This window comes from Ensifer sp. R1-3, from assembly GCF_056739175.1.
Window position 1 is genome coordinate 733,704 of the sequence record NZ_CP096515.1, and the last position, 54,648, is coordinate 788,351.

Annotated in this window: 58 protein-coding genes (2 of these 58 running past the window's edge); 29 read left to right on the top strand and 29 right to left on the bottom strand. The window is 62.6% G+C overall.

The genetic code is table 11. The features are described 5' to 3' along the window. The 4 genes from M1D43_RS03555 to M1D43_RS03570 all read right to left on the bottom strand — a co-directional run. A protein-coding gene (locus tag M1D43_RS03555; RefSeq protein ID WP_010969554.1) for a gamma carbonic anhydrase family protein crosses the window boundary here: on the bottom strand, nt 1-333 show its 5' portion. The gene continues 198 nt to the left of window position 1, outside the view; only the first 333 of its 531 coding nucleotides appear in the window; it begins with the start codon at nt 331-333; its stop codon lies beyond the left edge, outside the window. 50 nt (nt 334-383) lie between these two features. After that, a complete protein-coding gene (locus M1D43_RS03560; RefSeq protein ID WP_003536848.1) occupies nt 384-1,070 on the bottom strand; it encodes a fumarylacetoacetate hydrolase family protein in 687 nt (228 codons plus the stop codon). Nucleotides 1,071-1,256: 186 nt separating this feature from the next. After that, nucleotides 1,257-1,466, bottom strand: a complete 210-nt coding sequence (locus M1D43_RS03565) for a hypothetical protein (RefSeq protein WP_003536846.1) — start codon at nt 1,464-1,466, stop codon at nt 1,257-1,259. 444 nt (nt 1,467-1,910) lie between these two features. Then, a complete protein-coding gene (locus M1D43_RS03570; RefSeq protein WP_003536844.1) occupies nt 1,911-2,147 on the bottom strand; it encodes a DUF982 domain-containing protein in 237 nt (78 codons plus the stop codon). A gap of 434 nt (nt 2,148-2,581) precedes the next feature. On the opposite strand from M1D43_RS03570, the gene M1D43_RS03575 reads away from it, so the two are divergent. Further along, the gene (locus M1D43_RS03575; protein ID WP_003536840.1) at nt 2,582-2,830 is read left to right on the top strand and encodes a hypothetical protein; all 249 of its coding nucleotides are present in this window, start codon (nt 2,582-2,584) and stop codon (nt 2,828-2,830) included. A gap of 143 nt (nt 2,831-2,973) precedes the next feature. Here M1D43_RS03575 and M1D43_RS03580 read toward each other — a convergent pair whose 3' ends face one another. Beyond that, entirely contained in the window at nt 2,974-3,681 is a 708-nt protein-coding gene (locus M1D43_RS03580; RefSeq protein ID WP_153313351.1) for a hypothetical protein, read from the bottom strand. A 368-nt stretch (nt 3,682-4,049) separates the two neighbouring features. Here M1D43_RS03580 and dusA point away from each other — a divergent pair, with 368 nt between their 5' ends. Further along, on the top strand, nt 4,050-5,207 hold the full coding sequence (gene dusA, locus M1D43_RS03585; RefSeq protein WP_027989285.1) for a tRNA dihydrouridine(20/20a) synthase DusA: 1,158 nt from the start codon (nt 4,050-4,052) through the stop codon (nt 5,205-5,207). A 128-nt stretch (nt 5,208-5,335) separates the two neighbouring features. On the opposite strand, the gene M1D43_RS03590 is transcribed toward dusA, so the two are convergent. Then, complete coding sequence (locus tag M1D43_RS03590) at nt 5,336-5,548, bottom strand: cold-shock protein (RefSeq protein WP_003535347.1); 213 nt, start codon at nt 5,546-5,548, stop codon at nt 5,336-5,338. A gap of 831 nt (nt 5,549-6,379) precedes the next feature. Here M1D43_RS03590 and M1D43_RS03595 point away from each other — a divergent pair. Further along, on the top strand, nt 6,380-6,997 hold the full coding sequence (locus tag M1D43_RS03595; protein WP_003535345.1) for a J domain-containing protein: 618 nt from the start codon (nt 6,380-6,382) through the stop codon (nt 6,995-6,997). A gap of 277 nt (nt 6,998-7,274) precedes the next feature. On the opposite strand, the gene M1D43_RS03600 is transcribed toward M1D43_RS03595, so the two are convergent. Together M1D43_RS03600 and uvrB are read right to left on the bottom strand one after the other, a co-directional pair. Next, nucleotides 7,275-7,835: a hypothetical protein gene (locus M1D43_RS03600; RefSeq protein ID WP_498814098.1), complete on the bottom strand. Its 561-nt coding sequence runs from the start codon at nt 7,833-7,835 to the stop codon at nt 7,275-7,277. 298 nt (nt 7,836-8,133) lie between these two features. Next, a complete protein-coding gene (uvrB, locus tag M1D43_RS03605; RefSeq protein ID WP_153313349.1) occupies nt 8,134-11,091 on the bottom strand; it encodes an excinuclease ABC subunit UvrB in 2,958 nt (985 codons plus the stop codon). Nucleotides 11,092-11,305: 214 nt separating this feature from the next. Here uvrB and M1D43_RS03610 point away from each other — a divergent pair, with 214 nt between their 5' ends. Further along, nucleotides 11,306-11,659, top strand: coding sequence for a DMT family protein (locus tag M1D43_RS03610; RefSeq protein WP_003535339.1), 354 nt, complete (start codon nt 11,306-11,308; stop codon nt 11,657-11,659). A 29-nt stretch (nt 11,660-11,688) separates the two neighbouring features. Here the strand turns inward: M1D43_RS03610 and M1D43_RS03615 are convergent, their stop codons facing one another. Together M1D43_RS03615 and M1D43_RS03620 are read right to left on the bottom strand one after the other, a co-directional pair. Further along, a complete protein-coding gene (locus M1D43_RS03615) occupies nt 11,689-12,279 on the bottom strand; it encodes a hypothetical protein (protein WP_153313348.1) in 591 nt (196 codons plus the stop codon). Nucleotides 12,280-12,290: 11 nt separating this feature from the next. After that, entirely contained in the window at nt 12,291-12,680 is a 390-nt protein-coding gene (locus tag M1D43_RS03620; protein ID WP_003535335.1) for an acyl-CoA thioesterase, read from the bottom strand. 209 nt (nt 12,681-12,889) lie between these two features. Between M1D43_RS03620 and M1D43_RS03625 the strand changes: the two genes are divergently transcribed. The 8 genes from M1D43_RS03625 to M1D43_RS03660 all read left to right on the top strand — a co-directional run bounded on the left by M1D43_RS03625 (nt 12,890) and on the right by M1D43_RS03660 (nt 20,681). Then, a complete protein-coding gene (locus M1D43_RS03625) occupies nt 12,890-14,704 on the top strand; it encodes a methyl-accepting chemotaxis protein (protein ID WP_153313347.1) in 1,815 nt (604 codons plus the stop codon). A 233-nt stretch (nt 14,705-14,937) separates the two neighbouring features. Then, the gene (locus M1D43_RS03630; RefSeq protein ID WP_010969547.1) at nt 14,938-15,492 is read left to right on the top strand and encodes a Kazal-type serine protease inhibitor domain-containing protein; all 555 of its coding nucleotides are present in this window, start codon (nt 14,938-14,940) and stop codon (nt 15,490-15,492) included. A gap of 249 nt (nt 15,493-15,741) precedes the next feature. Further along, a complete protein-coding gene (locus M1D43_RS03635) occupies nt 15,742-16,938 on the top strand; it encodes an extensin-like domain-containing protein (RefSeq protein WP_153313346.1) in 1,197 nt (398 codons plus the stop codon). 607 nt (nt 16,939-17,545) lie between these two features. Then, entirely contained in the window at nt 17,546-17,836 is a 291-nt protein-coding gene (locus tag M1D43_RS03640) for a type II toxin -antitoxin system TacA 1-like antitoxin (RefSeq protein ID WP_010969543.1), read from the top strand. After that, entirely contained in the window at nt 17,829-18,353 is a 525-nt protein-coding gene (locus tag M1D43_RS03645; protein WP_318853606.1) for a GNAT family N-acetyltransferase, read from the top strand. The genes M1D43_RS03640 and M1D43_RS03645 overlap by 8 nt, the downstream gene beginning before the upstream one ends. A 205-nt stretch (nt 18,354-18,558) precedes the next feature. Then, nucleotides 18,559-18,876, top strand: coding sequence for an ArsR/SmtB family transcription factor (locus tag M1D43_RS03650; RefSeq protein ID WP_153313344.1), 318 nt, complete (start codon nt 18,559-18,561; stop codon nt 18,874-18,876). Between the two features lie 120 nt (nt 18,877-18,996). After that, nucleotides 18,997-19,923, top strand: a complete 927-nt coding sequence (locus M1D43_RS03655; protein ID WP_003535323.1) for an ABC transporter ATP-binding protein — start codon at nt 18,997-18,999, stop codon at nt 19,921-19,923. After that, a complete protein-coding gene (locus tag M1D43_RS03660) occupies nt 19,920-20,681 on the top strand; it encodes an ABC transporter permease (RefSeq protein WP_153313343.1) in 762 nt (253 codons plus the stop codon). The genes M1D43_RS03655 and M1D43_RS03660 overlap by 4 nt, the downstream gene beginning before the upstream one ends. A gap of 19 nt (nt 20,682-20,700) precedes the next feature. On the opposite strand, the gene M1D43_RS03665 is transcribed toward M1D43_RS03660, so the two are convergent. From M1D43_RS03665 to M1D43_RS03675, 3 genes are read right to left on the bottom strand one after another with little or no spacing between them, the layout of a single operon-like run. Next, on the bottom strand, nt 20,701-21,402 hold the full coding sequence (locus M1D43_RS03665; RefSeq protein ID WP_010969540.1) for a TIGR02281 family clan AA aspartic protease: 702 nt from the start codon (nt 21,400-21,402) through the stop codon (nt 20,701-20,703). Further along, on the bottom strand, nt 21,399-21,620 hold the full coding sequence (locus tag M1D43_RS03670) for a DUF1289 domain-containing protein (RefSeq protein ID WP_003535317.1): 222 nt from the start codon (nt 21,618-21,620) through the stop codon (nt 21,399-21,401). The genes M1D43_RS03665 and M1D43_RS03670 overlap by 4 nt, the downstream gene beginning before the upstream one ends. Nucleotides 21,621-21,666: 46 nt before the next feature. Continuing rightward, nucleotides 21,667-22,455, bottom strand: coding sequence for an adenosylcobinamide-GDP ribazoletransferase (locus M1D43_RS03675; protein WP_153313342.1), 789 nt, complete (start codon nt 22,453-22,455; stop codon nt 21,667-21,669). Nucleotides 22,456-22,594: 139 nt separating this feature from the next. Here M1D43_RS03675 and cobT point away from each other — a divergent pair, with 139 nt between their 5' ends. Both cobT and M1D43_RS03685 read left to right on the top strand, forming a co-directional pair. After that, nucleotides 22,595-23,611 carry a nicotinate-nucleotide--dimethylbenzimidazole phosphoribosyltransferase gene (gene cobT, locus M1D43_RS03680; RefSeq protein ID WP_498814100.1) on the top strand — a complete coding sequence of 339 codons (1,017 nt, stop codon included), beginning with the start codon at nt 22,595-22,597 and terminating at the stop codon, nt 23,609-23,611. Between the two features lie 204 nt (nt 23,612-23,815). Next, entirely contained in the window at nt 23,816-24,229 is a 414-nt protein-coding gene (locus M1D43_RS03685) for a diacylglycerol kinase (RefSeq protein WP_010969538.1), read from the top strand. A 28-nt stretch (nt 24,230-24,257) separates the two neighbouring features. Here M1D43_RS03685 and M1D43_RS03690 read toward each other — a convergent pair whose 3' ends face one another. Then, a complete protein-coding gene (locus M1D43_RS03690) occupies nt 24,258-25,793 on the bottom strand; it encodes a sensor histidine kinase (protein ID WP_127540129.1) in 1,536 nt (511 codons plus the stop codon). 149 nt (nt 25,794-25,942) lie between these two features. On the opposite strand from M1D43_RS03690, the gene M1D43_RS03695 reads away from it, so the two are divergent. The 3 genes from M1D43_RS03695 (at nt 25,943) to M1D43_RS03705 (ending at nt 27,837) form a co-directional block, all read left to right on the top strand. Next, entirely contained in the window at nt 25,943-26,662 is a 720-nt protein-coding gene (locus M1D43_RS03695) for a thermonuclease family protein (protein WP_498814194.1), read from the top strand. After that, nucleotides 26,655-27,284 carry a uracil-DNA glycosylase family protein gene (locus tag M1D43_RS03700; RefSeq protein WP_010969535.1) on the top strand — a complete coding sequence of 210 codons (630 nt, stop codon included), beginning with the start codon at nt 26,655-26,657 and terminating at the stop codon, nt 27,282-27,284. The genes M1D43_RS03695 and M1D43_RS03700 overlap by 8 nt, the downstream gene beginning before the upstream one ends. A gap of 64 nt (nt 27,285-27,348) precedes the next feature. Beyond that, a complete protein-coding gene (locus M1D43_RS03705; RefSeq protein WP_003535303.1) occupies nt 27,349-27,837 on the top strand; it encodes an Lrp/AsnC family transcriptional regulator in 489 nt (162 codons plus the stop codon). 44 nt (nt 27,838-27,881) lie between these two features. Here the strand turns inward: M1D43_RS03705 and M1D43_RS03710 are convergent, their stop codons facing one another. From M1D43_RS03710 to M1D43_RS03720, 3 genes are all read right to left on the bottom strand, one after another. Then, on the bottom strand, nt 27,882-28,580 hold the full coding sequence (locus M1D43_RS03710) for a DNA alkylation repair protein (protein WP_498814101.1): 699 nt from the start codon (nt 28,578-28,580) through the stop codon (nt 27,882-27,884). Further along, nucleotides 28,577-29,446, bottom strand: coding sequence for an NAD(P)-dependent oxidoreductase (locus M1D43_RS03715; protein WP_153313340.1), 870 nt, complete (start codon nt 29,444-29,446; stop codon nt 28,577-28,579). Before M1D43_RS03715 ends, M1D43_RS03710 begins: the two co-directional genes overlap by 4 nt. A gap of 67 nt (nt 29,447-29,513) precedes the next feature. Beyond that, nucleotides 29,514-30,341 (bottom strand): class I SAM-dependent DNA methyltransferase, encoded by an 828-nt coding sequence (locus M1D43_RS03720; protein ID WP_153313339.1) that lies wholly within the window; start codon nt 30,339-30,341, stop codon nt 29,514-29,516. A 244-nt stretch (nt 30,342-30,585) separates the two neighbouring features. Between M1D43_RS03720 and M1D43_RS03725 the strand changes: the two genes are divergently transcribed. Together M1D43_RS03725 and M1D43_RS03730 are read left to right on the top strand one after the other, a co-directional pair. After that, entirely contained in the window at nt 30,586-31,311 is a 726-nt protein-coding gene (locus tag M1D43_RS03725) for a DUF2270 domain-containing protein (RefSeq protein ID WP_003535111.1), read from the top strand. Between the two features lie 119 nt (nt 31,312-31,430). Then, a complete protein-coding gene (locus M1D43_RS03730) occupies nt 31,431-32,135 on the top strand; it encodes an SDR family oxidoreductase (protein ID WP_003535109.1) in 705 nt (234 codons plus the stop codon). Between the two features lie 140 nt (nt 32,136-32,275). On the opposite strand, the gene M1D43_RS03735 is transcribed toward M1D43_RS03730, so the two are convergent. From M1D43_RS03735 to M1D43_RS03750, 4 genes are all read right to left on the bottom strand, one after another. Next, on the bottom strand, nt 32,276-32,542 hold the full coding sequence (locus tag M1D43_RS03735) for an usg protein (protein ID WP_003535108.1): 267 nt from the start codon (nt 32,540-32,542) through the stop codon (nt 32,276-32,278). 171 nt (nt 32,543-32,713) lie between these two features. Next, nucleotides 32,714-33,544: an ABC transporter permease gene (locus M1D43_RS03740; RefSeq protein ID WP_153313338.1), complete on the bottom strand. Its 831-nt coding sequence runs from the start codon at nt 33,542-33,544 to the stop codon at nt 32,714-32,716. After that, on the bottom strand, nt 33,541-34,344 hold the full coding sequence (locus M1D43_RS03745) for an ABC transporter permease (RefSeq protein ID WP_003535103.1): 804 nt from the start codon (nt 34,342-34,344) through the stop codon (nt 33,541-33,543). The genes M1D43_RS03740 and M1D43_RS03745 overlap by 4 nt, the downstream gene beginning before the upstream one ends. Nucleotides 34,345-34,606: 262 nt before the next feature. Then, the gene (locus tag M1D43_RS03750) at nt 34,607-35,389 is read right to left on the bottom strand and encodes an ABC transporter substrate-binding protein (RefSeq protein ID WP_153313337.1); all 783 of its coding nucleotides are present in this window, start codon (nt 35,387-35,389) and stop codon (nt 34,607-34,609) included. 405 nt (nt 35,390-35,794) lie between these two features. Here M1D43_RS03750 and M1D43_RS03755 point away from each other — a divergent pair, with 405 nt between their 5' ends. Next, nucleotides 35,795-38,041, top strand: coding sequence for an OmpA family protein (locus M1D43_RS03755; RefSeq protein ID WP_028002988.1), 2,247 nt, complete (start codon nt 35,795-35,797; stop codon nt 38,039-38,041). Between the two features lie 114 nt (nt 38,042-38,155). Here the strand turns inward: M1D43_RS03755 and mobB are convergent, their stop codons facing one another. From mobB to moaA, 4 genes are all read right to left on the bottom strand, one after another. Next, entirely contained in the window at nt 38,156-38,680 is a 525-nt protein-coding gene (mobB, locus tag M1D43_RS03760; RefSeq protein ID WP_003535097.1) for a molybdopterin-guanine dinucleotide biosynthesis protein B, read from the bottom strand. After that, nucleotides 38,677-39,333, bottom strand: a complete 657-nt coding sequence (gene mobA, locus M1D43_RS03765; RefSeq protein ID WP_127516888.1) for a molybdenum cofactor guanylyltransferase MobA — start codon at nt 39,331-39,333, stop codon at nt 38,677-38,679. Before mobA ends, mobB begins: the two co-directional genes overlap by 4 nt. A gap of 15 nt (nt 39,334-39,348) precedes the next feature. Then, nucleotides 39,349-40,257 (bottom strand): DMT family transporter, encoded by a 909-nt coding sequence (locus M1D43_RS03770; RefSeq protein ID WP_027989271.1) that lies wholly within the window; start codon nt 40,255-40,257, stop codon nt 39,349-39,351. A 238-nt stretch (nt 40,258-40,495) separates the two neighbouring features. Then, the gene (moaA, locus tag M1D43_RS03775) at nt 40,496-41,545 is read right to left on the bottom strand and encodes a GTP 3',8-cyclase MoaA (protein ID WP_003535091.1); all 1,050 of its coding nucleotides are present in this window, start codon (nt 41,543-41,545) and stop codon (nt 40,496-40,498) included. Between the two features lie 159 nt (nt 41,546-41,704). On the opposite strand from moaA, the gene M1D43_RS03780 reads away from it, so the two are divergent. Next, complete coding sequence (locus M1D43_RS03780; RefSeq protein ID WP_013844515.1) at nt 41,705-42,079, top strand: gamma-butyrobetaine hydroxylase family protein; 375 nt, start codon at nt 41,705-41,707, stop codon at nt 42,077-42,079. A gap of 42 nt (nt 42,080-42,121) precedes the next feature. Here M1D43_RS03780 and M1D43_RS03785 read toward each other — a convergent pair whose 3' ends face one another. Beyond that, nucleotides 42,122-42,613 (bottom strand): MarR family winged helix-turn-helix transcriptional regulator, encoded by a 492-nt coding sequence (locus tag M1D43_RS03785; protein ID WP_027994208.1) that lies wholly within the window; start codon nt 42,611-42,613, stop codon nt 42,122-42,124. Nucleotides 42,614-42,657: 44 nt separating this feature from the next. On the opposite strand from M1D43_RS03785, the gene M1D43_RS03790 reads away from it, so the two are divergent. Continuing rightward, nucleotides 42,658-43,575 carry an alpha/beta fold hydrolase gene (locus tag M1D43_RS03790; RefSeq protein ID WP_153313518.1) on the top strand — a complete coding sequence of 306 codons (918 nt, stop codon included), beginning with the start codon at nt 42,658-42,660 and terminating at the stop codon, nt 43,573-43,575. 96 nt (nt 43,576-43,671) lie between these two features. Beyond that, nucleotides 43,672-44,280, top strand: coding sequence for a pyridoxamine 5'-phosphate oxidase family protein (locus M1D43_RS03795; protein WP_153313519.1), 609 nt, complete (start codon nt 43,672-43,674; stop codon nt 44,278-44,280). 49 nt (nt 44,281-44,329) lie between these two features. On the opposite strand, the gene fumC is transcribed toward M1D43_RS03795, so the two are convergent. After that, complete coding sequence (gene fumC / locus M1D43_RS03800) at nt 44,330-45,721, bottom strand: class II fumarate hydratase (protein ID WP_003535082.1); 1,392 nt, start codon at nt 45,719-45,721, stop codon at nt 44,330-44,332. 498 nt (nt 45,722-46,219) lie between these two features. On the opposite strand from fumC, the gene M1D43_RS03805 reads away from it, so the two are divergent. After that, complete coding sequence (locus tag M1D43_RS03805) at nt 46,220-48,115, top strand: L,D-transpeptidase family protein (protein ID WP_153313520.1); 1,896 nt, start codon at nt 46,220-46,222, stop codon at nt 48,113-48,115. A 32-nt stretch (nt 48,116-48,147) separates the two neighbouring features. Here M1D43_RS03805 and M1D43_RS03810 read toward each other — a convergent pair whose 3' ends face one another. Beyond that, nucleotides 48,148-48,831 (bottom strand): HAD family hydrolase, encoded by a 684-nt coding sequence (locus tag M1D43_RS03810; RefSeq protein WP_010969520.1) that lies wholly within the window; start codon nt 48,829-48,831, stop codon nt 48,148-48,150. A 219-nt stretch (nt 48,832-49,050) separates the two neighbouring features. Here M1D43_RS03810 and rpiA point away from each other — a divergent pair, with 219 nt between their 5' ends. From rpiA to M1D43_RS03835, 5 genes are all read left to right on the top strand, one after another. Then, nucleotides 49,051-49,746, top strand: coding sequence for a ribose-5-phosphate isomerase RpiA (gene rpiA / locus M1D43_RS03815; RefSeq protein WP_003535076.1), 696 nt, complete (start codon nt 49,051-49,053; stop codon nt 49,744-49,746). A 111-nt stretch (nt 49,747-49,857) separates the two neighbouring features. Further along, complete coding sequence (locus M1D43_RS03820) at nt 49,858-50,400, top strand: DUF2059 domain-containing protein (protein ID WP_153313521.1); 543 nt, start codon at nt 49,858-49,860, stop codon at nt 50,398-50,400. A gap of 204 nt (nt 50,401-50,604) precedes the next feature. Continuing rightward, nucleotides 50,605-51,996: a glutathione-disulfide reductase gene (gor, locus tag M1D43_RS03825; RefSeq protein WP_027989268.1), complete on the top strand. Its 1,392-nt coding sequence runs from the start codon at nt 50,605-50,607 to the stop codon at nt 51,994-51,996. Nucleotides 51,997-52,228: 232 nt separating this feature from the next. After that, complete coding sequence (locus M1D43_RS03830; protein ID WP_003535070.1) at nt 52,229-53,602, top strand: class II 3-deoxy-7-phosphoheptulonate synthase; 1,374 nt, start codon at nt 52,229-52,231, stop codon at nt 53,600-53,602. Nucleotides 53,603-53,736: 134 nt separating this feature from the next. Continuing rightward, complete coding sequence (locus tag M1D43_RS03835) at nt 53,737-54,132, top strand: GFA family protein (RefSeq protein ID WP_153313522.1); 396 nt, start codon at nt 53,737-53,739, stop codon at nt 54,130-54,132. Between the two features lie 21 nt (nt 54,133-54,153). Here M1D43_RS03835 and M1D43_RS03840 read toward each other — a convergent pair whose 3' ends face one another. Beyond that, nucleotides 54,154-54,648: the 3' portion of a hypothetical protein gene (locus tag M1D43_RS03840; protein WP_318853612.1), read on the bottom strand. The gene runs 444 nt beyond the window's last position; only the last 495 of its 939 coding nucleotides appear in the window; its start codon lies beyond the right edge, outside the window; it ends in the stop codon at nt 54,154-54,156.

Genomic DNA, 54,648 nt, shown 5'->3' on the forward strand with positions numbered 1-54,648 from the left:
GATCTTCGCGCCATTCAATATCGTCGCTCCCATGCCGATCAGCGAATTGTCGCCGATGGTGCAGCCGTGAACGATCGCCCGGTGACCGATGGTGCAGCCTTCGCCTATAGAAACCGGGTGACCGGGATCGACATGGATGATGACGGCCTCCTGGATGTTCGTGCGCGCGCCGATGCGGATCGGCTCGTTGTCGCCGCGCAGCGTCGCGCCGAACCAGATGCCGACGTCCTCGCCGAGCTCAACCTGCCCGATGATATTGGCGTCCGGCGCCACCCAATAGCTGCCTTCGGTCGGCGTCTGCGGTCTGAGCGGTCCTAGAGCGTAAAGCGGCATGGCGGCTGCGTCCTTTAATCGAAGGCGGTGACTTTCGCTCTTCCTGTTTCTCAAACGATATTGACGGAGATCGCGCCGATCCCGTCGATGCCGCAGGCGACGACATCGCCTTGCGTGACGGGACCCACACCTGATGGCGTCCCGGTCATGATGATATCGCCCGGTGCGAGAGTGAAGAGGCGGGACAGTTCGGCGATGATTTCGGGCACCTTCCAGATCATTTGGTCGAGATCGCCCTGCTGGCGCAGTTCGCCATTGACCTTGAGCCATATGTTGCCGCTTGCGGGATGACCGATCGCGGTGACGGGGACGATCGCGGAGACCGGAGCGGAATGCTCGAACGCCTTGGCGGCCGTCCACGGCTTGCCGGCCTTCTTCGCTTCCGCCTGCAGGTCCCGGCGGGTGAAGTCGATGCCGACGCCATAACCGAAGATGTGATCTGCCGCTTCCGAGACGGGAATGTCCGCTCCGCCGGTGCGCATCGCGACGACCAGTTCAACCTCGTGGTGAACGTCGGAAGAGCGCGTCGGATAGGGGAAATTCTCGCCCGGCGGCAGAAGATTGTCGGCGTTCTTCTGAAAGAAGAAGGGTGCCTCACGGTCCGGGTCGTGACCCATCTCGCGGGCGTGGGCCGCATAGTTGCGGCCGACACAATAGACCCGGCGCACCGGAAACCCGACGGAACTGCCGGAGATCGGCAGCAGGATGAGCGGCGGGGGTGTCAGGGCTGTCTGCATGATCGTCCGGCTCCATCATTCGGTCTCGGTCTGGCCCGAGCGGTTCGTTCGCAGAATCGACGCACCGGCACCGCCCGGTAAGTCAGGGCGACGCCGAAGCGAATCTGGAGAGAAGGACGTTAGCAGCCGGACGGGCTGCTGCAATAGGCAGAGCATGAGGATGATGCCGGAGCCGCGCTCTCGGGCTCAGGCGCAGCGTGCATAGGCCTCGAGTTGGTCACGCGTGAGGAAGCGCCCGTCGGACCGCGAGTTTAGCTCCGGATGGCTGTATTCGAGGCTCGGTACCTGGGGAAGCTCAAGGGCCTGGCGTACGGTCATGATGCCGATTTCCTTCCGGCCGCTTTCGCGCTTCATGCTGACTTCGACGATACGATAGAGATTACGCTCTCTCATCATAGCTCTCCCGTATTATTTTCTTATGTCCCTCTTTTGATGGGACCTTAAACATTCGATATTGGTTTTTGTGAGACGGACTAAAATATAACCCCGCAAGATGAAGCCTTCACGACAGAAATCGGGCGGTTTGGCGAAGATTTCCGACTTATTTCGAGGCTGGACCGCGCGATTGCGAAGGTCGCATTCCCATATTCGCGGATTAAATCTCGGGATCGGTTATATTAGGGGTTTCTTTGTTTTTCAAGCGGTCCGACTGGGTGCAGGCGAATATTGCGCCGCACAAGAATTGTATTACGAATACATAGGCCCCGACTGGGAGGCGCCGAGCAATGATCCGCGCAGGAGGCGGAGGATCACGCCATTCGCCATTCGCCATCGTCACCGGCAGCCGCAAACGCAAAGGATCGATCACGTGTCGCGGTCGGTTGCTCGGGCTATCGTGAGCTAGTGCGCTTTAAGGCGCGCCTCCTCAGCGGCGGAAAGAAAGAGTCTGCGTGCTTCCTCGCAGGTACGGCGCCCGTCGATCGCGGCGCGGCACGCGCTGCGCGCGGCGACATAATAGGGGCCGCGATAAGGCCAATGGTCCGCGAGGCACCGGAGCGCATCGGACGGTCCCTTGACCATGCGCACGTCACCCCCGGTCATTCCAAGCTCGATGGGATTGCTCCACAAGACCTGCATGCTTCTCCTCCTGGATCGCAGCGACGCGGCAATCGTGCCCCGCGTCGTGGGTATGTTCGGTTCCTATCGGGCGACAAGCGACGGACACCGGCTTCGACTGCCGCTTTCCCGCTCCCGGGATCATGTACAAGAACGCTGCCGGGTCAGCCCCGGTTCCCTGCCGCGAAAGGCCGGAGACCGAGCCAAGCGCTTCAATGTAGCTCAGGGATTCCGGTTTGTCCGCAATTTTGCTGAAACACAATTTTGCTTCTATCCGCCGCCGCCGCGGCCGACCGGATATCTTCGCCGGAAGGGGCGCTAGCTCATCGCCGAACGAGCCCTTATCTGGAGTTGTTCTTTCCTTCGCCACCCGTATTGCGCTGCATCCCCTTAAATGGCGGGGTTTCAAGCACTTGGCCCCCATTCTATACCTTTTCTGCTGTTGGAGGGCTGGAATGGTGACGGTTGCAGAAATCCGTTTGACTTGGTTGCCGCTGCAGAATGGGACTTTCTGCGCGATGCTTGGCATACATGAAGTCGCCTTTGTCATGAAACGGCAGGCCATGAGCGATTGGGCCTGGCGTATCTCCCATTGCAACGGTACCGGTGAAACAGGCTTCCGCTACGCGCCGACGCTCGAGGGCGCCAAGGCGGAGGTCCTTGCCGGCATTCAGGAGTGGTTCCGTCAGGCGGGGTTTCAATGAGCTTCAACCGCCTCTGCCTGTGGCAGTAGAGCGGGATGAGGAGAAAAGTGTGCTGTTTTCCGCCCGCATCCCGCCCTAACGTTCATGATGTCAGGTCAACCCGACCTGAGATCATCGTGATTCAGCGACTATTGGTGCTGGTGTCAGTCGCTCGAAGTGGAAGCCGGGGTTTCTCCACCGCCTGAGCCGGTATCCTGACCGCCGCCGGAGCCGCTGTCCTGACCGCCGCCGGAGCCAGTGTCCTGACCGCCGCCGGAGCCTTCGCCGCCGCCGGAGCCGCTATCCTGGCCACCACCGGAGCCGGTGTCCTGACCGCCGCCAGAGCCGGTATCCTGACCGCCACCTGAGCCGCTGTCCTGACCGCCGCCGGAGCCTTCGCCGCCGCCGGAGCCGCTATCCTGGCCACCACCGGAGCCGGTGTCCTGACCGCCGCCAGAGCCGGTATCCTGACCGCCACCAGAGCCGGTATCCTGGCCGCCGCCGGAGCCTTCGCCCCCGGAGCCGCTATCCTGGCCACCACCGGAGCCAGTGTCCTGACCGCCGCCAGAGCCGGTATCCTGACCGCCACCAGAGCCGGTATCCTGGCCGCCGCCGGAGCCTTCGCCGCCGCCGGAGCCGCTATCCTGACCGCCGCTGGAACCGGTATCCTGGCCGCCACCTGAGCCAGTCTCCTGACTTCCGCCTGGCGCGCTGCCGGCGTCGGCAACGACAAGGACGTCGCCATGAGGACCGGCGAGCGCTGTACTCTGACGCAGGCCGTCATCGAACGACGCTAATGAGGCAAATGGCGTGGCAACGACATAGGCGAGACCAAGCAATGAGCCGATGATAGTTTTTCCTGTTCTACGCATTGTCCTGCTTCCTTCCCTAAAGTTTAGGACATGTTTCGAACCTCAGCCTCCAGCGCGGCGCAGGATGGCACAGAAAGTGCTGGCTTACGCAAGAATATTATAACTGACTGATCTGCAACAGAATATCCAGTTGCAGGCGCCGAGAGCTGCCCGATTTTGGCCACAAGATACAATCGACAGTATTAATTGCGAAGGAACAATACATCCAATAATCTGGTTCTGATCTGTTTCTTCTATCGGTTATATTAACGATCTCTCTTTCACTCGACGATTGTGCACGTGATTTGCTACAAGCTTCGGACCGCTGCCGCATGTAGCAATGGCAACGCAAAACGGGTTAAAAGGGATCAAACGAGAGCTGACGAGACATGATGGAATCGGTGCAAACTGACGGGAAGAGGGGAGAAAACAGGTACTTCAGGGGACCCGTTTTTGCCGTGGCGCCTATGATCGATTGGACCGATCGTCATTATCGGTTCTTCGCGCGCCAGCTCTCGAGCCATGCTCTGCTCTATACGGAAATGATCGTCGCGGATGCGATCCTGCGAGGCGACCGGGAAAAGCTGCTCGGCCACGACGCCTCGGAACATCCGGTCGCCCTGCAGCTCGGCGGCAGCGATCCGGCGAAGATGGCGGAGGCGGCGCGGATCGCCGAAGGCTTCGGCTACGACGAGATCAACATGAATGTCGGCTGCCCATCAGACCGGGTGCAGTCCGGCACCTTCGGCGCTTGCCTGATGCAGGAGCCGGCGTTGGTCGCCGACTGCATCGCGGCGATGAAGGCGGCGGTCAAGATTCCCGTCACGGTCAAATGTCGCATCGGCGTCGACGATCAGGATCCGGAAGTAGCACTTCGCGACCTCGTCCAGCGTGTCAAGGATGCCGGAACGGATGCCGTCTGGGTGCATGCCCGCAAGGCATGGCTCAAAGGGCTGAGCCCGAGAGAGAATCGCGAGATTCCGCCGCTCGATTATGGCCTCGTACACCGGCTCAAGGCGGAAAATGCGAATCTTTTCATCGGTCTCAATGGGGGTCTTCAAAGGCTGGATCAGGCGCTATCCCACCTCGATCCGCTGTCGCTGCCGACGCGAGGAGCCACCGGGACTGCGGCAGAGCCGGCATGCGGTGCTCCTCTCGACGGCGTGATGCTCGGCCGTGCGGCCTATCACGACAGCGGCCTGCTGACGGCCGCCGACGGCTATTTCGTCCACCCGCTGACGGGGGCCGAGCCCATGCCGGTCGATCGCGACGGCTTTTCCGATCATGACCATAAACTGTCGCTGGATTTCTGGTCTGGGATCCGTGACGCCATGGCGGACTATGCCGCCGCGCATATCGAGAATGGCGGCCGGCTGATCCACGTCACGCGGCACATGGTCGGGCTCTTCCAGGGCTGGCCCGGCGCGCGGCGCTATCGTCAGATACTCTCTACCGAGGCCACCCGCAAGGACGCCGGTCCGCAAGTGATCCATGCTGCCTTCGACGCGGTGTTCGAGGCGGTAACGGCAAGGCAGGCGGCAGAGTAGCCCGACTGCGGCGCGAGTCTCCTCCGCCGGCGAGGGGAAGGTGGGCGGCAGGCCGGATGGGGCGCTCTCCAACGAAAAACGGCGCCTCTTGCGAAGCGCCGCCCTTCAAGCTTTGTCGAACGCCAGGCTTAGAGAGCCTGGAGGTTGACGGCCTTCGGGCCCTTGCCCATGCGATCCGGCTCCGTGTCGAAGCTGACCTCCTGGCCATCGTTCAATGTGGTGAGGCCTGCGGCCTGGACAGCGGTGATGTGGACGAAAACGTCCTTCGAACCGCCTTCCGGCGTGATGAAACCAAAACCCTTGTCCTGGTTGAAGAATTTGACGATGCCTTTGGTGGCCATGGAAGAAGTCCTTTTCCTTCAGTCTGTCTTTGCCGCAACCCTGCGCTTCAATATCACGCATCGGTTGCTTTAGGTAGTGTGTCCGCGCCCCCGGGAGGAAGCGAACGTGTCGTCTTCAGCGAAATGCGCTGAAAGGCGTCGAGTGGTCACGATATCGGGGAAAAGACGTCTACGATGCCGCTTGCGGCTGTCCCGGCGTCAAGCCAGGCTCAAAGCGAAAGTCCAGTCTCCGGGATTGAAAACGCCCGAACAGAGATAGGATTGGCAGTATTCCGCGAAAAAGGCAAGGGGAGTTCTTGCGATCTCGCACCTGCGGCGATGCCTTATGCCGAAGCGCCCGCCTGACCTCACAGTGCCATGTGCCGCAGGGCGAATGCCGTGGTTTGCCTCGTTTCGACCACATTTTCGTCGCGGCACTAGATCACGATGTTTTTAGGTCGGGTCGACCTAAAAACATGAACGTGATCGATACCAATAGTTTAAGCGGGATGCGGGCGGAAAATCGCACACACTTTTCCTCATCCCGCTCTAAGGTCTGTTGAGATTGATCCTAGGAAACCTATCGGAGGACTGCAATCTCTCCTCCTCCTCATCTCTGTGCTCGTCACAGAGATCCAGCAGCGCCGCGTCTGCGGCGCGGGAAGAGTTCTTTCAGCCCAAGGACTTGGTCTGGCTGGATCCCTGTGACGAGCACAGGGATGAGGAGATCGAACAAGCTGTGGCAGGTATCCCGAATCTCAACAGGCCTTAGGTTGAGCCTGCGCTCTCCCTACGGGCCTCGCGGGCTTGCTGCTGCCGCGGCGAACCGGTAGGTCTATACCGGAGACGAATATGCGAGTTGACGATGAGCAGGTGGCCGGCGTGATCGATCCCTATGCCCTCCTTGGAATTGAGCGCGACGCCGACGAACGGGCGGTCCGGACGGCCTACCGTCGGGCGGTGAAGACCGCGCATCCCGACCGCGGCGGTGATGCCGAGCAGTTCGGCAAGCTGCAGGCGGCCTACGACCTCCTGAAGGACCCGGTGCGCCGCAAAGTCTACGATGACACCGGCTACGATCCGCAACTCGCCGACCCGAAAGACCTGAAGGGCCTGATGATGCTGGAGACGCTCGTCAACGATTTCATTCTCGACGAGCGCGAGCCCGGCAGTTTCGATCCGGTCGCGGCGATGCGGCGCAAGCTCTCCGACGACATCGTCAAGAACCGCTTCCACATTTTGGAACTGGAACGCCACCGCTCCCGCGTGCGCAAGCATCTCGACCGCCTCGGTCGGCGGCCCGAGACAGACGTGCTCGGCTCCATGCTGCGCGCCCGCAGCCAGTCGATCGCCGAGGCGATCAGGAATGCCGAAGCCCAGATCGAGGCGATCGAGCAGGCCTACACCATGCTCGAGGGATATTCCTACGAATTGGAAGCGGTGGAGGCGAAGGCGCGCGCGGCGGAGTAGAGCAGGTGCCGCCTGTCCATGCCAGGGTACCGCCGTTGGAGCACTTCCACTGTGACATAGGTTTCCGTCCGGCCGTGGTTACCTTCAGAGCTGGATGCTCGCCGGCAACGCACCCGGATCTGCACGCATGTGATGCGCGTGGTCAGGGCGCGGACGTCGTGCCGGCTATGAAAAGCCGGCACGACGTCCTGGTCATTTGCAGTCGACGCGGTCGAGCGCTCTTGCAACCAATCCTTCAGTGGCCCGACTTCCCGCCATCGCGGTGATCGTGACCTGGTTAATCCTGATTACCTTTGAGGCCGCCATCTTGGCTGCCTTTGCCGTTGTCCTGGTTGCCGTTGTCCTGGCTGCCCTTGCCGTTATCCTGGCTGCCCTTGCCATTGTCCTGGCTGCCCTTGCCGTCGTCCTGGTTGCCCTTGCCATGGTCTTGGTTACCCTTGCCGGTGTCTTGGCCACCGCCACCGCCGGGATCGCCGCCGCCACCGCCGCCACCGCCGGGATCGCCGCCGCCGCCACCGCCGCCGCCGCCGCCGGGATTACCACCGCTCCCGTTATCGCCATTCACGCCGCGGGTGGAGGTCGTGGAAAACGGATTTCCGATGGCCGCCGTGGAGAGGGGCGGGCATTGCTCTATTTGCCCGGCCGTGAGGATCTCCGCTCTGTTCTGAGCCATGCAGCATGCTTCGTAATTGGCGTCCGTCAGAGGGCTGCACTGCTCAGCCACGAGCATGGGGCCCGTAAGGTTCTGGGCGTGCGCGGGAATCGTTGTCGAAGTTGAAAAACCGACCGACATAAGAGCCAGGCCGGTGCTCGTAAGAAATACATCCAGGGTTTTCATGTTTTTCTCCCTAAATTAGTGACAACTTAAATTCTAACCGGGAGGGAAATGTTCCATAAAAATTTATGGGTTTGAGTGGTATGTCGGGCTAATCATTTCGGATTACCACTAAAAAAAGGGGGTAGTTGGCATATCTTTGGACGCGTTCTTACGGCCGCCTCTTGCAGCGACCCTCTCGAGCAATTCGACGGTCCGGAAGGGCCCAGCGCCGGGTGGAGCCGGTTGCGACTGCGGCGGCAGCGAGTGCTTCGTGATCGGTAAGCGGCTCAGCAGATCGTCGGATTCTGATACGACCGGCTCACCGTCCCGGACGCCCTGTCTTGCCCTTCGTCCGGCTCTTGCGCCGCTTTTCCTCGGCCGGATCCTCGTAGGACCCCACGCCCGGCTTGGCGCGGGTGAGGGTCGGCTTCTCCGGTGCCTGTCCCGGTACCGGCTTCTCCGTGCGGCCGACGGTCATTTCGTCCAGGGTGTTTTTCCTGAATAGCGACTGCCCCTCATCTGCCTTTCGGGCACCTTCTCCGCGGCCGCGGGAAGAAGGGATCGCCACGTCGCGGCCCATTTCATCGAGTTCGGGTTTGCGGAAGAGGGGACGTTCGGTGTCGGTCTCCGGGCCCATATTGTCGAGCGAGGGCTTTTGGAAGTAGGACTGTGTCTTTCCCTCCCCATCGCTTTTCGCCTCCCCAACACTCCCCACAAGGGGGAGGGAGTCCGTTGTGCCGGGCACGCCCTTGCTGGCTCGCTTGCTGCTCTCCTGCGATTTCGCTTCCTCTCGCGCCATCGGGTCGTCCAGCACTGCCAGTTCGGCCGCCTTGAGGCGCTTGATCTCGTCGCGCAGGCGTGCGGCCTTTTCGAAGTCGAGGTCCGCGGCGGCGTCGCGCATCTGTTTTTCGAGTGCGTTGAGGTGCGCCTGGAGATTGTTGCCGACGAGGTGGCCGCCATCGGCAAAGCCCTTGCCGGCGACGCCGGAAATATCGGCGCGGACATGGTCGCGTTCGTAGACCGAATCGAGGATGTCGGAGATCTTCGCCTTGACCGATTCGGGCGTGATGCCGTGCTCGGCATTGTAGGCCATCTGTTTCTCGCGGCGGCGGCTGGTCTCCTCCATCGCCCGCTGCATCGAGCCGGTGATCGTGTCGGCATAGAGGATGACCTTGCCGTCGACGTTACGGGCGGCGCGGCCGATCGTCTGGATGAGCGACGTTTCCGAGCGCAGGAAGCCTTCCTTGTCGGCGTCGAGAATGGCGACGAAGCCGCATTCGGGAATATCGAGACCCTCGCGCAGGAGGTTGATGCCGACCAGCACGTCGAAGGCGCCGAGGCGCAGGTCGCGGATGATCTCGATGCGCTCCAGCGTGTCGATGTCGGAATGCATGTAGCGCACCCGCACGCCCTGTTCGTGCAGATATTCGGTCAGGTCCTCGGCCATGCGCTTGGTGAGCACGGTGACGAGGGTGCGGTAGCCCGCGGCTGCGGTCTCGCGGATCTCGCCGAGCACGTCGTCCACCTGCGTCTTGGCGGAGCGCACCTCCACCGGCGGATCGATGAGGCCGGTCGGACGGATCACCTGTTCGGCGAAGACGCCGCCGGCCTGTTCCATCTCCCAGGCGCCGGGCGTTGCCGACACGGCGATGGTGTCGGGGCGCATCGCGTCCCATTCCTCGAAGCGCAGCGGCCGGTTGTCCATGCAGGAGGGCAGGCGGAAACCGTATTCGGCGAGTGTCGCCTTGCGGCGGAAGTCGCCGCGATACATCCCGCCGATCTGCGGAATGGTGACGTGACTCTCGTCGATGAAGATCAGCGCATTGTCGGGAATATATTCGAACAGCGTCGGCGGCGGCTCGCCCGGCCTGCGGCCGGTGAGATAGCGCGAATAGTTCTCGATGCCCTGGCAGGAGCCGGTGGCTTCGAGCATCTCGATGTCGTAACGGGTGCGCTGTTCCAGCCGCTGCGCTTCCAGAAGGCGCCCGGCGCGTTCCAGTTCGGCGAGGCGCTGGCTCATTTCCTCCTTGATCGCCTTGATCGCAGCGTTCAGCGTCGGCCGCGGCGTCACATAGTGCGAATTGGCGTAGATCTTCACCGACTTGAGGTCGCCGGTCTTCTGGCCGGTGAGCGGATCGAACTCGGTGATCGAGTCGATCTCGTCTCCGAACATCGAGATGCGCCAGGCGGCATCTTCCAGGTGGGCGGGAAAGATTTCGATCGTGTCGCCGCGCACGCGGAAGGAGCCCCGCTGAAAATCCATGTCGCGGCGCTTGTATTGCTGCGCTACGAGGTCGGCCAGGAGTTGCCGCTGATCGAGGCGGTCGCCGACACTCATCTGGAAGGTCATTGCCGTATAGGTCTCGACCGAGCCGATACCGTAAATGCAGGAGACCGAGGCGACGATGATGACGTCGTCGCGTTCGAGCAGCGAACGCGTCGCCGAGTGGCGCATACGGTCGATCTGCTCGTTGATCGAGGATTCCTTCTCGATGTAGGTGTCCGAGCGCGGGACGTAGGCTTCCGGCTGGTAGTAATCGTAATAGGAGACGAAATATTCGACCGCGTTATCCGGGAAGAAGTTCTTGAACTCGGAGTAGAGCTGCGCCGCGAGCGTCTTGTTCGGGGCCAGAATGACGGCCGGGCGCTGTGTCGCCTCGATCACCTTGGCCATGGTGAAGGTCTTTCCCGAGCCGGTGACGCCGAGCAGCACTTGATTGCGCTCGCCCGAGGTGAGGCCGTCGACCAGGTCCGCGATCGCCGTCGGCTGGTCTCCGGCCGGCTCGTAGTCCGATTGCATGCGGATCGCGATGCCGCCTTCGGACTTTTCAGGCCGGGCCGGGCGGTGCGGCGTCCAGAGCTTGCCGTCCTTGAACAGCGGATTGCCGCTCTCGATGAGCTTCGCAAGCGCCTCGACGGTGGCGGTGACGCCGGAGCCCGAGGTGAGCTTGTCGGCATCCTCCAAGGCGACATCGAGGCCTGCCACCGGATTGAGCCCCGCGGCCGCTCGCGTCTTCGGATCGGTCGTTCCGCCCATCGATGTGCCGCGGGCCGATTTCGACGCGGAGATCTCCACCTTCTTGCGATGCCTGCCGGCCTTGGAGGCAACCTCGCGCCGGCTCTCGAAGGTGCTCGCTTCCGCTTCCGATTCGAGCTGCTTCACCCAGTCGGAGACATTGCCGGAAAGCGGCGTACCGGAAAGCGGCGCCTGCGGGGCTTCTTCGAAACCGCCGGGTGCCGACGATTTCTTCGGGGAATTCTTCGTTGATCTGGCCATGGCGGGAATATGGACAGAGTCAGGTCGAAAGTGAAGGGGGAACGAGTACAAAAGGGAAACGGAAAGCTGCGATCTTCTCGTCGGTTTCCCGGACCTTCGAGGCGGCGGCTTGAACCGACGGTCGCATCGTTGCACTGGCAGCCGAAGGCACTTGCAACGCCGGCACCCGGCGGAGCATCCTCGGCGTGCGATTCGCGCTCTTCCCGAGGTTTCCATGCCATTTGCCATCAATCCTGCCTATGTCTGGCCGGTCATCCTGCTGCTCCTCTCCAATGTCTTCATGACCTTCGCCTGGTACGGCCACCTGAAGTTCACTTCGTCGCCGCTCTACATCGTCATCGTCGCCAGCTGGGGGATCGCCTTCTTCGAATATTGGCTGGCCGTGCCGGCGAACCGCATCGGACATTCGGTCTATTCGGCGGCGCAACTGAAGACGATGCAGGAGGTGATCACGCTTACCATTTTCGTCCTCTTCTCGATTTTCTGGCTGAAGGAACCGATCGGCTGGCATCAGCTCATCGGCTTCGCGCTGATCGCGCTCGGGGCGTCGTTCATCTTCAAGGGGTGAGACGTCGCCACGAGGGGCGTTTGCCCCTGTCAATCGAGAAGGTCGAAGGCGCGATACATCCATGTGAGCTGGTAAAGAACCGCGCCCACCAGAAAAGACGCATGGAAGCGCCGGTCGGGCGTGATCGCCGCGATGATGCAGAGCGCGATATAGGCCGCGTTGCGCAGCGGATATTCGATCCCGAAGGACTGGAAATAGGCCTTGCCCTTCAAGGCCGTGTCGATGAGGTCGACTGCGAATGCGATGGCGAGGAAGCCGAAGAACCAGGCGCGCCTGGACATGAAATAATGTTCGTAGCCGCTGTATTCGTCGAGCGTCGTCGGGAAGAGGAAGACGCAGAGGAGGAAGAAGACGCAGCTATAGAGGATGACGAACAGGTAGACGCTGACGTCGATCACCGCCAGCGAGTGCAGGTGATACTCCCACCACCAGAAATGGACGAGGAAGACGAACATGAACAGCACCCAGCCGAGGTGTATCCAGTAGACCTTCGTCTTGCCCGGGTGCTGCACGAAAAGCGCGACACCGCTGAGGAGCCGCGCAAGCGAGAGGCTGATCACCATGCCCATGACGACGCGTATGTGCGAAAAGATCGCCGGATCGGGCTGCACCTGCTCCATGAATGCGGCCCCTATTGCTCGGACGGAACCGGCGTCGGCTTGCCGGTCGAGTCGAGCGCCACCATCACGAAGATCGCGTCGGTGACCTTTTCCATGACATGCGAGAGGTAACGCTGCGCCCATGCCTCGACCTTGAGCGTCATCGACGTCCGCCCGACCGTGACGATGTCGGTATAGATGCAGAGTGTGTCGCCGATCTTCACCGGCATGGCGAAGGCCATTTCCTTTACCGCCGCAGTCACGACGCGGCCCCTGGCGCGCTCGGCGGCCCGGATACCGCAGGAAAGGTCCATCTGCGCCATGACCCAGCCGCCGAAGATGTCGCCGGCGGCATTGGCGTCGCCGGGCATTGCGAGCGTGCGCAAGGTCAGTTCGCCATTCGGCTTGCTTGCTGCGTTCATTCGGCCTGTCTCCCTGTTGACGAACAAGGTTTAACGCACTGCCGTCAGGCGAGCAAAGAGGCGCCGGAACAATTCCACGCTGAAGAAGCAAAGGCGGCACGCGTGACGGTTTTATCGTTAATTTGATCACCCTCAAATCTAGTGAGTGTTTGTTAGGAGCTTTGCAAATAGCCGCTCATATTCTGCATGCCTCGAAATGGAGGCAGGGGATGAGAAGAATTCGGATTTCAGCGCGTCTTTACGCGCTGGTCGCGTTCGCGCTTTTGACGATGGCGGCGGCGCTGACCTTCGGACTGATCCAGGCGCAGGACAAGCTGGTTGCCGAGCGCAAGGCCATGCTCGCGGCGATGAACGAGAACGCGATCACGGTGTTCGACGCCTATCACGCCCAGGAAAAGGCCGGAACGCTCACGCGCGAGGAGGCGCAGGGCCGCGCTCTGGAGGCGATCCGGGCGATGCGCTATCAGGACAGCGGCTATTTCTGGGTGAACGATATGCATCCGAAGATGGTGATGCATCCGATCAAGCCCGAACTCGACGGCGCCGACCTGACGCAGAACAAGGACCCGAACGGCAAGTTCCTGTTCGTGGAATTCGTCAAGACGGTGCAGGCGCACGGCAAGGGCTTCGTCGATTATTACTGGCCGAAGCCCGGCGCCGACGAGCCCGTGCTGAAATATTCGCATGTGGCCGGTTTCGAGCCCTGGGGATGGGTGGTCGGCACCGGTGTTTATGCAGACGATCTCGCCGCCATGTTCCGCGAGCGCGCCTGGCAGATGGCCGGCATTCTGGTCGCGGCAGCGCTCGCGATCCTCATGGCGGCTTTGGCGATCGTGCGCAGCGTCGTTCGGCCCATCGAAAAGCTGAAGGTCTCGATGCGGGCGATCGCAGACGAGGACCTTTCCTCGGATGTTCCGGAAACCGATCGCGCCGACGAGATCGGGCAGATGGCGAAGGTGCTCGTCGTCCTGCGCGACTCCGTCAGGGAGCGCCTCGAACTGCGATCGCGCGAGGCGGAGCAGCAGGACCGCCTCGACGCAGAACGGCGCGGCCACGAGGAGCGCCAGCGTACGACTGCCGCAACCCAGGCCGAGGCGATGGAGACGCTCGGCGCCGCGCTCGAGCGGCTGGCAAACGGCGACCTCACCGCCGCGGTCGCCCGGATCGCGCCGGAATATGCCAAGCTCAAGGACGACTTCAACACGGCGGTCGCCGCGCTTCGCGACGTCATCGGCGCCATTTCCCGATCCACCGAAATCGTCCATGGCAGTGCCGCCGATATATCAGAGGCGGCCAACAACCTGTCGCGCCGGACCGAACAGCAGGCGGCGGCTCTTGAAGAGACAGCCGCGGCTCTTGACGAGATCACCTCCACCGTACGTCATGCGTCGGGTCGTGCCCTCGAGGCGCGCGACATGGTCGACGAGACGAAGGCGAGCGCCGCAAAATCCGGTGATATCGTGCGCAACGCGATCGATGCCATGGGGCGGATCGAAGCCTCATCGAGCCGGATCAGCCAGATCATCGGCGTGATCGACGAGATCGCCTTTCAGACGAACCTGCTGGCGCTGAATGCAGGCGTCGAGGCGGCGCGGGCAGGGGAGGCCGGCCGCGGTTTCGCCGTCGTTGCCCAGGAGGTCCGCGAACTCGCGCAACGCTCGGCCGGCGCGGCAAAGGAAATCAAGGCGCTGATAGGCACCTCGGTGAAGGAAGTCGGCGCCGGCGTCGAACTCGTCCGCTCGACGGGCGATGCGCTGATGGAGATCGAGGCTCTGGTCAACCGTGTCAACGAGCAGGTGGCCGCGATTGCGACCGCTGCTCGGGAACAGGCGACCGGACTGCAGGAGGTCAACACGGCCGTTAACAGCATGGACCAGATGACGCAGCAGAACGCGGCAATGGTCGAGGAGACGACCGCGGCAAGCCAGACACTGGCGCAGGAAAGTCGTGAGCTGAAGGCGCTGCTCGAACAGTTCAGGCTCGAGGAACGGGGCGCGCAGCCGGCCTATGGCAGGGCAGCGTAAACGATAACAGCAAGCGTAGCGGCGACAAGGCCTGCGTTCGGACGGACGTAGGCCTCTTCGTTAAACCTGCGTCGCTCGGGCGGGTGAGCCTGCTCCTGTCGGTGGTGAGTGGATGGCGCATCTCGCGGGAGTTGACGCGTGGCCGCAAGACAGGCGAGATGGTGCGACGGAAGGACGGTCGCTATCGCGCGCCGATCCGGCCGCATCCGAGATCCCAGTCAAGGGGGAGACCTGTGTTGCCTTTCAAGCGTTTCATCATGAAGTCTGCCGCCATCTTCCTGGCCGCCGCCGGCTTCCTTTCTGCCTGTACCGTGGTCGTCGACGAACCGCGCCCCGGTCCGGGGCCGATCCGCCCGCCAGGCCCGCAAATGTGCACGATGGAATTCGCGCCGGTCTGCGGCGAGCGCGGCAATCGCATGCGGACCTTCCCCAATGCCTGCCAGGCACGCGCCGACGGCTTCCGTGTCGTTCATCGCGGCGAATGCCGCCCGGCATCCCGTCCGCCGGAAGAACAAGCCTGCACGCGCGAGTTTTCGCCGGTGTGCGGTCAGCGCGGCCCGAGAAGGCAGACCTTCCCCAATTCATGCGTGGCGCGCGCCGAGGGTTTTCGCGTCGTCGCACCCGGCGAATGCCGCCGCGAGGATGATCGCCCGCAGCAGCCGCAATTCTGCACCCGGGAATTCGCGCCGGTCTGCGGCGAGCGCAACGGACGATCAAGAACATTCCCGAATGCCTGCGAGGCACGGGCGGACGGGTTCCGCGTGGCTCATCCCGGGGAATGCCGTTAACCGGACGAAAACCGACGTTGAAAAGGCCCGCATTCGTAAGGATGCGGGCCTTGTCTTTTGTGCCCGCTCGCCTGATTTGGCGTGCCGCCGGCAAGGCTTCGTTTACCACGTTTGCTTAAATTGCTTTGCAAAGCCGACTTTCTCGACCGAGCGCCCGTTTGGCGACATTCCGCACGTTCATTCTCGGCTGTGGGCAGGCGGCGCACGGACAAGGCCGAAGCTTTGTCATGGATGAAGGCGGCAATCAGTATGGCGTATGTTTCTCTTCTTCATCGTCCATTGGCGGCGCTGCTGTTGTCCATTCCACTCGTTGCCTGCACGACAGACGTGCTTGCGCCACCGGCCCGGATCGACGGGAGCTCTCGTGTCGGCGCGATCAGGCCGGCGCCTGCAGCCATGCCGGAGCAGGAAGTCGCTGCCTATCCGTCGTCAGAGCCGGTCGCCATGGCCAGCCAGACCTCGGTTGCACCGGTTTCCGATAATGCGGCCGTTGCGCCGCAGGGCCAGGTCGCCGCGGCCGGATCGATGACGGTTCCGCCCGAGGGGGTGAACATGGACGCCATGCTCGGCGTCGAACCGGTCGTCGGCCTGGCGCAGGAGCAGGCCGGTGAAATCGCCGAGGGGAATACGACGCAGCCGGTCGTAGCCGGTGTCGGCGACAGCGATGTGCGCCAGCTTGCCGGAGCGCCGCAGCCGGTACCGGTGGCTGAGGCGAATCCCGGCTACGATCCCGACCTGCCGCCCCTTGCGGCCGCGCAGAGCGCGGCCGAGGAAGCGAATAGAACGCATGTACTCCAGCCGCAGCGGGCGACGCGCACGGAAGAGCCGCAGCAGGTCGCTTTCATACCGCGCGCCCGCAGCCCGCTGTCGGCGCCGGAGTTTACCGGCGAAATGCCGGGCTCGGAGATTGCGTGCCGGCAGCGGTTGAAGAAGCTCGGGGTCGTCTTCCGCGACGTTCCGCGAGTCCATAACGGACCGTCCTGTGGCATCGACTACCCGATCGAGCTCAGCGGCCTTTCCGGCAATATCGGCGTCAAGCCCGCGGTGAAGCTCAATTGCCAGGTGACGGAAGCCTTCGCCAAATGGGTGAAGTATGAGCTCGCGCCATCGTCGCGCTACCGTTACTGGTCGGGCGTCAAGACGATCAAGCCGCTCGGCGGCTATTCCTGCCGGACGATGAACTCCCGGCGCGGCAATCCCATGTCGGAACATGCGCGCGGCAACGCGATCGACGTCGGCAAGTTCGTGCTGAAAAACGGCAAGGAAATCGATGTACGCAGGAAAGGTCTCTTCGCTTTCCGCGAAAGAGGGCTCTTGAAGGCCGTGCGCACCGATAGCTGCAAGTATTTCAACACCGTGCTCGGCCCCGGCAGCGATCCTTTCCACAAAGACCATTTTCACTTCGATCTGAGGACGCGCAAATCCGGCTACCGGCATTGCGACTAGGCGCGGCCTGAAAGCGCCCCTGCTCGACAGACCGGATTCGGTATTAGCCTCTGCGATGCCCCTTCGATTCGGTGGACCGAGGTATTCGTTGGCGGCACCTCGGCGGTGACGGCAGCATTGTCCGCCGGTCTTGCGGTTGCTGCATTCCCTTGTCGGCTGGCAACTGCGGACATGATCGAGGTTAGCCAGATGCTCAACCTGCCGTCAATTCCGTCATTGTCCATCGTTCTGCACTCGTCCCTGACTGACCCCAAAACGCGCGAAACACTTCGCGCGATCACGGCGGCGTTCAGTGAGCATCGCAGGAACAGCAACAAGCAAATCAGCCTCGTTCCCTCGTAGCGGCCGGACGGAAAGCGCCCCGACAAAGAGAGGCCGGCTAATGACAATCGCCCAACTGATGGAGATGCCGGCAACGAAACCGACGTCGCCGCGCGGCTCGCGGTGGTACTGTCCATCCCCGCCTGATCGGCAGGCGCGTGGCGCGTGAGGACTTCGAGAAGGCCATGCGTGCCGCCAATGACCCGCGCCGAATCCGACGACGAGAAGTAACCATCTTGATTTTCTTTAGTGGTACGGGTATCGTCCGTACGTAACGGAGATCGATATGGCCCAGACGCTTCCCAACCGTGACGACCGCATCGAATTGCGCACCACGCGCGAGGAAAAACGGCTTCTCACCGCCGCCGCCGCCCATGAGCGGCTGGACGTGACCAGCTTCATCATGCGCGCTGTTCTGCCCGCCGCCCTCGATGTGGTCGAGAACGCCGAACGCATCTCGCTCTCGGAGCGGGACTCCTTGCGCCTGCTCGACCTTCTGGAAAACCCGCCCGCTCCGACGCCGGCTCTGCTTGCCGCAGCACGCCGCCGCATTGCCCGAGGCGGGAAGAGTGCTTGACTGGCGCGAAGAGCCCATCGGACGCAACCATGACCGCAAGGCGTTCGATTGCGGCACGCCGGAACTGAACGAATATCTGCGCCGACATGCCCGCCAGAACCATGAGGGCGGCGGCTCCAAGACCTTCGTGGCGGTGGCTCCGTCCGCGCCCGAAAGCATCCTCGGCTACTATTCCATCAGCCCTGCCTCGATTGCCTTCGCAAAGGTCCCCGATTTCCTGACCAAAAGGCTGGGGCGCTACGAGGTCGCCGTTTACCGGCTTGCCCGACTGGCCGTAGCGCTGCCATTGCAGGGTCAGGGGCTTGGCGGCGATCTGTTGCTGGCAGCGGGCGCGCGGGCGCTGGCCGTGGCCGCGCAGGTCGGCGGGGTGGCGCTGGCTATCGACGCCAAGGATGAAAAGGCGGCGCGCTGGTACGAGCGTTTCGGCGCAATGCCACTGCTTGACAGCAGCCCGCTCAGCCTGATCCTGCCGTTCAAGACCATCATCGACGCTCTGGACACCGCGCAGAGCGAATAACCGATCAGAAAGGCCTCCGTCACGCTCCGCATTGCCCGTTACGCCCGCTCCGAGAACTAGCGTAACGCCTCCATCGAGGACCAGTTGCGCCAGTGCCGCGAGCGTACGGACCGCGGCGGCCGTCTGCCGGAACCGGAGGCCGATGGCGCCCGTTACCTGAAGTTCAACGCGCTCAAGGGAGCAGCGTGGGGCTGAGGGCCTGACCATGGGAACGGTGACCAAATTCCGGAATATACGCCCTTGCATGACCGAAAGGGCAGACGAAGCTGCGGCGCTGCTGAAGGCGGCGGCGAACCAGAGCCGGCTGATGATCCTGTGCACGCTCATCGAAGGCGAGCACTCGGTCGGCCAGCTGGAAGAGATGCTCGGCATCCGCCAACCGTCCTTGTCGCAACAGCTGACCGTGCTGCGTGAGGCTGGTATCGTCGCGACACGACGCGACGCCAAACAGATCTTTTACCGGCTCGCCGAGGAGAAGGCCGTAAGGCTGGTAATGGCGCTCTATCAGATATTCTGCCGCTGACGCGACTGATTTGACGGAGTGTCAACGCAAATTTGGCTTGGATGGGCTGCAAATCCATGTGAATCGGCCCATATAGAGCAGCACCCTGCCGACTTTGCACCTCTTCCCCGGATATGTTTCATGGCGCCAATCGTTTCCGTCTCCAATCTGTCGAAGACCTATGCCTCGGGGTTCCAGGCTCTGAAAGGCGTCAGCCTCGACATCGAGGAGGGCGAAATTCTTGCCCTCCTCGGTCCGAACGGCGCCGGCAAGACGACGCTCATCTCGATCGTCTGCGGTATCGTCAATGCGACGGGCGGCAAGGTTACCGTCGGCGGCAACGACGTCGTGCGCGACTTCCGCCAGACGCGGGCGATGATAGGCCTGGTGCCGCAGGAACTGACCACCGATGCATTCGAGACCGTGTGGAACACCGTTTCCTTCTCGCGCGGGCTTCACGGCAAGAAGCCGGATCCGGCGCATATCGAAAAGGTGCTGAAAGACCTCTCGCTCTGGAACAAGAAGGACAGCACGCTGCGCGAGCTTTCCGGCGGCATGAAGCGGCGCGTGCTGATCGCCAAGGCGCTCTCGCACGAGCCGCGCGTCCTTTTCCTCGATGAGCCGACGGCCGGTGTCGACGTCAGCCTGCGCAAGAGCATGTGGGAGGTCGTCCAGCGGCTGCGCGCTTCGGGCGTGACGATCATTCTGACGACGCACTACATCGAGGAAGCGGAGGAGATCGCCGACCGGATCGCGGTGATCAACAGCGGCGAGATACTGCTCGTCGAGGACAAGAATGCGCTGATGACGAAACTCGGACGCAAGCAGCTGCGCGTCGATCTGGCCCAACCTCTGGAGCGGGTTCCCGATTCTCTCGCCTCCTACAATTTGTTGCTTGAGGGCGAAGGCGAACGCCTGATCTATGAATACGACACCAGCGCTGACCGGACGGGCATCACGTCGCTGCTCGCAGCCTTGGCCGAGGCGGGCATTAGGCTCCGGGACATTTCCACGAGGCAGAGTTCGCTCGAGGATATTTTCGTTGAGATCGTGGAGGCGGGACGATGAACATAGAAGCAGTGAAATCCATCTATTTCTTCGAGATGGCGCGCACACGCCGCACGCTTCTGCAAAGCGTGGTGTCGCCCGTCATCTCCACCTCGCTCTATTTTATCGTTTTCGGCGCCGCCATCGGTGGGCGCATCCAGGAAATAGACGGGATTTCCTACGGCGCCTTCATCACGCCCGGGTTGATGATGCTGACGCTTCTGACGCAGTGCATCGGCAACGGCTCATTCGGTATCTATTTCCCGAAGTTTACCGGCACGATCTATGAGGTGCTGTCGTCACCGATATCCATGCTGGAGATTGTGCTCGGCTATGTGGGGGCGGCGGCGACAAAGGGGATGATGATCGGCACGATCATTCTTGTCACGGCCTCGCTGTTCGTCGATCTCAGCATCGCCCATCCCTTCGTGATGCTTTTCTTTTTCGTTCTGACGGCGGTGACCTTCAGCCTGTTCGGTTTCCTGATCGGCATCTGGGCGAAGGATTTCGAGCAGCTCAACCTCATTCCGATGCTGGTGGTCCCGCCGCTCGTCTTCCTCGGCGGCAGCTTCTATTCGATCGACATGCTGCCGTCATTCTGGCGGGCAGTAAGCCACTTCAACCCGGTCCTTTATCTGATCAGCGGCTTCCGATGGAGCTTCTTCGAGATCTCCGACGTAAATCCGCTCGCCAGCGCGGCAATTATTCTCGTCTTTCTCGCCCTCTGCATGTCCGCCCTGACATGGATATTCCGGACCGGGTACAAGCTGCGTAACTGAGGCTGGATCTGCTGGGGGCTCAGTCCCTGAGCCGAAGCTCGTCGCTGCGCATCTGCAGGAAGTCGAGGGTCGAGAGGAAGCTCATGCCGAGCAGGCTGCTGTCGAGTCGCCCCTCGGCCGCGACCATGGCGCGGATATTCGTCCGCCGGATCGGTCCGATGGCGATCTCCGGCAGGATGACCGGGGCCGCAAGTGCCGGCCCGTTCGCGGTCATGACAGTGATCGTGTAGCCGAGATCTGCGACCTCGAGACCGGCCCTGGCCGCGTCCTCATGGGTGAGCACGACACTGCTCGCACCGGTGTCCACAAGCATGCTGACCTCACGCCCGTTGATCGTCGCATCGGCGGCGAAGTGGCCGTCGATCCGCTTGTGCAGCACCACCTCCTGCTGACCCTCGCTGTCGGTGATGACCATTGCCCGGCCGGGCATAAGGCCCGCCAGTACCCGGTCGCCGACGGACTGGAGCTCGAAGCGGTAGACATAGAGTGCAACGAGGACGAGCGCGATCAGCAGCCAGATCGCGATCTGCGTCAGCCCTTCTCCCAGTGTTCGGCGGCTTCTGACGATACCAGCCGCAAAAAGCGTTGCCAGAGCGCCGAGGGCAACGAGCTGCCCGAAGTCGTCGTTGTTCATGCCGAAAGTTCGGCCGGAATCGTGATTGAGGATCAGCAGCACGAGGCCGATGCCGAGTATTGCGAGGAGGATGATCAGTCTGCTCATGCGCCGTTTCGTTCTCGCGCCATGCGCGACCGGCGCGTCTCCCGCCGCGGTTTGCGCTCGACCGTTTCCAGTCGCGCCGGCAAGGCCTGCATGATGCTGTGCCGTTCGGTGTCGGTGTAGAGCGTCCAGGCGCCGATCTCCTGACGTGTGCGCCCGCAGCCGAAACAGTAGCCGGTCCTATCGTCGATCGTGCAGACGAGAATGCAGGGAGATTCCATGATCAGGACAATGCTCTGCTGTTTCGTTCGAAAATATATCGGCCTTTCAGATGGCCAGTGCAAGAGCGCCCAGAACGGCGATCTCCGTGAGTTGCTGGGTGGCGCCGATGGTGTCGCCGGTGTGGCCGCCGAGCTTGCGTGAGGCGATCCGGGTGAAGCCTGGCACGGCAAGGCCGAAAGCGGCGAACGAAAGCAGGACGGCGACGGTCGGGATGCCGGCGAGGTAAAACAGCACGAGCGCGAGGAGAACGCCAGAGCCGAGCGCAACCGATGTCGCCCCCGGCTCGGGAACACCCGCCGAGGCGGCGACCCCGCCGCGGCGGGCAGGGGGGAGGCGGGACCAGTGCCAGACCATCGCGGCGCGGCTCAGCGCAGCGGTGGCCAGCAGCGCAATTCCACCGCCTGTCGGCGTCAGCAGCGGCAGGAAGGCGGCAAGGGCGGAGACGCGAAGGCCGAAGGAAAGGATGAGGGCAACCGCGCCATAGGTACCGATCCGACTGTCCTTCATGATCTCCAGCGCGCTTTCCCGATCGCGCCCGCCGCCGAAACCATCGGCCGTATCCCCAAGGCCGTCCTCATGCAGGGCGCCGGTGACCATCGCCTGCACCGCGACGACGAGGAAGGCGCTGAAGAGCGAGCTCGCGTGAAGCGCGCCCAGAATGAACGCTATCGCGGCGGCAGGAAGGGTGATCAGGATACCCGCAAGCGGGAAGGCGCGCACGGCGCGGCCGAGCCCGCCGTCATAGCCGCGGAAATATCGATCCGGCACGGGAATGCGGCTCAAGAAGGCAACCGACCGTGCGACGTCGTCCCAGAGCTCGCGAACATCTGCCATCTCGTCTCCCGCATCCCGAATCGCCCGGCGTTCCGCGGGATCATGCGAGACGACGGCAATTGGCGCAAATGCCGTTGCCGCGCGCGGCCTCACACTCTATGACGTGCCCCGAACGAGTTTCACATTGCAAGGATGATCCATGAGCGCCAGCGGCCTGCCGTTTGATGATTTCCGCGAACTACTGCGCAATCTGCCTGGGCCGGACACGGCGGCACTCGTTGCGGCGCGCGAGCGTGACGGGCAATTGACGAAGCCGCCCGGCGCTCTCGGGCGCCTCGAGGAAATCGCCTTCTGGCTTGCCGCCTGGACGGGACGTCCGCCGGCGGTCAACCGGCCGCTTGTCGCGATCTTCGCCGGCAATCACGGGGTGACCCGTCAGGGAGTGACGCCCTTTCCCGCTTCGGTGACGGCGCAGATGGTCGAGAACTTCGCCGCCGGCGGTGCTGCCATCAACCAGATCTGCGTAGCACACGACCTCGGCCTCAAGGTCTTCGATCTGGCGCTCGATTATCCGACCGGCGATATCACCGAGGAACCGGCTCTCTCGGAGCGTGACTGCGCCGCCACCATGGCTTTCGGCATGGAAGCGATCGCCGGAGGCACGGATCTGCTGTGCATCGGCGAGATGGGCATCGGCAACACCACGATCGCAGCCGCCATCAATCTCGGCCTCTATGGCGGCACGGCAGGGGAATGGGTCGGCCCCGGCACCGGTTCGGAAGGCGAGGTGCTCATGCGCAAGATCGCTGCTGTCGAAAAGGCCGTTGCGCTGCACCGCGACCACTTGTCCGATCCGCTCGAAGTCATGCGGCGGCTTGGCGGCCGCGAGATCGCGGCGATGGCGGGCGCAATTCTCGCCGCGCGGATGCAGAAGGTGCCCGTCATCATCGACGGCTACGTCGCGACCGCGGCCGCGGCGATCCTCAAGGCCGCCAACCCGGCGGCGCTCGACCATTGCCTGATCGGCCATGTTTCAAGCGAGCCCGGTCACATGCGGGCGATCGAGAAACTCGGCAAGACACCGCTCCTGGCTCTCGGCATGCGGCTTGGCGAAGGCACGGGTGCGGCTCTTGCAGCAGGCATCGTCAAGGCGGCGGCTGCCTGCCACAGCGGCATGGCGACCTTTGCGCAGGCCGGCGTAAGCAACAAGGAGTAGGGCACGCTCCGGCGCTTGCTGTCGATTGGCCGTCATGCGTGCTATGCTCGTGCCGTGCAGCTATTGATGCGCGGCGGCTTCTCGCATATCCGGGAAGCGCCGGGTCATCGGTTCGGGTGGCCTCGCAATGCGGCATTGGTGCCGCCTTTGATTCGCCTCAATAGGAACGTCGAAGCTGTGCCCTCTCCCAACCCGCGAGACGAAATGGACGCCAAGAACACTACCTCCCGCAACGGCACCGCCGCGCCGGTCCACAAGCATCGTGGTATCCGGCATCTTTTCGCGGCGGCCAGCTATTCCTTCGGCGGTGCGAAACGCCTGATCGGCGAGGCGGCATTCAGGCACGAACTCATCGCCTTCGCGGTCGCGATGGTCGCGTTCATGATCGTCGGCGCGAACCTGTTCCAGTACGTCGCGATGGCAATCCTGTTTCTGCTGATGATGGCCTTCGAGGCGATCAACACCGCGATCGAGGAGATCGTCGACCGCGTCTCGCCGGAGATCTCCGAAATGGGCAGGAACGCAAAGGATCTCGGCTCCTTCGCGTGCCTTTGCCTCATTCTCGCCAATGCGGCCTATGCGCTGTACGTGATATTTCTCGCTCGCTTCCTGGGCTGACCAGCAACGCGGCGGCGCATGCAGATGATCAGGCAAAGCTCCTTCGCCGTCGGGTGAGGGAAGGGACGTCCTCGACCGGGGGCAAGCTCTGCAGTACGCGACGCGGCGGCAGGATGGCGATCGCCTCGGTGCCTTCCCGGAGTTTCGAGCGCAGGATGAACTGGCCGCCATGCTTGGCGAGGATCGCCTGGACGATCGGCAGTCCGAGGCCGGTACCCTGTTCGGCGCTCTTGATGGCGATCGAACCCTGGCCGAAGGCGGAAAGGACGATCGGGATTTCCTCTTCCGGAATGCCGGGGCCGTTGTCCCTGATCGAAAGATATTGTCCGCCGCCGGCGGTCCAGCCGACCTTCACGCTGACCTCACCGCCCGACGGGGTGAACTTGACGGCATTCGAAAGAAGGTTGAGCGTCACCTGGCGCATGGCCTTCTCGTCCGCCCAGACAGACGGCATCGCCTGTTCGAACTGATGGCCGATGGTTATGTTCTTGCCGCGAGCGCGGAGCTGAACCATGCCGATGCAATCCTCGACGATCTCTGCCAGGTTTACCGCATCCTCGCTGAGCTCGTACTTGCCGGCTTCGATACGCGAAAGATCGAGAATTTCGTTGATGAGATTCAAGAGGTGCTCGCCGGAGCGATGGATGTCCAGCGTGTATTCCTTGTAGGTCGGGTTGCTGAGCGGCCCGAGTACCTCTGTCGACATGACCTCTGAGAAGCCGAGGATGGCATTGAGCGGTGTGCGCAGCTCATGCGACATCGAGGCTAGGAAACGGGACTTGGCGAGGTTCGCTTCTTCCGCGCGGCGGCGAGCCTCGTCCGACATGGACTTCGCCACCTCGAGTTCGGCGATGAGATCGTCCTTTTCGGACTGTACCGAGAGAATATGGACGTTGGCGCGGTTCATCCTGTCGGTCATGAACGCCAGGAAGACGAGCGAGAGCGCCAGAATGCCCGTGAGGCCGATATCGATCGCGTCACCGGTCCTGAGTGAGGAGAAGCCGAGCGCGGCCAGGACCGGCAGAAACGTGTAGTAGAGGGCGTTGCGCAACAGGAAAGTGCCCATGGCGGTGACCGCAAGGGCAATGAAGAGCACCGTTCCCTCGAAGAGTCCGGAAGCGATCTCGCCGCAGGACGCACAGTCCGGGAGCGTGAAGATCGCCCAGCACAGGCCGGTCAGCATCTGGCTTGCGAGGAAGCGGCGGCGCCAGACGGACACTTTTTCGGTGACGACATCCTCGCGCTTGGCCTTTCGCGCGAGAAAGATGGTGACCGCATGCGCCGAAAGCGCCAACAAGGCCCAGGCGAGAATATGCGGGTCGCCAGAGAGGTAGATGCCGCTGGCGGCGATCAGGATCACGAGGAGAGGCAGGGCCATCGCGCCGTGGAGCACGGACTCGATGTGGAGCAGGAGCATTTCCCGTTCGAAGCCGGACGGTGCCGATGTGCCGGTCTGCAGCCGCTGACGCGTCGCGCGAACGGTCTTCGAAACAGCCTTGTTTCGATGGCTCCGCGACTTGTCCACGATGATCTTGTCGGTCGATGTGCTGGCGGCGATGCTCATGCTTCTGGTCAGGATTGGGTTCAGCTTGCACTCTAGGATGCAATCCTTAAGAAGTTGCTGCCCCCATGAAGGATTCGACAACCATTGTGGCGCGATTGCGGTTTTCGAGGTCGGAACGCGGGCAGGAACAACACGAGGAGGCGCTGGGCGTGAAGTCGCAGAACCGCAGATTTCGGATTGTCGGCGGCAGCGGCGCAGGCCCGGGCTCTGCTGGAAGGCGCTTTGGCTTCGGTCGCTCCGGAGTTCCCGCGCGGCGAAAAAGGCCGTCCGGCAGCGGCGGCATGGCCGGCGGGTGGATCTTCCTGGTCCCGCTCGGTATCGGCGCCTATATAGCCGCGCAGCTGCCCGCGCCGGAACGCCCCGTGACCGGCGAGTTGAGCGGCCCGGCGTCGGCGAGCGATGGCGACAGCCTGCGGCTCGACGGGCGCCGCATACGCATCGAAGGCATCGATGCCCCGGAGATCGGTCAGATGTGCCGACGCGGGGAAACCGCGTGGGACTGCGGCGCGCAGGCGCGGCGACGGTTGGTTGCTCTCGTCGCGGGAACAACAACCGTCTGCCGGCTCCATGGCCGCGATCGCTATGGCCGGGAACTGGGTGTCTGCGCGGCTGGCGGGGCCGACCTCGGAAGAGAGATGGTCCTCTCCGGTCATGCGGTCAGCTATGGGCTCTACCGTGACGAAGAGGAAACGGCGCGAACCGGCCGGCTGGGTCTCTGGGGAGGCGATTTCGTGAGGCCGCAGGAATGGCGGCGTTCGAACGGCGGTGCGGAGGAGGCCCCGCACCGGGCGGGTGACTGGCTGGAGATCATTATCCAATGGCTTCAGGAGCATTCGAGCGCGATCATGGCGAGGATCGGCGGTGACTGAGGAGCAGCTGCAGGCGTTGCGGGCGGCGATCTCGGTCTGTCGCCGGTGCCGTGACGAGCCGGCGCGCGGCGAAGGCCACCGGCTGCCGCACGAGCCGAGGCCGGTGGCGGTGCTTTCCGCGTCGGCTCGGATTCTGATCGCCGGGCAGGCGCCCGGCCTGCGGGTCCATGAAAGCGGTCTTCCCTTCAACGATGCTTCGGGCGATCGGCTGCGGCAATGGCTGTCGGTGGACCGGGCGGCATTCTACGATCAGCGAAACTTCGCGATCGTGCCGATGGGTTTCTGTTTTCCGGGCTACGACAGACACGGCAGCGACCTGCCGCCGAGAAGCGAATGTGCGCCGCTGTGGCGGCAGAGGGCGATGGACGCGATGCCGCAGATCGAGCTGGTGCTGGCGGTCGGCCATTACGCGCAGCGCTGGCATCTCGGAACGGACTGTCCGAAATCCATGACGGAGACCGTGCGCAACTGGCAACGCTACGCGAAACGCAATTCCGGCATCTCCGTATTGCCGCTGCCGCATCCGAGCTGGCGCAATACCGGCTGGCTCCGGCGTCATCCCTGGTTCGAGGCCGAGCTGCTGCCCTTCCTGCGTGAACGGGTGCAGGCGCTGACGATCTGAAACAATTTTCTTTATTTTCATAAATCCCGCGCTATAGAGGGAAAAATATTCGAGAGGACTTTCCATGGATCGCCTAGACCGCAAGATCCTGCGGCTTTTGCAGGAAGACTCGACCTTGGCCGTAGCCGACCTCGCAAAGAAGGTCGGGCTTTCCACCACGCCTTGCTGGCGGCGCATCCAGAAGATGGAAGAGGAGGGCGTGATCCGCCGCCGTGTCGCGCTTCTCGATCCGGTGAAGGTCAACACCAAGGTCACCGTATTCGTGTCGGTGCGCACCAATTCGCATTCCATGGAGTGGCTGCGGCGGTTTTCCGAAGTCGTGGCGGATTTTCCGGAAGTGGTGGAATTCTACCGTATGAGCGGCGACGTGGATTATCTCCTGCGCGTGGTCGTTCCGGATATCGCGGCCTATGATGCCTTCTACAAGCGTCTGATCGCCAAGATCGAGATCCGCGACGTTTCCTCGGCCTTCGCCATGGAGCAGATCAAATATACGACGCAGCTGCCGCTCGATTACATGGTCATCGACCAGGCAAAATCGAGCGAGGATTAGAAGGCCGGGTGGTTATCCCCCGGTCAAGCCCGGGTAGGCGACCTTCATGCGGGAAGCCCCAGTCGCTGGCGGACCTTGCCGTTCGTCAATTCGCGCAGCGCGTCCTTGCCCGTCCATCGCGCCGTGCGGTCCGTGCTGGCCGCGAGCTTTTGCCCGAGCGCCAGGGCCGGGCCGTGGCAGGCGGGGTTGCGCTTGCCGATCTGCCTGAGTGCCCAGTTGACCGACTTCTTCACGAAGTTGCGCTCGTCGGCCGCATGAGTCTCGATCAGCGGCAGCCAGGCAAGCAGCGTCGAATCCGGCTCCTTCTTGAGATGCACGGCGGCTGTTGCGATCATCGCGAAGGCCAGGCGGCGGACGAATTCCCGCTCATCGGCGGCGAATTCAGGAATGATGACTTGCTCGAGGCGCGCTGCGACGAAGAGGTCGGCAACGGTATCGACCACTTCCCAGGAGTTGCAGGCATTCGCCCATTGCCGCGCTTCAGCGAGCGTCAGCGCCTTCGGGTCCGCGGTGAACGCTGCCAGCAGGCGTGCTTCGCGGATGCCGGAGGTCCAGAGGTCGAGGGCGCGGGCGTGGTCGGTCTTTACCAGGCGGGCGACGCGGCGAAGCTGGACGTTCGAAAGCCCCAGGGCGGTTTCGGTCGCAATGCCGAAGCGCGCCATGCCGGCGATGTTCGCGTCCGAGCCGAGGGCGCGGAGGTGTTCGATGATCTCTTCCGCCGTCGACGCCGGACCAGGCGTCATTTTTCGAGGCGGGCCAGCAGGGAAGACGTATCCCAGCGATTGCCGCCGAGCGCCTGGATGTCGCCGTAGAACTGGTCGACGAGGGCGGTCACCGGAAGCTTGGCGCCGTTGTGCCGGGCCTCGGCGAGGACGATATCCAGATCCTTGCGCATCCAGTCGACCGCGAAGCCGAAGTCATACTTGCCTTCGTTCATGGTCTTGTGGCGATTTTCCATCTGCCAGGAACCGGCCGCTCCCTTGGAGATGACCTCGATCACCTTCTCGATGTCGAGCCCTGCTTTCTTGCCGAAATGGATTCCCTCTGCGAGCCCCTGGACGAGCCCTGCGATACAGATCTGATTGATCATCTTGGTGAGTTGGCCGGCGCCGGCGGGGCCCATCAAACCGACCATCCGGGCATAGGCTTCGATGACGGGCTTGGCCTTGTCGAAGGCTCCCGCATCGCCCCCGCACATGACGGTGAGCACGCCGTTTTCCGCTCCGGCCTGTCCGCCGGAGACCGGCGCGTCGATGAAATGCGCACCCTTCGCCGCCGCCGCCGCATAGAGCTCGCGCGCAACCGCGGCCGATGCCGTCGTGTTGTCGATGAAGACCGACCCGGGTGCCATCGTTTCGAAGGCACCGTTCTCTCCCGTGGTGACGGAGCGGAGGTCGTCGTCGTTGCCGACGCAGGCGAAGACGAAATCCTGGTCCTTGGCCGCCTCGGCCGGCGTTGCCGCGGTCCGGCCGCCGAATGCCGCTGCCCATTGCTCCGCCTTGGCGGCGGTCCGGTTATAGACCGTGACATCGTGCCCGCCGCGGGCCTTGAGATGACCGGCCATCGGGTATCCCATTACGCCGAGACCGATGAATGCGACTTTGGCCATTTCCTTGAGACTCCGTTTGCGATGGCATGTTCCGCCCGACGATAGCCGCGGTCGCAGCAGCCTTCAATCAGGGTTTGAAGCGGGCGATCACCAATTGGCCGGCAATCGGCTCGCCTTCCTCCATGCGCACCGTGATGTCGGTGATGTCGACGATCTCGAACCCGGTCGCCGCCAGGCGTTCGCGCAGGTAGGTTTCCGAGTGGGCGAAGCGCTGGTGCGGTCCGACGGCGAAGCCTTGCCCCGCCGGAGTCTCGTCCGGCAGGCTCTCGCTCGAGAAGATCAGGAGCCCGCCCGGCACCATGTTGTCAACCGCGCCGAAGAACAGCGGCTCCAATGCGCCGATATAGGGCAGGACGTCGGTTGCGGCGATCAGGTTGAACGGTTCGTCGTCATTGTCGTCGAGAAAATCGACCGCCTCTGCAACATAGAGCGTCTCGTAGAGGTCCTTCTCATGGGCGATCTCCACCATGTTTTCCGAAAGGTCCACGCCGGTTATGTCTTCCGCCATGTCGCGCAGCGCACCTCCGGTCAGCCCGGTGCCGCAGCCAAGATCGAGGACGCGCTTGAACGGTCCGAGCCCGAGCGCCTGAATCCGCTGGCGCACGAGCAGTGGCACGCAATAGTGGAGCTGGTCGACGAGAACATTGTCGAAGACGTCGGCGTGCTGATCGAAGAGCGTTGCCACATAGGCGTCCGAAGCCTTGAGCGGCGTCTCGCCGCGGCCCATCGATGCCAGCCGAACGGCGGCACCGCCGTGGTCCTCCGGGTCGATTTCCAGAACTTCCCGATAGGCGGCGGCGGCCGCGTCGAAATGCCCGGACTTCTCCAAGGCAAGCGCGCGGTTATAGGCCTCTGCGAGGGCTTCCTCGTCGATCTTCTTGATTTTCTGCGTCATGGGCGCTTCTTACGACCCCCGGCGGCCTTTGACAATCGCCGGTCGCGGCCGTTCCTGTAAGTGGCCCCCGATTCCTGCGGAGTCATAAGATCTCGCGGCGCGAGGGAGGGTCTCCCGAGTGAGCAGAATAATGGGAACAATCGCCTGCGGCAAAGATTTTGACCAGGTCGGGGCGCGCGGCATTTAACCTTGATCGAAAAGGAGTCATCATTCCTAAAAGAATGAAAAATCCGGAGGAATGCCGATGTCTGCCGAATTGAGCCCGTTGACATTGGAAACGGAGATACCGGAGCGGCAAACGCCGCCTCTGCCGCAGACACCGCAGGAGACGATCAACGCGATCATCCACTATTATCGCGGCGAAATCGGGCGGATGGCCGGTTGGCGGGACCGCATAGACCGAACATCGAACTGGGCGATCACCGTGGTCGCAGCGATGCTTTCGGTTTCGCTCTCGACGCCGTCGTCCCATCACGGTGTCCTTCTCTTCGCCATGCTGCTCATCAGCCTGTTGCTGCTGATCGAAGCGCGGCGTTACCGTTTCTTCGACGTTTATCGTGCCCGCGTGCGCCAGATGGAACGCGGCTACTTCGCGCAGATCTTGTGCCCTGAAGGCACGCCGAGCTTCAGATGGTCGGTGTCGGTCGCCAAGAGCCTGCGCCAGCCGGCTTTCCTGATGGGCTACAGGGAGGCCCTCTGCCGGCGGTTGCAGCGCAATTATTGCTGGATGTACCTGATCCTGCTCCTGGCATGGGCACTGAAGATTTCCTCCCCGAAGATTTCGAGCACGGGAGAGCCCTTCGGCCATGTCCGTTCCTGGGCCGATGTTGCCGAGAACGCCGCTCTCGGTCCGGTGCCGGGCGTTGCCGTGGCGATTGGCGTCGCGCTCTTCTATGCGGTCGTGCTCTACGGTTCCCTCCACAGGGCGACAGGCGCCGGCGAATTGGCTCATGGCGAGGTTCATGTCTGAGACGCTGCGTGCGCCGCTGCGCCGCATTGCTGATGCCGCCTTCAGAAATTCTCATTTGATGCCGGCGCGCAGGCCTGCTTCAACTGCGCTTCTCTCGGTCATGCCAAAAGGAGCACAAGATGAGCGAACAGAAGGTGGCGATCGTCACGGCCGGCGGTTCCGGCATGGGGGCCGGGGCGGCACGGCGGATGGCGGCAGAGGGCTACAGGGTTGCAATCCTTTCTTCGTCCGGCAAGGGCGAGGCGCTCGCAAAGGAACTCGGCGGTATCGGCGTCACCGGATCGAATCAGTCGAACGACGATCTGAAGCGGCTCGTCGATACGGCCTATGACGCCTGGGGGCGCGTGGACGCGCTGATCAATTCGGCAGGCCATGGCCCGCGGGCTCCGGTGCTCGAACTCACCGACGAGGAATGGCACCGGGGGATGGATGTCTATTTCCTCAATGTCGTGCGGCCGACCCGGCTGGTGACGCCGATCATGGTGGAGCAGAAATCCGGCAGCATCGTCAATATTTCCACCTACGCTGCCTTTGAACCCGACCCATTGTTTCCAACGTCGGGGGTCTTCCGTTCCGGGCTTGCGGCTTTCACCAAACTCTTTGCCGACCGGTATGCCGCCGACAATATCCGCATGAACAATGTTCTGCCCGGCTTTATCGACAGTCTGCCTGAAACGGAGGAACGCCGTCGGCGGATTCCGATGGGACGCTACGGCGCATCGGAGGAGGTGGCCGAGTTGATCGCGCTGCTCGCAAGCGACCGCGGAGGCTATATCACCGGCCAGAACATCCGTATCGACGGCGGCATCACCCGATCCGTCTGACCCATCCGACAACGACGTGCACCGGAACCTGGAGCAGGATGAGGAAAAGTGTGTGCGGTTTTCCGCCCGCATCCCGCTCCAATTTCTTGAATCGATCACGTTCATGTTTTTAGGTCGACCCGACCTGAAAACATCGTGATCTAGTGGACGATAAACTCTCCCTTGAGAGCCCGCCATTCGGACGCCGAGATCAACTTCCGGTGCACATAGCGTACCGAATGCAGCGGGCCGTCCAGCTTCTCCTGCCAGAATTTGAGGAAGCTGTGCATTTCCGGAAAGTCCGGCGCGATGTCGTAGTGTTGCCAGATGTATGTCTGCAGGAAAGCCGGGTGGTCGGGCATCCGATAAAGTATCTGAGCCGTCGTCAGCCCGTAACCCTTGAGCTGCAGTTCCATGTCGTTCGTCATGCGGACCTCACTTTTCACAAAGGTTGGTCTCTATGATGGAGCGCTTGATTGCTTAATCAAGCCTTAATGTAGGTGAATAAAGCGAGAAATCGCTTACAAAAACAATCGCTTGGCAGCATATGACGGCGAGTGCTGCCAAGCTACAGGAATACGGCCTGCGGCCAAACGCGTTTAGCGCTTCAGATGGCGGGTCAGGCGGGCTTCCAGCCAGCCCCAGATGTTGCGCAGCAATTCCACCATCAGCAGATAAAGGATCGCCGCCCAGATATACATCTGGTAGTCGAAGGTCCGGGAGAAAGCGCGCCGCGTCTCACCCATGAGATCGAAGACCGTGACGATCGCCACGATTGCCGAGCCCTTGATCATCAGGATGATTTCGTTGCCGTAGGGGCGCAGCGCTACGATCATCGCCTGGGGCAGAATGACCTTGAAGAAGGCTACGCGCTCCGGCAGGCCGAGCGCGGCCGCCCCCTCGCGCTGGCCGCGCGGCACGCTTTCGATGGCGCCGCGCAGGATTTCCGCCTGATAGGCGGCGGTGTTCAGAGTGAAGGTGAAGAGCGCGCAGTTCCAGGCATCGCGGAAGAACCACCACAGTCCAACGGTTTCGAGCTGCGGACGGAAGCTGCCGAGCCCGTAATAGATGAGGAAGAGCTGGGTGATGAGCGGCGTGCCGCGGAAGAAATAGACATAGGCATAGGCGACCCAGCCCCAGAGCCTGTTTTTCGACATGCGCCCGAGCGCCACGGGCAGCGAAAGGACGGCGCCCATGAGAATCGACGAGATGACGAGTGTCAGCGTTACTCCGAGGCCGGAGAGGAAACTCGGTCCGTAGCGGGAGAATTTTTCCGGGTCCCAGCCATTGACGACCGTCAGGAAGATGCCGACGCCGAGCGCCAGCCAGATGCCGAGCGCAACGCTGCCGAAAAAGCGCGAGAAGGTGTAGGGCTTCGGCGGGGAGGGCGGCGGCGCCTGCGGCGGGATCATGGTCTCGGCAATGCTCATCGGCCCGCCTCCGCGCGTTTGGTCGAGCGCTCGAGCGCCGAGAATACGACGGAGGAAATCATCGCCAGGACGAGGAAGAGAACGCAGGCGATGCCGAAGAACTCGAAGGCATGCTTGGTGACGCGCGCCGCGATCCCGGTTTGCCGGAGAATGTCCGGAAGGCCGATGACCGAGACAAGGGCGGTATCCTTGAGCAGCGCCATCCAGAGATTGCCGAGGCCGGGCAGCGCGATTCGGATGAGCTGCGGCAGGATGATGAGGCGCATCGTCTTGCCCCGGTGCAGCCCGAGCGCGTCACCGGCTTCGTACTGCCCGTGAGGAATGGCCTTGAAGGCCGAAAGCAGCACCTCGGAGCAATAGGCCGAAAAGACCACTCCGAGTGCGATCATTCCCGCTACGAAGGCATTGATCTCGACCGCTCCCTCATAGCCGACCGTCGCGAGGAACTGTTGAACCAGGATCTGCAGGCCGTAATAGACGATGAAAAGCGTGAGGAGTTCCGGCAGGCCCCGAAAAATCGTCGTATAGATGTTGCCCGCCAGTCGCAGGGACTTTTCCTCCGATTGCTTGGCGAGCGCGACGAAGAAGCCGATGACCAAGCCCACCGGAAGCGTTGCGACCGCGAGACTGGCGGTGACCAGGAAGCCATAGGCGATTTCATCGCCCCAACCCGCGTCTCCGCATGCAAGTAGCGTTCCCGAGCCGAACCAGCGAAAGATCCCCGCGGGACCGCATAGCGGATCGATGATCGCACCGATCCAGGCGAGACCGGCGGAAAGGGCGGCAAACAGTCCGCTCATGCCAATAATTCCCCGTACCGTTTTTGGCGTCTACTGCATGTTTGCTGTAATCGTAAATAACCAAACGATAAACCATGCAGCAACTTAAAGGGTTACAGCCGCCTTTGCGCACCTATAGGACGCGAGACGCTGTAGACGCTTATTTTCGAGATTCCTTGTCAAACAAAAACGGCGGAAGGGCAAGCCCGTCCGCCGTTGCATTTTTCTCATCAACCGAGATTTTCCCGGCATTAAAGCCGGATACTCGCAGGAAACGCTGCGATTAGCTGCCGTAGACGTCGAAGGGGAAGTACTTTTCGTTGATTTGCTTGTACTTGCCGTTCGCGCGGATGGCCTCTATCGCCTTGTTGAGCTTTTCGCGCAGCGCATCGTCGCCCTTACGGATTGCGATGCCGGCGCCCTCGCCATTGATGACGGGATCGATGGGCAGGGTGCCGAGCAGCTTGCAGCAGGCGCCGTCTTCGGTCTTCAGCCATTCGGAGAGCACGACGACGTCGTCGATGGCTGCGTCGATGCGGCCGTTTGCGAGGTCGAGCTTGTATTCATCCGCGGTCGGATAGAGCTTCACCTCCGACTCCTTCATATGCGCTTCCGCGTAGTTGGAGTGAGTGGTCGAGCCCTGCGCGCCCAGCGCCTTGCCGGAAAGGGCCGCTGCGGTTGCCTCGGTTATCGGTGAATCCTTCGGCACCACGATAGCCGGTGGCGTGTTGTAGTATTTGTTGGTGAAATCGACCTGCTGCTTACGCTCTTCGGTAATCGACATCGACGCGACGATAGCATCGAACTTCTTGGCGACCAGCGCCGGGATGATGCCGTCCCAATCCTGCGTCACGAAGGTACATTCGGCCTTCATCTCTTCGCAAAGCGCCTTCGCGATGTCGATGTCGAAGCCGGTCAGCGTGCCGTCCGACTCGAGATTGTTGAAGGGCGGGTAGGCGCCTTCGGTACCGATCACGACCTTCTCGCCCTCTGCCATGGCAACGCCGGCCATAAGCACGAAAACGGCAGCCGATGCGGTGGCTGCAAGCCGTCTGGAAATACGCATGATGTCCTCTCTGTTGGCTCGGCATCCGGTTCTTCTTGTTTCGCGGATGCCAATTGGCGCCGGGGCTTCAAGCCGCCGGTTGCGGCGATATTCGTACGGTTTTCCTGCAAAAATCAACTGGAAAGCTTTGCTTCCCACTGTTCGACGCGAATCATGTCCTTCGATCGTCGCAGAAGTTGCGCGCGAAGATGAACGGGCCGTTCAGGACCGGTTAATGTCGGCTTCTATAGGCCTTGCAGCGGAACCGATCCGCGGCTGCAGCGTTGCGGCTACGGCATTTCGGCCGAGGCAAAAAAGGCCGGGACCGCGGATCATGGCCCTGTGACGAGGGCGTCATGGTGGGCGAGGCGATTGGAGTCGCGGTTGCACACCAGCGTCAGGACCTCCGAACAAGAGGAAGAAACAATGTCGATACGATCCAGACTTTTCGCAACAGTGGCCTTGCCCGTTCTTTCGGCGTCCCTGATGATCCAGCCGGCCTTCGCTGACAGCCTGACCGCTCCGTTCGAAGTCGCTCAGGAAGGAGAGGGCCAACCGTCGCCCGAGGAGCTGTTGCTGAAGCGGAAGCAGCGCCAGGCCGAGGAGGAATCACAGGGGCAGGCGGAAGAGCAACAGCCGCAGGCCGAGGAGCAGCAAACACCGCGCAAGAAGCGCCAGCAGCAGGCTGAAGAGCAGCCGGCAGCCGAAGAGAGTGCTCCGCAGCAGGCCGAAGAAGAGGCTCCGCGGCGCAAAAAGCGCCAGCAGCAGGCTGAAGAGCAACCGGCAGCCGAAGAGAGCGCTCCGCAGCAGGCCGAAGAAGAGGCTCCCCGGCGCAAGAAGCGCCAGCAGCAGGCTGAAGAGCAGCCGGCAGCCGAAGAGAGCGCTCCGCAGCAGGCCGAAGAAGAGGCCCCCCGGCGCAAGAAGCGCCAGCAGCAGGCTGAAGAGCAGCCCGCGGCCGAAGAGAGCGCTCCGCAGCAGGCCGAAGAAGAGGCCCCCCGGCGCAAGAAGCGCCAGCAGCAGGCCGAAGAGCAGCCGGCAGCCGAAGAGAGCGCTCCGCAGCAGGCCGAAGAAGAGGCCCCCGCGCGCAAGAAGCGTCAGCAGCAGGCCGAAGAGCAGCAGCCCGCAGCCGAGGAGGGCGCGCCGCAGCAGGCCGAGGAACAGGAGCCTACCCGCAAGAGACGCCAGCAACAGGCCGAGGAGCAGCAGCAGACGGACGAGCAGAAAGCCGCCGAGCAGCCGGGTGCCGAACCTGAGGGCGGCACGACCGCTGAGCAGCCCGCTACGGAGGCGCCGGCCGAACAGACGGGCGAGGGCGAGCAGCAGCCGGTGCCTGGCGCGGAACCACCCGCAACTGCAGAACAGCAGGGTGAGCAGCCCGCCGGCCAACCGGCTCCCGAAGTCGTCGATGAGCGCTCGACGGAAGAAAGGCAGAAGATCGCAGAGGATCCCGCAGCCTCGGATGATACCGTCGTGCTTCCCGTCGAGAGGGGCGCAGCCGTCCTCGACAGCGACAAGGACGCCGACATCGCAGGCGGCAACCAGTCGCGCGAGACCCGACGCAAGCAGCGCGAGGAACTGCGTGCCAAGCAGGAGAGCGTAGAAGTACCGACCGACGATGCGTCGGCACAGGCGGCGATCCCGGCCGAAGCCAGGGAAGAAATTCCGCAGAAGATCGAGGCTGTGCTCAGCGAAGAGGGCGAGCGCGTCGAAGAGGCTCCGACCTTTACAGTGCCGCAGACGACCAACATCATCAACAACACCGTCATAAACAACACGGTGAACAACACGACCGTCAATAACACCACCGAGAACAATGTGACGGAGGTGAGGGTTGTCGAAGAGGTCGACGATCGTGTCATCCTCGGCGTCGGCGATCGCATCTTCGTGCGCGGTGACGACCGGCCGCGTCTGCGCAGGAATTCGGAAGAGAGTTTCTACGAGACTCTTCCGCGGGGCCGCGTCCGCGAGACGATCGTCCGCCCCGGCGGCTATCGGATCGTCACCATCTACAACGAGTACGGAGACATCCTGACGCGCACGCGCGTCGATCGCGGCGGCGAGGAATATGTCATGATGTACGCGCCGGAATATGAAGAAGACCGGCCTACTATCGTCGACGTGGGTTACGATCTGCCGCCGATGCGCCTGTCGATACCGGTGGACGAATATATCGTCGACGTCGCCGAGGATCCCGACCGGGATTACTACGAGTTCCTGTCCGAACCCCCGGTCGAGCCGGTCGAACGCGTCTACACCATCGATGAGGTGCGTCACTCCGCCCGCCTGCGCGACAAGGTTCGCCGTATCGATCTCGACACCATCACCTTCGCGACGGGAAGCGCCGAGGTATCGATGTCGCAGGCGAAGACCATGCGCAACGTCGCGGAGGCAATGAACAAGGTCCTTGAGAAGGATCCGGGTGAAACCTTCTTCATCGAGGGTCACACGGATGCCGTTGGCGCCGACCAGTCCAACCTGGTCCTCTCCGACGAGCGTGCCGAGTCCGTCGCAGTGCTCCTGACCGAGGTCTATGGCATCCCGGCCGAAAACCTCGTCACCCAGGGCTATGGCGAGCGGTTCCTCAAGATCCGCACGGATGGGCCGGAGCAGGAGAACCGCCGCGTCACCATTCGCCGCGTGACACCGCTGGTGCGCCCTGTAGCGCAGCGGTAGGGGCAACGAAGCATGCGAACTGACATCGGGGCCGGGAAACCGGCCCCGATTATTTGTGCGTTCTACAGCCCGCCTGTGTGCGCTTGTCTTGGATGGCTGCCGTCCACTCGACCGTCAGTCACGCAGTCCCGTGACCTTCTCGACGAAATCGGCGATCGCCTGCGTGTCGTCCAGGTCGAATACGGGGAGCCCGGTGTCCGCGACCGGGTGATCGGCAGCGATGGCCATGATATGCGGATCGCTCGGAGCGAGCGGTTCGCGATGGGCCGATTCCTCGCGGCGCGCCTCGATTTTCGGGACAGGCTCGCGCTTGTAGCCTTCGATCAGTACCAGGTCGCAGGGGGCAAGACGCGACAAGATCTCTTCGAATGTGGGCTCCGGCGCCCCACGCAATTCATGCATGATTGCGAAGCGCGTCGATGAAACGATCGTTACCTCATGCGCGCCGGCCTCGCGGTGGCGGTAGCTGTCGGCGCCGACCTTGTCGATGTCGAAGTCGTGATGCGCGTGCTTGATCGTAGAGACCATATAGCCGCGCCGGGTCATTTCGCTGACAAGACGGACCATCAGGCCGGTCTTCCCGGAATTCTTCCAGCCGGCGATTCCGAAAATCTTCGGTGGGCGCAAGGGGTCGTTCATGGTTCGCGATCCTCCAGATAGGGCAACCAGGCCTCAGCCTGCCGAAGCTCTTCGGGGGTGTTGATGTTGAAGAAAGGGTCCAGCGGTCCGGCCGCCGTCGGGATCAGGGGAAACTCTACCGCTGCCGATTCGTGCCGCGCAATGAAGGCACGGACGCGCCGCTTTTCGTCCGCATGAATCCACGCCTCAAGATCATCGGCGAGCGCGACGGGCCAGAGCGCGAAAAGCGGATGCATCTCACCGGCCGAGAAAGCGACGGCGATTTCACCCCCGGACGTGATGGCGGTCTTCAGCCGGGCGGCAAGGCTCTTGGGAAAGAGGGGCGTGTCGACCGGCACGGTGAGCACATGGCTAGCCCCCGGTGACTTGCGCACAGTATGGCGCATGGCGGCCAGAATGCCGGCCAGCGGGCCGACGAATCCGGGTATCGTGTCCGGCACGACCTCGAGACCAAACGCAGAAGCAGGATCCGGATCGGCATTCAGATTGATGGCGATGCCGGCGACCTGTGGCCGGAGGCGCTCGATCACGCGCGTAAGCATGCTCCTGCCCCCGAGCAAGAGTCCTGCCTTCGGGCGCCCCATGCGCGAAGAAAGTCCGCCGGCGAGGATGACTGCCGGAGGGAATGTGGCATGGGAGGGGGCGCCTGTCATCGAGAACGTCCTCAGCTATTCCAGGGGGCCGCCGAGTGCGCGCTGCGCGACCGCCTGCCGGCCGCGCTTGCTCTCGCGATAGAAAGTATAAAGGCCGGAACCGATGATGATGGCGACGCCCGCCAGCATCCAGCGGTCCGGCGTCTCTGCGAAAAAGACGACCCCGAGGGTGACCGACCAGAGAAGGCTCATGTAGCGGAATGGCGCAATGACGGAGATCTCGCCCTCGCGCATCGCGAGTACGATCGTCTGATAGCCGAGCATCAGAAGCACGCTGGCGCCGGCGATGTGGCTGAGAGACGTCGCAGACATCGGTTGCCAGCCACCGAGCGGGACGATGAGGGCCGCACCGACCAGCGTCGTCACGAGTGAGGTCGTCACGGTGATGTACAGCGACGGCACGTCGGTGCCGATGCGGCGGGTGCAGAGGTCGCGGGTCGCGGTGCAGAAGACGCAAGCGACGACGGTGAGGGCCGCCGCGGTGAAGCCCTCGGGACCAGGGCGCAATACGATGAGGACGCCGGCGAAGCCTACGACGATCGCCGCCCACCGCCGCCAGCCGACGGGCTCGCCGAGAAACAGCGCGGCGCCGAGCGTGACCGCCAGCGGAAGTGCCTGCATGATCGCCGAAGCGTTGGCGAGCGGGATCTGGCCGAGCGCGGAGATATAGGTCACCGATGCAAGCGCCTCCATGGCGATGCGCAGCAGTATGGCCGGCCTGAAGATCGTCCGAACCGGCCGGAAGGCGCCGAAGCGGTATGCGACTACGACCACCATCAGCGTCGTCAGCAATCCGCGCATGAACATGATCTGGCCTGTATTCATGACGCCGGTGACCGATTTTACCAGCGCATCGTTGCAGGCGAACCCGATCATTGCGAGGCACATGAAGACGATGCCGCGGAAATTGGCTGACGAGCGCATTCTCATTCCTGATAGCTTGTGGCCGAACGGCGCGAGCCTTCCCGGCATGGCGAATCCCTACTGCATGTTCCTTAAATCCTATCCGATTAAAGGACAAAAACATCCAGCAGATCAAAGATCTGAGCGCTTCAAAACCGGTGCGATAGGAGATGTGACATAGAGCCGAGCAAGGCATTGCCGCTTGTTCCTTCGCCCCGCTTGCGGGGAGAAGGTGCCGGCAGGCGGATGAGGGGCAGGCTCACCCCCCGGTGACGCTCATGTGGCGGGCGACGGCGGGGCGGTTGTGCTCGCGGTCGATGATGAAGTCGTGGCCCTTCGGCTTGCGGCCGATCGCCTCGTCGATGACCTGCGCGAGATAGGCGTCGTCGTCGGTGGCGCGCAATGCGGCGCGCAGATCGGCGGCGTCGTTCTGGCCGAGGCACATATAGAGCGTGCCGGTGCAGGTCAGCCGGACGCGATTGCAGCTTTCGCAGAAATTGTGCGTGAGCGGCGTGATCAGGCCGAGGCGGCCGCCGGTCTCCGCGACCTCGACGTAGCGCGCCGGGCCGCCGGTGCGGTAGGGGATGTCGCTGAGCGTGAAGTCGGCCTCGAGCCGCCTGCGCATCTCCGAGAGCGGCAGGTAATGGTCGGTCCTGTCCTCGTCCACTTCGCCCATAGGCATGGTCTCGATCAGCGTCAGATCCATGCCGCGGCCATGCGCCCAGCGCATCAGTTCCGGTATCTCGGCGTCGTTGAAGTCCTTGAGGGCGACCGCATTGATCTTCACCTTCAATCCGGCTGCCAACGCCGCATCGATGCCTTCGAGCACCCTTGCCAATTCGCCCCAGCGGGTGATCTGGCGGAACTTGTCGGGGTCGAGCGTGTCGAGCGAGACATTGATCCGCCGCACGCCGCAATCGACGAGTTCGGCGGCAAATTTGGAAAGCTGCGATCCGTTGGTGGTGAGTGTCAGTTCATCCAGCCGTCCCGCTTCGATCTCCTTGCCGAGTTCGCGAATGAGGAACATGATGTTCTTACGCACCAGCGGCTCCCCGCCGGTGAGCCTCAGCTTGCGCACGCCCTTGGCAATGAAGGCGGAACAGAGGCGCTGGAGTTCCTCCAGCGTCAACAGGTCCTTCTTCGGCAGGAAGGTCATGTGTTCCGCCATGCAATAGGTGCAGCGGAAGTCGCAGCGGTCGGTGACCGAGACGCGCAGATAGGTGACCGCGCGACCGAATGGATCGACCATCGGGGCAGTCGTGGTGTCGAGCGGTCTGGCGTCGGTCTGGTCTATAGCGGCCGTGTTCAAGTCTTTTCTCCCTGCGCATTCAATGTCGTGGTCAAAAAGGGTCGCGTCAAGGCGCATCCTGTCGCAAACTGTTTCAAATATCTGGAAAGCCGTCTGCGGACGATTTCCGGCCGTTCAATTCTGCTTTACTTGAACGGGGACGAACACGGAGCAATGACGATGAGCGTATTCTGGCCCACCGAACTGCGGATATCTAGGGATCGCCACCGCCTGTCCGTTACCTTCGACGACGGCGCGGCCTTCGACCTTTCCGCGGAACTCCTGCGGGTCCTCTCGCCCTCGGCAGAGGTGCAAGGACATGGCCCCGGCCAGCGGGTGACGGTCCCGGGCAAGCGCAACGTCCAGATCATCTCGGTCCAGCCGACGGGAAATTACGCGGTGCGAATCGGTTTCGACGATTCGCACGACACCGGCATCTACACCTGGACCTATCTGCGAGAGCTCGGCGAGAAAGGCGAAGAGCTGTTCAAGGCCTATGAGCAGGAACTCGCCGACAAGGGTATGTCGCGCGACAAGCCCGAAAAGCCGCGCTGACGTCTGGCAGCGTCCGGTAACCGCCGACCGGGGAAGCCTCGTTCAGCCTCCCGCCGCCAACTCATCGTCCTTGAGCAAGGTGGCGATGATCCGCTCCATCGACTCGGCGACCTTGACGCAGTCCTCGATCGGCTCCCCGCCGTGCGAACTCTCGATGAGCGCCGTCTGAATTTCCATTGCCTCCTCGGTCAAGGTCCTTCCTGCTGAGGTCAGCGACAGACGCAACACGCGTTTGTCTCTTGCGTCGCCCCGCCTTTCGATGAGGCCGCGCTTTTCGAGCTGCGGCAGCAGCATGCTCATGTTTGAGCGGCCGACGAGCAGCTTGCGTGCAAGCTCCTGCTGGGTGATGCCGTCGAAACGGTAGAGATTGACCAGGATGTCCAGGTGCGGCGGCTTCACATCGAGATGGGTCAGCCGCCGCGTCAATGTCTGCTGCATCAGCTGACAGGCGCGGGCAACGGCGATCCAACTTCGAAAACGAGGATGATCCCAGGGAAAGTGGTGGCTTTCGATCTGTGCTTGCTTTTTGTTCATCGTTGTACAATTATGTTCATGGTTGAACATTAGAAAGCGCCACTATGCCATCCTTTGCGATCAAGGTCATCCGTCTATCGCTGAAGGCCGTTTCCGCGTTTTCGGCCGACAAGGCGGGCAAGTCCGCATTCTGGATATTCTGCCGCACCCCGAGCCGGAAGCCAAAAAACGGCAAGGAGGCGGCGCTGCTCAAAGCGGCAGTCCCGATCATGCAACGATCGCGGAAGGTCACGTTGTCCTTTGCGGGCGGCTGGGCTGCCGCTCGGCATTTCGAACGGCGGATGGGCGGCCGCGGGCCGCGGGTACTGGTCGCGCACGGCTGGGGATCTCGCAGCGACTATCTGGCAACGCTGATCGACGGGCTGCTCTCCTCGGGCGCTGAGGTGGTGGCGCTCGACTTGCCGGGACATGGAGCGTCGCCCGGGCGGACGCTGACCATGCCGCAAGCGGTGAGGGCGATCGATGCGGCGTGGCGCCATTTCGACGGATTCGATGTCGGTATAGGCCATTCCTTCGGCGGCGCGAGCCTTGCTTGCGCGGCCGGGGCAGTGCTCTGCGATGTACCGGCGCGCGTTCCCGGGAAACTGGTCCTGATCGGTGCGCCAAGCGAAATGACATGGCTCTTCAGGGGCTTCGGCCGGACGTTGGGGCTCGCGCCGAAGGCGCAGGCAGCTTTCGAGGGCATGGTGGAGCGGCTCTCCGGGCGTCGCATTGAGGGTTTCGATGCCACCCGCATCCTGGCGGCACTCCGCAAGCCGGTTCTGGTCATCCATGCCGAGGATGACAAGGAGGTCCCGGCCGATCACGCGCGCCGCTACGGCGCCGTCGGGCCAAATGTAGAATTGCACTGGGCGAACGGTCTCGGGCATCGCCGCATCGTTTCCGCCGCTCCGGTCATCGAGAAGATCACGGAATTCCTCTGGGAGCGCAGGAAAGAGGCTCCCATGTCAAAAATCGCCTGATGGCGTCATCAGGCCGTCATGCTATTCCTCGAAACGGGCGCGCAGAGATCGCGATTTTCGGCGTGACAGCCGTAGCACCGTTGCAGGAGGGATGAGATGACGATTATCGGAACGGTCGAGGAGTTGCAGGCGCTCTATGGCGGAACGAGCGAGGCATCGATCGTCAAGGTAACGAGTGCACTGACGGCCGAATACAGGGAAATGATCGAAGCGTCGCCCTTCGCAGCGCTCGCCACCGTTGGTCCTGAGGGACTCGACTGTTCGCCGCGGGGCGACGATCAATGCGTCGTCCGCATCGCGGACGACAAGACCGTGCTGTTGCCCGACTGGCGCGGTAACAACCGGGTGGACTCGCTTGCCAATATCGTGCGCGATCCGAGAGTGGCGCTGCTCTTCCTCGTGCCCGGATCGAATACGACCATCCGCATCAACGGCACCGCCGTCGTCAGCGTCGACCCTGCCTTGACCGGTTCCTTCGAGGTCGATGGGAAGCATCCGCGCAGCGTCATCGTGGTCACGATCGGCGAGGTCTATTTCCAATGCGCCCGGGCCCTGATCCGTTCGCAGCTCTGGAATGCGGAGCGCTTCGCCGATGCGGCCTCGCTGCCGACGCCGGGCGCGTTGCTGAAAGCTGCCAAGGCCGATTTCGACAAGGAAAGCTACGACCGGGAATGGCCCGGCCGCGCCGCGAAGACGATGTGGTAGGCGGCCGCGGCGGCGGCACCATGTCGAGCCGCGGCCGCATGAAGTGCGGTCAGGCCGGGCCGATCATGGTTTCGGGGCGGACGACGGCGTCGAACTCCTCGTCCGTGACGTAACCGCCGCCGACGGCCTCCTCGCGAAGCGTGGTACCGTTCTTGTGGGCGGTCTTGGCGATCTTGGCCGCGTTGTCGTAGCCGATCTTCGGCGCAAGCGCAGTCACCAGCATGAGCGAACGGTCGAGCGCCGCCTTGATGTTGTCCTCCCGCGCCTCGATCCCGACGACGCAATTGTCGGTGAAGGAGATAGCCGCATCGGCGAGCAGTTGCACCGACTGCAGGAAGTTGTACGCCATCAGCGGATTGTAGACGTTGAGCTCGAAATGGCCCTGGCTGCCGGCAAAGGTCAGCGCCGCATGATTGCCGAAGACCTGGACGCAGACCTGGGTGAGCGCCTCGCATTGAGTCGGGTTGACCTTGCCCGGCATGATGGACGAGCCCGGCTCGTTTTCCGGCAGTGAAAGCTCGCCGAGGCCGGAGCGGGGGCCGGAGCCGAGGAAGCGGATGTCGTTGGCGATCTTGAAGAGCGCGGCGGCGGTGGCGTTGATTGCCCCGTGGCTGAAGACCATCGAGTCGTGGGCGGCCAGCGCTTCGAACTTGTTCGGCGCGGAAGTGAAGCCGATGCCGGTGATGGCAGCGATTTCCTCGGCGACCTTCTCGGCAAATCCGACCGGCGCATTGAGCCCGGTGCCGACGGCGGTCCCGCCCTGGGCGAGCTCGCAAAGGCCGGGGAGCGTCATCTCGATCCGTTTGATCGAGGAGGCGACCTGCGCCGCATAGCCGGAAAACTCCTGTCCCAGCGTCAGGGGCGTTGCGTCCTGCGTATGGGTGCGGCCGATCTTGATGATGTGATCGAAAGCCTTCACCTTCTCTTCGAGCGCCTTGTGCAGGTGCTTGAGCGCCGGCAGCAGATCGTGGATCACGCGCTCCGCACAGGCGATGTGCATGGCCGTGGGATAGGTGTCGTTCGACGACTGGCTCATATTGACGTGATCGTTCGGGTGAACCGGCTTCTTCGAACCCATGACGCCGCCGAGCAGCTCGATCGCACGGTTGGAAACGACCTCGTTCGCATTCATGTTCGACTGGGTTCCGGAGCCCGTCTGCCACACGACGAGAGGGAAGTGCTCGTCAAGCTTGCCGTCGATCACCTCCTGTGCGGCCTTGACGATGGCGTCGCCGATCGCCGGGTCGAGGCGTCCGAGCGCCATGTTGGCGCGGGCAGCCGCCTGTTTGACGATGCCGAGTGCGCGCACGATTGCCAGAGGCTGCTTTTCCCAGCCGATTTTGAAATTGCCCAGCGATCGCTGCGCCTGGGCGCCCCAATAGCGGTCGCTCGCCACTTCGATGGGGCCGAACGTATCTGTTTCCGTGCGGGTCGATGTCATCGTGATACCTGCTTTCGTCATGCGGTTCATGAAGCCGAGGCGGGGAACCGGGTCCAAGGCCGATCTTACTCCCCGCTGCCGGGCATTTCTCTGCCTTGGCCATGCTGCCTTGTAAAGGGGCCGCGGGGGCTCGGAACACCTACAATCGTTTGAATTGCCCCCGAGCGGCAAGCTCCGACCGGGCATCGCCGACATGGGTTTCCGGCCGGCGGCGATGTGTCCTTTCCGTCACATCCGCAATCTTCCGTTGCGCGTCTTCCTTGTGTCGCAGGGAACATCGGCATCGCGCCCGGCCGGGCAAAGTAGATGCAAATCAGATTTTTAGGCGAAGGGGCATGGCTGAAAACGGATCGCGGCGAGACGCGGGGCGCGGATTCGGGAGGCTTCGTTTCCTTTTCATTCACCATCCTTTTCTATAACTCTCGGAGCACGAGGGCGTGGCGAGAATCTGGCGGCGGCTGCATTCGGCGGCGACGCAATACGGGGACGTTTGTATCTATGAGAATCATCAAGTCGGCAGCGATTGTCACGCTCATGAGCGGCTGTGTGGTTGCAACCATGGATGTGCAGCCGGCGTCTGCAATCACCTTCATGGACTTCATCCGCGGAGGCAAGAAGCGCGACGTGCAGGAGCAGGTGCAGCCTCGGCGGCAGCTTCCGGGTGTGGACATGTTCGCGCCGCAGCGGCTTGATCAGAAGGCGGCGAAGCCACCGCGCATCACCGGCCCGCGCTATTATACCTACAAGGCGGAGCCGCTGCGCCGGATCGCGACGGATCGTCTGGTCGATCCCGTCGTCACCGGCTCGGTGCTGAACGGGGCCCTGCCGCCCATGCTGCGCTCGCCGCTTGCCGACGCGCGCCAGTTTCTTCCGGAAGTCGATGTGCGCGCCCCCGCCGAGGTCGCAAAAGCCGTCGAGAATTTCTACGGCACGCGGACGGATTTCCTGTGGATCGAGGGGACGGGCGTCAGCGGCCGTGCCAAGGCGGCGCTTGGCGTCTTGTCCGACGCTGCGAAGGTCGGTCTCGACCCGCTCGACTACGCCGTCATCGTTCCTCCGGAAGATTTCGACCGCGGCGACATGATCGCCCGCGAGAAGGATCTGGTGCGTTTCGAAATCGCGATGTCCGCGGCCGTGCTCACCTATGTCCAGGATACCGTGCGCGGCCGTATCGATCCGAACAGGATCTCCGGCTATCACGACTTCAAGCGGAAAAACGTCGATCTTCTCGGCTTTCTGGAGAAGATCGAGACAAGCAGTGATGTCGGGGCGCTTGTCGAAAGTCAGAATCCGAAAAGCGCACAATTTACCGCATTGAGGCAGGAACTCGAACGGCTTCGGACGCAGGTGGAAGCCGCGCCGCGGGTGGAGATCGCACCGGGGACGTTGTTGAAGCCCGGCGAAAGCAATCCGGAACTCGCGAATGTTATCGCCGGAATCAAGTTGAAAGCCTCGGAAGCGTTGAAGACGGAGCATGCGGTCGTGCTCGCGGCCTATGAGGGGACGCCGGACTACACGCCCGAGCTGGTGCCGCTCGTCGAGGCCTTCCAGAAGGAATATGGCCTGAAGGCGGATGGCATTGTCGGGCAGGCGTCGATACGCGCCCTCACCGGCGGCGATACGACCGAAGGAAAGATAGACAAGGTCGAAATCGCGATGGAGCAGGCGCGCTGGTTGCCGGATGGGCTTGGCGACCGCTATGTCTTCATCAACCAGCCGGCCTTCACCGCGTCCTATACGGAACAGGGCACGGAGCAGTTCTCCATGCGCGTGGTCGTCGGTTCCAAGGCCAACCAGACATATTTCTTCCAGGACGAAATCCAGACGGTCGAAGTAAATCCCTATTGGGGCGTGCCGCAGTCGATCATCGTCAACGAAATGCTGCCGAAGCTTAGAAACGACCCGGGTTACCTGGACCGCATGGGTTATCAGGTGGAAGTCGGCGGCCGCGTCGTTCCTTCCACCGCGGTGAACTGGTACGGATCGACGAACTCGATCGCCGTGCGCCAGCCGCCGAGCAGCGACAATGCGCTCGGCGAACTCAAGATCCTCTTCCCCAACGCGCACGCGATCTATATGCACGACACGCCGTCGAAGAGCTTCTTCAAGCGCGACCAGCGGGCGCTAAGCCATGGCTGCGTGCGTCTTGCCGATCCCCGGCGCATGGCGGCGGCGGTTCTGGGCGTAAGTGTCGACGAGGTCGGCATGGAAATATCGGGCGGCCGCAACAAGGCGCTGCCGGTATCCGCCAAGGTCCCGGTCTATGTTTCCTACTTTACCGCCTGGCCGAACAAGGACGGAACCGTCGAGTATTTTGACGACGTCTACGAGCGCGATATGTATATGAATCGCGCTTTCGAGGCCACGCGCAAGGCGCGGAGTCTGGAAGGATGAGGAGGTGGGCCGCGTTACACGAGCGGCCCCTTTCACTTCGGCTTGCGGGAGAGCACAGTCTCGACCAGATCCGGTGTCAATTCGTCGAAGTGCCCGATGATACGATCGGGCAGCAGGCTTTCGATCGGCACGTCCGAATAGCCGAAGGGCACGACGATCGACGGAACAGAGGCATTTCGGGCGACGAGAACGTCGTTGAGACTGTCGCCGACCATGACCGCCCGTTCGGCCATCCCCCCGGCATTCGAGACCGTCGACAGCAGGTGGTCGGCATGCGGTTTGCGGACGGTGAAGGTATCGCCACCGGAGATCGCCGCAAAGCGGCCAAGTAACCCCAACCCTTCCAAAAGACGCTTTGCCAGCATTTCCGGCTTGTTGGTGCAGACTGCGAGTTTCAGCCCCGCATCCTGCAGGCGATCGAGCGCTTCTATCAGCCCCGGATAGGGAAGGGATTCACCCGGCATCGATCCGTGATAAAAATCGACGAACTCTTTCATCTGCCAGGTCAGTTCTTCTTCGGCGATCGTTCTGCCGCGAAGCGCGAAAGTCCTCTCGATCATGGCCCGTGCGCCGTGGCCGACCAGATGCGTGAGATCCGCATAGGTCACCGGCTCGATACCGGCTTGCGTCACCGCATGGTTCAAGCTGGCGACAAGATCGGGCGCTGTGTCGACGAGCGTACCGTCGAGATCGAAGACGACTAGGGGCAGGGACACCGGCAACCTCGTTCTGCAAAACCTTGTCCGTCCGGGTAGGCGAAGTCGGCGCGGAATGCAATGGCGACCTAGGTCGTAGCGCTGCCGGAATCCGGTTCGGGCCGTGCATTTTGACTTTTGTTTGCCGCGGCGGGCGTGTAAGTGTCTCAGCGGAATTGGAGGGTGGCGGCCGAGGGCGACGCCCCCGCCTGACGTGGATCGAGAGGGAGCGAGTGGCGCATGGACGCCCGCCAGATGAAGATCAAGGCCGCCGAAGCGGCACTTGAACATGTCGAAAGCGGCATGCGGCTTGGAATAGGCACAGGCTCGACGGCTGAAGAATTCGTCCGATTGCTGGCCGAGAAAGTGGCATCCGGCTTTCAGATCTCCGGCGTTCCGACGTCCGAGCGGACTGCGCGCCTCTGCCTCGAGCTCGGTGTGCCGCTAAAGTCGCTCGACGAACTGCCGGAACTGGACCTGACGATCGACGGGGCGGACGAGGTCGACGGAAAGCTGCGCCTGATCAAGGGCGGCGGCGGCGCGTTGCTGCGCGAGAAGATCGTTGCGAGCGCCTCGACGCGGATGATCGTCATCGCCGACGAATCGAAGGTCGTGGACGTGCTAGGCGCTTTCAAGCTGCCGATCGAGATCAATCCTTTCGGCCAGGTCGCCACGAGGCTCGCGATCGAGAAGACCGCTTCGCGGCTGGGTCTGGCAGGGGAAATCGTCGTACGATCCTCCGGCGACGGAGTCTTCATGACCGATGGCGGACACCTCATTCTCGATGCATCTTTTGGCCGTATTCCTGATGCAGATGCGCTCGCGGTGGAGCTGAACGCGATCCCGGGGGTCGTTGAGCACGGGCTTTTCATAGATGTGGCGTCGATGGCGATCATTGCCGGTCCTGAGGGAGCGCGCACGCTTACGGCGTCTTGAGCCGCTTCGGCTGAGTGGCGCGGGGCGTATCGAGAGACAGATTTTGCACAGGTCAGCCAGGCGGCGGCTATCGGCCGGGCGGCACGTGCCAACACAGGAGCATGGATAAATATGAACAAATTCGCAGGTCTTGCCCGCACTTTCGCTACTGCTGCGATCCTCGTTTCGGTTTCGGTTCCGGCGGTACGGGCACAGGAGGTGACGGAAGATCAGATCAAGGCTGCGCGTGCGACGATCGCGGCGCTCGGCGTGACCAACAGCTTCGACAACATTCTGCCGAACCTCGCCGAACGCCTGAAGAACACGCTCATTCAGGCGTCGCCGAACCATCAGGAACTGATCACCGCGACCGTGGACGAGAAGGCGCTCAGCCTCGCCGGGCGGCGTTCGGATCTGGAGCGCGAAGCCGCGACCATCTACGCGAAGACCTTTACCGTCGAAGAGCTGAACGCCATCGCCGACTTCTACAACTCGACCGCGGGCAAGAAGCTTTTGAACGACGGCCCGATCGCCTCGCGTGAGATGCTGAAGGCTGCCGACATCTGGGCGGCAGGCGTTTCGCGCGACCTGACCAGCGAAGCGACGAAGTCGCTCGATGAGAAGATAGGCAATGCGCCGGCGGCAAATGCAGGCGCTGCGGCGCCCGCCCAATAAGCCCTCGGGCGAACCGGCGGTCTGGCCACCCGAAGCTGACCGCACGAGGTCGGCCGCAAGACAGGAGCCCGGAGTGATCCGGGCTTTTCTTTTTTTGCGTCGCAATACTATATCAGGGGCGAAAGGCGACTCCGTTCGCGCTTTCCAGCCCGACGTCTTCCGGCCGACGGCGTATTCGACATTTCATTTCCTGCAGGAGTTCCCATGAGCGCTTTCGACTATGACCTCTTCGTGATCGGCGGCGGTTCGGGCGGTGTGAGAAGCGGGCGGCTGGCTGCGGCGCTCGGCAAGAAGGTGGCGATCGCCGAGGAGTTCCGGTATGGCGGGACGTGCGTCATTCGCGGCTGTGTACCGAAGAAGCTCTATGTTTATGCCTCGCAGTTTGCGGAACATTTCGAAGATGCGGCGGGCTTCGGCTGGACCGTCGGCGAGAGCCGTTTCGATTGGGCCAAGCTCGTTGCCGCGAAGGAACAGGAAATCGCCCGGCTGGAGGGTCTTTACCGTAAGGGCCTGGCGAATGCCGGCGCCGAGATCCTGGATACGCGCGCCGAGCTCGCCGGTCCGAACACGGTGAAGCTGCTTGCCAGCGGCAAGACCGTCACGGCGGAGCGCATCGTTATCGCGGTCGGCGGACATCCGAGCCCGCATGACGCGCTGCCGGGCCACGAACTGTGCATCACCTCCAACGAAGCCTTCGATCTTCCGGCGCTGCCGGAATCGATCCTCATTGCCGGCGGCGGCTACATCGCCGTGGAATTCGCCAATATCTTCCACGGGCTGGGCGTGAAAACGACGCTGATCTATCGCGGAAAGGAAATTCTATCCCGCTTCGATCAGGACATGCGGCGCGGCCTGCACGCAGCCATGGAGGAAAAGGGAATCCGCATCCTCTGCGAGGACATCATCCAGTCGGTGTCGGCGGATGCGGACGGACGGCGTGTGGCGACGACGATGAAACATGGTGAGATCGTCGCCGACCAGGTGATGCTGGCGCTCGGTCGCATGCCGAACACGAATGGTCTCGGGCTTGAGGCCGCCGGCGTCAGGACCAATGAGCTCGGCGCAATCATCGTCGACGCTTTTTCGCGCACCAGCACGCCGGGGATCTACGCGCTCGGCGATGTGACCGATCGCGTGCAGCTAACCCCCGTGGCGATCCACGAGGCCATGTGCTTCATCGAGACGGAATACAAGAACAATCCGACTTCGCCGGACCACGACCTGATCGCGACCGCCGTGTTCTCGCAGCCCGAGATCGGCACGGTCGGGATCACGGAAGAGGAAGCGGCCCGGAAATTCCAGGAGATCGAGGTCTATCGCGCCGAGTTCCGGCCGATGAAAGCGACGCTCTCCGGCCGTAAGGAAAAGACGATCATGAAGCTCGTCGTCAATGCCGCTGACCGCAAGGTCGTCGGGGCGCATATTCTCGGCCATGATGCCGGCGAGATGGCGCAGCTGTTGGGGATTTCGCTGAAGGCCGGCTGCACGAAGGACGATTTCGACCGGACGATGGCGGTTCACCCGACGGCGGCGGAGGAGCTCGTCACGATGTATCAGCCGAGCTACCGCGTGAGGAACGGAGAGAGGGTCGGCTGAGCCTCTCCCGTCGGCGTCGTGGCGGTCCACGTTTTCTGGTAGGATGGCTTTCCAAGCCCCCTGTTAACGTTTATAAGCCCGCATCCGCGAAAGTAGTCCGCCCGGGCGTTGTGGCAGATCGCAGGTATCGGCAGGGCTGCCGACGCGGGCGCATGCAAATCCGGATGCCGGGCCGCATGACGGCCGCAGGGCGCGACGCGGGCCGATCCGCGTCAGACAACAGGTGATGGAAATGGCACAGACTTGGACTCCGAACAGCTGGCGGCAAAAACCCATTCAGCAGGTGCCGGACTATCCGGACCTCGCAGTGCTCGATAGCGTGGAAGCGCGTCTTGCCAAGTATCCGCCACTTGTCTTCGCCGGAGAGGCGCGCCGTCTCAAGAGCGCGCTTGCCAACGTTGCCGAGGGGCGCGGCTTCCTGTTGCAAGGGGGCGACTGCGCCGAGAGCTTCGCCGAGCATGGCGCCGATACGATCCGAGATTTCTTCCGCGCCTTCCTGCAGATGGCCGTCGTCCTGACCTTCGGTGCGCAGCAGCCGGTCGTCAAGGTGGGCCGCATTGCCGGCCAGTTCGCCAAGCCGCGCTCGTCGGGCGTCGAGAAGCAGGGCGATGTGACGCTGCCGAGCTACCGCGGCGACATCATCAACGGCATAGAGTTCACGGAGGAGGCACGCGTGCCCAATCCGGAACGTCAGGTCATGGCCTATCGCCAGTCCGCGGCGACGCTCAACCTGCTGCGCGCCTTTGCCATGGGCGGTTACGCCAATCTCGAGAACGTCCATCAGTGGATGCTCGGTTTCGTCAAGGACAGCCCTCAGGCAGAGCGCTACCGCAAGCTCGCCGACCGGATCTCCGAGACGATGGATTTCATGAAGGCGATCGGCATCACCGCTGAAAACCATCCGAGCCTGCGTGAAACGGATTTCTTCACGAGCCACGAAGCTCTGCTGCTCGGTTACGAGCAGGCGCTCACGCGCGTCGATTCCACCTCGGGCGACTGGTACGCGACGTCCGGCCACATGATCTGGATCGGCGACCGTACGCGCCAGCCCGATCACGCGCATATCGAATATTGCCGCGGCATCAAGAATCCGCTTGGCCTGAAGTGCGGCCCGTCGCTGACGGCGGACGGCCTTCTCGAACTGATCGACATCCTCAATCCCGCCAACGAGGCGGGACGTCTCACGCTGATCTGCCGCTTCGGGCACGACAAGGTCGCCGAGCATCTGCCGCGCCTCATCCGAGCCGTCGAACGGGAGGGCAAGAAGGTGGTGTGGTCCTGCGATCCGATGCATGGCAACACGATCACGCTCAACAATTACAAGACCCGGCCGTTCGAGCGGATTCTGTCCGAAGTCGAAAGCTTCTTCCAGATTCATCGCGCCGAAGGTTCGCATCCGGGCGGCATCCATATCGAGATGACCGGCAACGACGTCACGGAGTGCACCGGCGGCGCGCGTGCGCTTTCAGGTGACGACCTTGCCGATCGCTACCACACCCATTGCGATCCGCGCCTCAATGCCGACCAGGCGCTTGAGCTGGCCTTCCTGCTCGCCGAGCGAATGAAGGGCGGTCGCGACGAGAAGAAGATGGTCGTCAACGGCTGATCGGTTCGATAAAGCCATCAGTTCAATATTTCTGAACCTGCGGCGCATTCTCTGAATTTGACTTTGGCCGGGCCAGCTTGAAAGCTTGTCCGGCCTTTATGTGTTGAAGTGCATAGGTTCGAAGGGGGCAGACGATGGAGATAAACGAGGGCGGTTGCCTTTGCGGCGCTGTTCGTTTCAAGACGCGCGGAAAGCTTCGCGAACTGATCTTCTGCCATTGCTCTCAATGCCGAAAGCAAACCGGGCTCTACTACGCGGCCACCAATGTGCCCGACCGTGAAATGGAAGTGGAAGGCGTCGAGAACGTGACCTGGTACCGTTCCAGCGATGAGGCGCGACGCGGTTTCTGCCGGCATTGCGGATCGGCCCTGTTCTGGAAGGCGGATGGACTGGACTACACGTCCATTCTCGCCGGTACATTCGACGGGTCGGTGGCGCTCGAGCCCGGCTATCACATCTTTTGCGCGGACAAGGGGCACTATTACGATATCGGCGACGACCTGCCGCGCTTTGCAGGATCGCGGCCGTAGCGGGCAGAGAATGCTCGGCAGTCAAGCAGCCCAATCGGAGGCTTGATCATAGGCACTGGCCAACGCCTCGACCTTGACCGCCTGCCAGGAGACATATTCCTCGATCAGCCGTGCGCTCAGCCAGAACCGTCCGCGTCGTCCATCCTCGGATTTTCCAAGGAACCCGGCTGCGTCGGCTCTGGCGAATATCCGGCGGACGTGGGTATTCGATATCAGGTAGTGCTCGGCCAGTTTCGCCAGGCTGACCTCGACCCATACCTTGCCGTCCATTGGCGCGAATTCGGAGACGCGCGTCATGAGATCGTCGAGGATCACACCGCCCGATTCGGACCAGACAAAGATGGCGACACCCTTCGGCGGCGTCGTCCATCTGCTGTCGGAGAGGAGGCGCCGTGCCGCGAGCGGCTGGGCGCGCTCGAAAATCGATTTGTCCGCTTCGACGCGTTCGATCCTGGTGCCGCCGTCAAGGAGATCGATCGTGCTCATCTGACTTTTGAACCAGAGTCGCATCGCGGT

What these genes read in the sequence shown, in the direction of transcription:
- M1D43_RS03560 (WP_003536848.1), bottom strand. Translation starts at nt 1,070, where the DNA reads ATGCAGACAGCCCTGACACCCCCGCCGCTCATCCTGCTGCCGATCTCC.
- M1D43_RS03565 (WP_003536846.1), bottom strand. Translation starts at nt 1,466, where the DNA reads ATGATGAGAGAGCGTAATCTCTATCGTATCGTCGAAGTCAGCATGAAG.
- M1D43_RS03570 (WP_003536844.1), bottom strand. Translation starts at nt 2,147, where the DNA reads ATGCAGGTCTTGTGGAGCAATCCCATCGAGCTTGGAATGACCGGGGGT.
- M1D43_RS03575 (WP_003536840.1), top strand. Translation starts at nt 2,582, where the DNA reads ATGGTGACGGTTGCAGAAATCCGTTTGACTTGGTTGCCGCTGCAGAAT.
- M1D43_RS03580 (WP_153313351.1), bottom strand. Translation starts at nt 3,681, where the DNA reads ATGCGTAGAACAGGAAAAACTATCATCGGCTCATTGCTTGGTCTCGCC.
- dusA (WP_027989285.1), top strand. Translation starts at nt 4,050, where the DNA reads ATGATGGAATCGGTGCAAACTGACGGGAAGAGGGGAGAAAACAGGTAC.
- M1D43_RS03590 (WP_003535347.1), bottom strand. Translation starts at nt 5,548, where the DNA reads ATGGCCACCAAAGGCATCGTCAAATTCTTCAACCAGGACAAGGGTTTT.
- M1D43_RS03595 (WP_003535345.1), top strand. Translation starts at nt 6,380, where the DNA reads ATGCGAGTTGACGATGAGCAGGTGGCCGGCGTGATCGATCCCTATGCC.
- M1D43_RS03600 (WP_498814098.1), bottom strand. Translation starts at nt 7,835, where the DNA reads ATGAAAACCCTGGATGTATTTCTTACGAGCACCGGCCTGGCTCTTATG.
- uvrB (WP_153313349.1), bottom strand. Translation starts at nt 11,091, where the DNA reads ATGGCCAGATCAACGAAGAATTCCCCGAAGAAATCGTCGGCACCCGGC.
- M1D43_RS03610 (WP_003535339.1), top strand. Translation starts at nt 11,306, where the DNA reads ATGCCATTTGCCATCAATCCTGCCTATGTCTGGCCGGTCATCCTGCTG.
- M1D43_RS03615 (WP_153313348.1), bottom strand. Translation starts at nt 12,279, where the DNA reads ATGGAGCAGGTGCAGCCCGATCCGGCGATCTTTTCGCACATACGCGTC.
- M1D43_RS03620 (WP_003535335.1), bottom strand. Translation starts at nt 12,680, where the DNA reads ATGAACGCAGCAAGCAAGCCGAATGGCGAACTGACCTTGCGCACGCTC.
- M1D43_RS03625 (WP_153313347.1), top strand. Translation starts at nt 12,890, where the DNA reads ATGAGAAGAATTCGGATTTCAGCGCGTCTTTACGCGCTGGTCGCGTTC.
- M1D43_RS03635 (WP_153313346.1), top strand. Translation starts at nt 15,742, where the DNA reads ATGGCGTATGTTTCTCTTCTTCATCGTCCATTGGCGGCGCTGCTGTTG.
- M1D43_RS03640 (WP_010969543.1), top strand. Translation starts at nt 17,546, where the DNA reads ATGGCCCAGACGCTTCCCAACCGTGACGACCGCATCGAATTGCGCACC.
- M1D43_RS03650 (WP_153313344.1), top strand. Translation starts at nt 18,559, where the DNA reads ATGGGAACGGTGACCAAATTCCGGAATATACGCCCTTGCATGACCGAA.
- M1D43_RS03655 (WP_003535323.1), top strand. Translation starts at nt 18,997, where the DNA reads ATGGCGCCAATCGTTTCCGTCTCCAATCTGTCGAAGACCTATGCCTCG.
- M1D43_RS03660 (WP_153313343.1), top strand. Translation starts at nt 19,920, where the DNA reads ATGAACATAGAAGCAGTGAAATCCATCTATTTCTTCGAGATGGCGCGC.
- M1D43_RS03665 (WP_010969540.1), bottom strand. Translation starts at nt 21,402, where the DNA reads ATGAGCAGACTGATCATCCTCCTCGCAATACTCGGCATCGGCCTCGTG.
- M1D43_RS03670 (WP_003535317.1), bottom strand. Translation starts at nt 21,620, where the DNA reads ATGGAATCTCCCTGCATTCTCGTCTGCACGATCGACGATAGGACCGGC.
- M1D43_RS03675 (WP_153313342.1), bottom strand. Translation starts at nt 22,455, where the DNA reads ATGGCAGATGTTCGCGAGCTCTGGGACGACGTCGCACGGTCGGTTGCC.
- cobT (WP_498814100.1), top strand. Translation starts at nt 22,595, where the DNA reads ATGAGCGCCAGCGGCCTGCCGTTTGATGATTTCCGCGAACTACTGCGC.
- M1D43_RS03685 (WP_010969538.1), top strand. Translation starts at nt 23,816, where the DNA reads ATGGACGCCAAGAACACTACCTCCCGCAACGGCACCGCCGCGCCGGTC.
- M1D43_RS03690 (WP_127540129.1), bottom strand. Translation starts at nt 25,793, where the DNA reads ATGAGCATCGCCGCCAGCACATCGACCGACAAGATCATCGTGGACAAG.
- M1D43_RS03705 (WP_003535303.1), top strand. Translation starts at nt 27,349, where the DNA reads ATGGATCGCCTAGACCGCAAGATCCTGCGGCTTTTGCAGGAAGACTCG.
- M1D43_RS03710 (WP_498814101.1), bottom strand. Translation starts at nt 28,580, where the DNA reads ATGACGCCTGGTCCGGCGTCGACGGCGGAAGAGATCATCGAACACCTC.
- M1D43_RS03715 (WP_153313340.1), bottom strand. Translation starts at nt 29,446, where the DNA reads ATGGCCAAAGTCGCATTCATCGGTCTCGGCGTAATGGGATACCCGATG.
- M1D43_RS03720 (WP_153313339.1), bottom strand. Translation starts at nt 30,341, where the DNA reads ATGACGCAGAAAATCAAGAAGATCGACGAGGAAGCCCTCGCAGAGGCC.
- M1D43_RS03725 (WP_003535111.1), top strand. Translation starts at nt 30,586, where the DNA reads ATGTCTGCCGAATTGAGCCCGTTGACATTGGAAACGGAGATACCGGAG.
- M1D43_RS03730 (WP_003535109.1), top strand. Translation starts at nt 31,431, where the DNA reads ATGAGCGAACAGAAGGTGGCGATCGTCACGGCCGGCGGTTCCGGCATG.
- M1D43_RS03735 (WP_003535108.1), bottom strand. Translation starts at nt 32,542, where the DNA reads ATGACGAACGACATGGAACTGCAGCTCAAGGGTTACGGGCTGACGACG.
- M1D43_RS03740 (WP_153313338.1), bottom strand. Translation starts at nt 33,544, where the DNA reads ATGAGCATTGCCGAGACCATGATCCCGCCGCAGGCGCCGCCGCCCTCC.
- M1D43_RS03745 (WP_003535103.1), bottom strand. Translation starts at nt 34,344, where the DNA reads ATGAGCGGACTGTTTGCCGCCCTTTCCGCCGGTCTCGCCTGGATCGGT.
- M1D43_RS03750 (WP_153313337.1), bottom strand. Translation starts at nt 35,389, where the DNA reads ATGCGTATTTCCAGACGGCTTGCAGCCACCGCATCGGCTGCCGTTTTC.
- M1D43_RS03755 (WP_028002988.1), top strand. Translation starts at nt 35,795, where the DNA reads ATGTCGATACGATCCAGACTTTTCGCAACAGTGGCCTTGCCCGTTCTT.
- mobB (WP_003535097.1), bottom strand. Translation starts at nt 38,680, where the DNA reads ATGAACGACCCCTTGCGCCCACCGAAGATTTTCGGAATCGCCGGCTGG.
- mobA (WP_127516888.1), bottom strand. Translation starts at nt 39,333, where the DNA reads ATGACAGGCGCCCCCTCCCATGCCACATTCCCTCCGGCAGTCATCCTC.
- M1D43_RS03770 (WP_027989271.1), bottom strand. Translation starts at nt 40,257, where the DNA reads ATGCGCTCGTCAGCCAATTTCCGCGGCATCGTCTTCATGTGCCTCGCA.
- M1D43_RS03780 (WP_013844515.1), top strand. Translation starts at nt 41,705, where the DNA reads ATGAGCGTATTCTGGCCCACCGAACTGCGGATATCTAGGGATCGCCAC.
- M1D43_RS03785 (WP_027994208.1), bottom strand. Translation starts at nt 42,613, where the DNA reads ATGAACAAAAAGCAAGCACAGATCGAAAGCCACCACTTTCCCTGGGAT.
- M1D43_RS03790 (WP_153313518.1), top strand. Translation starts at nt 42,658, where the DNA reads ATGCCATCCTTTGCGATCAAGGTCATCCGTCTATCGCTGAAGGCCGTT.
- M1D43_RS03795 (WP_153313519.1), top strand. Translation starts at nt 43,672, where the DNA reads ATGACGATTATCGGAACGGTCGAGGAGTTGCAGGCGCTCTATGGCGGA.
- fumC (WP_003535082.1), bottom strand. Translation starts at nt 45,721, where the DNA reads ATGACATCGACCCGCACGGAAACAGATACGTTCGGCCCCATCGAAGTG.
- M1D43_RS03805 (WP_153313520.1), top strand. Translation starts at nt 46,220, where the DNA reads ATGAGAATCATCAAGTCGGCAGCGATTGTCACGCTCATGAGCGGCTGT.
- rpiA (WP_003535076.1), top strand. Translation starts at nt 49,051, where the DNA reads ATGGACGCCCGCCAGATGAAGATCAAGGCCGCCGAAGCGGCACTTGAA.
- M1D43_RS03820 (WP_153313521.1), top strand. Translation starts at nt 49,858, where the DNA reads ATGAACAAATTCGCAGGTCTTGCCCGCACTTTCGCTACTGCTGCGATC.
- gor (WP_027989268.1), top strand. Translation starts at nt 50,605, where the DNA reads ATGAGCGCTTTCGACTATGACCTCTTCGTGATCGGCGGCGGTTCGGGC.
- M1D43_RS03830 (WP_003535070.1), top strand. Translation starts at nt 52,229, where the DNA reads ATGGCACAGACTTGGACTCCGAACAGCTGGCGGCAAAAACCCATTCAG.
- M1D43_RS03835 (WP_153313522.1), top strand. Translation starts at nt 53,737, where the DNA reads ATGGAGATAAACGAGGGCGGTTGCCTTTGCGGCGCTGTTCGTTTCAAG.